At 36.8% G+C, this 57,671-nt stretch carries 49 protein-coding genes and 2 tRNA genes (3 of these 51 running past the window's edge); 48 read left to right on the forward strand and 3 right to left on the reverse strand.

What is annotated here, in order from left to right; genetic code table 11:
• Positions 1–568, forward strand: partial view of a tryptophan synthase subunit beta gene (trpB, locus tag BMY85_RS07515; RefSeq protein WP_092477660.1) — the final stretch only. It extends 620 nt beyond the left edge of the window; only the last 568 of its 1,188 coding nucleotides appear in the window; its start codon lies beyond the left edge, outside the window; its stop codon occupies positions 566–568.
• Positions 569–586: 18 nt separating this feature from the next.
• A complete protein-coding gene (gene trpA, locus BMY85_RS07520; protein ID WP_092477661.1) occupies positions 587–1,375 on the forward strand; it encodes a tryptophan synthase subunit alpha in 789 nt (262 codons plus the stop codon).
• A gap of 125 nt (positions 1,376–1,500) precedes the next feature.
• Here the strand turns inward: trpA and fabV are convergent, their stop codons facing one another.
• Positions 1,501–2,658: an enoyl-ACP reductase FabV gene (gene fabV, locus BMY85_RS07525; RefSeq protein ID WP_092477662.1), complete on the reverse strand. Its 1,158-nt coding sequence runs from the start codon at positions 2,656–2,658 to the stop codon at positions 1,501–1,503.
• Positions 2,659–2,872: 214 nt separating this feature from the next.
• Here fabV and BMY85_RS07530 point away from each other — a divergent pair, with 214 nt between their 5' ends.
• The 11 genes from BMY85_RS07530 (at position 2,873) to BMY85_RS07580 (ending at position 15,946) form a co-directional block, all read left to right on the forward strand.
• On the forward strand, positions 2,873–3,646 hold the full coding sequence (locus BMY85_RS07530; protein ID WP_092477663.1) for a YdcF family protein: 774 nt from the start codon (positions 2,873–2,875) through the stop codon (positions 3,644–3,646).
• An 8-nt stretch (positions 3,647–3,654) separates the two neighbouring features.
• Complete coding sequence (locus BMY85_RS07535) at positions 3,655–4,134, forward strand: C-GCAxxG-C-C family protein (protein ID WP_092477664.1); 480 nt, start codon at positions 3,655–3,657, stop codon at positions 4,132–4,134.
• A gap of 160 nt (positions 4,135–4,294) precedes the next feature.
• The gene (locus tag BMY85_RS07540; RefSeq protein ID WP_092477665.1) at positions 4,295–5,770 is read left to right on the forward strand and encodes an LCP family protein; all 1,476 of its coding nucleotides are present in this window, start codon (positions 4,295–4,297) and stop codon (positions 5,768–5,770) included.
• 451 nt (positions 5,771–6,221) lie between these two features.
• Positions 6,222–8,180 (forward strand): threonine--tRNA ligase, encoded by a 1,959-nt coding sequence (thrS, locus tag BMY85_RS07545; RefSeq protein WP_092477666.1) that lies wholly within the window; start codon positions 6,222–6,224, stop codon positions 8,178–8,180.
• A gap of 135 nt (positions 8,181–8,315) precedes the next feature.
• On the forward strand, positions 8,316–10,025 hold the full coding sequence (locus tag BMY85_RS07550) for a methyl-accepting chemotaxis protein (RefSeq protein WP_177180687.1): 1,710 nt from the start codon (positions 8,316–8,318) through the stop codon (positions 10,023–10,025).
• Positions 10,026–10,419: 394 nt separating this feature from the next.
• Positions 10,420–11,865, forward strand: a complete 1,446-nt coding sequence (locus BMY85_RS07555) for a methyl-accepting chemotaxis protein (protein ID WP_092477668.1) — start codon at positions 10,420–10,422, stop codon at positions 11,863–11,865.
• Positions 11,866–11,929: 64 nt separating this feature from the next.
• Positions 11,930–12,874 carry an alpha/beta hydrolase gene (locus BMY85_RS07560; RefSeq protein ID WP_092477669.1) on the forward strand — a complete coding sequence of 315 codons (945 nt, stop codon included), beginning with the start codon at positions 11,930–11,932 and terminating at the stop codon, positions 12,872–12,874.
• A 487-nt stretch (positions 12,875–13,361) separates the two neighbouring features.
• The gene (gene infC / locus BMY85_RS07565) at positions 13,362–13,856 is read left to right on the forward strand and encodes a translation initiation factor IF-3 (RefSeq protein WP_092477670.1); all 495 of its coding nucleotides are present in this window, start codon (positions 13,362–13,364) and stop codon (positions 13,854–13,856) included.
• A gap of 42 nt (positions 13,857–13,898) precedes the next feature.
• Entirely contained in the window at positions 13,899–14,096 is a 198-nt protein-coding gene (gene rpmI / locus BMY85_RS07570) for a 50S ribosomal protein L35 (RefSeq protein ID WP_092477671.1), read from the forward strand.
• A gap of 28 nt (positions 14,097–14,124) precedes the next feature.
• Positions 14,125–14,481 (forward strand): 50S ribosomal protein L20, encoded by a 357-nt coding sequence (gene rplT, locus BMY85_RS07575; RefSeq protein WP_092477672.1) that lies wholly within the window; start codon positions 14,125–14,127, stop codon positions 14,479–14,481.
• A gap of 82 nt (positions 14,482–14,563) precedes the next feature.
• Positions 14,564–15,946: an aldehyde dehydrogenase family protein gene (locus BMY85_RS07580; protein WP_242939698.1), complete on the forward strand. Its 1,383-nt coding sequence runs from the start codon at positions 14,564–14,566 to the stop codon at positions 15,944–15,946.
• 72 nt (positions 15,947–16,018) lie between these two features.
• Here the strand turns inward: BMY85_RS07580 and BMY85_RS07585 are convergent, their stop codons facing one another.
• A complete protein-coding gene (locus tag BMY85_RS07585) occupies positions 16,019–16,228 on the reverse strand; it encodes a hypothetical protein (protein ID WP_092477673.1) in 210 nt (69 codons plus the stop codon).
• Between the two features lie 114 nt (positions 16,229–16,342).
• Here BMY85_RS07585 and BMY85_RS07590 point away from each other — a divergent pair.
• The 7 genes from BMY85_RS07590 (at position 16,343) to BMY85_RS07620 (ending at position 23,530) form a co-directional block, all read left to right on the forward strand.
• Positions 16,343–16,414: transfer RNA gene (locus tag BMY85_RS07590), tRNA-Asn, on the forward strand.
• A gap of 103 nt (positions 16,415–16,517) precedes the next feature.
• Positions 16,518–16,602 (forward strand) — tRNA-Leu (locus tag BMY85_RS07595).
• Between the two features lie 218 nt (positions 16,603–16,820).
• Positions 16,821–17,000, forward strand: a complete 180-nt coding sequence (locus tag BMY85_RS07600) for a hypothetical protein (protein WP_092477674.1) — start codon at positions 16,821–16,823, stop codon at positions 16,998–17,000.
• 42 nt (positions 17,001–17,042) lie between these two features.
• Positions 17,043–17,336: a polymorphic toxin type 37 domain-containing protein gene (locus BMY85_RS07605; protein ID WP_092477675.1), complete on the forward strand. Its 294-nt coding sequence runs from the start codon at positions 17,043–17,045 to the stop codon at positions 17,334–17,336.
• 696 nt (positions 17,337–18,032) lie between these two features.
• The gene (locus BMY85_RS07610; protein WP_092477676.1) at positions 18,033–21,971 is read left to right on the forward strand and encodes an efflux RND transporter permease subunit; all 3,939 of its coding nucleotides are present in this window, start codon (positions 18,033–18,035) and stop codon (positions 21,969–21,971) included.
• Positions 21,972–22,423: 452 nt separating this feature from the next.
• Positions 22,424–23,014 (forward strand): hypothetical protein, encoded by a 591-nt coding sequence (locus tag BMY85_RS15750; protein WP_207646536.1) that lies wholly within the window; start codon positions 22,424–22,426, stop codon positions 23,012–23,014.
• A 66-nt stretch (positions 23,015–23,080) separates the two neighbouring features.
• Entirely contained in the window at positions 23,081–23,530 is a 450-nt protein-coding gene (locus tag BMY85_RS07620; protein ID WP_092477677.1) for a hypothetical protein, read from the forward strand.
• A gap of 69 nt (positions 23,531–23,599) precedes the next feature.
• Here BMY85_RS07620 and BMY85_RS07625 read toward each other — a convergent pair whose 3' ends face one another.
• Positions 23,600–25,375 carry an alpha/beta hydrolase-fold protein gene (locus BMY85_RS07625; RefSeq protein WP_092477678.1) on the reverse strand — a complete coding sequence of 592 codons (1,776 nt, stop codon included), beginning with the start codon at positions 25,373–25,375 and terminating at the stop codon, positions 23,600–23,602.
• A gap of 296 nt (positions 25,376–25,671) precedes the next feature.
• Between BMY85_RS07625 and BMY85_RS07630 the strand changes: the two genes are divergently transcribed.
• Positions 25,672–26,550, forward strand: a complete 879-nt coding sequence (locus tag BMY85_RS07630) for an NAD(P)/FAD-dependent oxidoreductase (protein ID WP_092477679.1) — start codon at positions 25,672–25,674, stop codon at positions 26,548–26,550.
• Between the two features lie 388 nt (positions 26,551–26,938).
• On the forward strand, positions 26,939–29,191 hold the full coding sequence (pflB, locus tag BMY85_RS07635; RefSeq protein WP_092477680.1) for a formate C-acetyltransferase: 2,253 nt from the start codon (positions 26,939–26,941) through the stop codon (positions 29,189–29,191).
• A 2-nt stretch (positions 29,192–29,193) separates the two neighbouring features.
• Positions 29,194–29,934 carry a pyruvate formate-lyase-activating protein gene (gene pflA / locus BMY85_RS07640; RefSeq protein ID WP_092477681.1) on the forward strand — a complete coding sequence of 247 codons (741 nt, stop codon included), beginning with the start codon at positions 29,194–29,196 and terminating at the stop codon, positions 29,932–29,934.
• A 177-nt stretch (positions 29,935–30,111) separates the two neighbouring features.
• Positions 30,112–32,358, forward strand: a complete 2,247-nt coding sequence (locus BMY85_RS07645) for an ATP-binding protein (RefSeq protein ID WP_092477682.1) — start codon at positions 30,112–30,114, stop codon at positions 32,356–32,358.
• 300 nt (positions 32,359–32,658) lie between these two features.
• Positions 32,659–34,395: a phage tail sheath family protein gene (locus tag BMY85_RS07650; RefSeq protein ID WP_092477683.1), complete on the forward strand. Its 1,737-nt coding sequence runs from the start codon at positions 32,659–32,661 to the stop codon at positions 34,393–34,395.
• 23 nt (positions 34,396–34,418) lie between these two features.
• Complete coding sequence (locus BMY85_RS07655; RefSeq protein ID WP_092477684.1) at positions 34,419–34,853, forward strand: phage tail protein; 435 nt, start codon at positions 34,419–34,421, stop codon at positions 34,851–34,853.
• 57 nt (positions 34,854–34,910) lie between these two features.
• Positions 34,911–35,282, forward strand: a complete 372-nt coding sequence (locus tag BMY85_RS07660; RefSeq protein WP_092477685.1) for a hypothetical protein — start codon at positions 34,911–34,913, stop codon at positions 35,280–35,282.
• Positions 35,279–35,467 carry a DUF6760 family protein gene (locus BMY85_RS16175; protein WP_092477686.1) on the forward strand — a complete coding sequence of 63 codons (189 nt, stop codon included), beginning with the start codon at positions 35,279–35,281 and terminating at the stop codon, positions 35,465–35,467. The genes BMY85_RS07660 and BMY85_RS16175 overlap by 4 nt, the downstream gene beginning before the upstream one ends.
• Positions 35,468–35,483: 16 nt before the next feature.
• Positions 35,484–35,942 (forward strand): phage tail protein, encoded by a 459-nt coding sequence (locus tag BMY85_RS07670; protein ID WP_177180688.1) that lies wholly within the window; start codon positions 35,484–35,486, stop codon positions 35,940–35,942.
• On the forward strand, positions 35,935–37,050 hold the full coding sequence (locus tag BMY85_RS07675) for a hypothetical protein (protein WP_092477688.1): 1,116 nt from the start codon (positions 35,935–35,937) through the stop codon (positions 37,048–37,050). The genes BMY85_RS07670 and BMY85_RS07675 overlap by 8 nt, the downstream gene beginning before the upstream one ends.
• Entirely contained in the window at positions 37,037–37,720 is a 684-nt protein-coding gene (locus tag BMY85_RS07680) for a CIS tube protein (RefSeq protein ID WP_092477689.1), read from the forward strand. The genes BMY85_RS07675 and BMY85_RS07680 overlap by 14 nt, the downstream gene beginning before the upstream one ends.
• Entirely contained in the window at positions 37,721–38,794 is a 1,074-nt protein-coding gene (locus BMY85_RS07685; protein ID WP_092477690.1) for a phage late control D family protein, read from the forward strand.
• Entirely contained in the window at positions 38,791–39,564 is a 774-nt protein-coding gene (locus BMY85_RS07690; RefSeq protein WP_092477691.1) for a phage baseplate assembly protein V, read from the forward strand. Before BMY85_RS07685 ends, BMY85_RS07690 begins: the two co-directional genes overlap by 4 nt.
• A 13-nt stretch (positions 39,565–39,577) precedes the next feature.
• Positions 39,578–39,994 (forward strand): GPW/gp25 family protein, encoded by a 417-nt coding sequence (locus BMY85_RS07695; protein ID WP_092477692.1) that lies wholly within the window; start codon positions 39,578–39,580, stop codon positions 39,992–39,994.
• Between the two features lie 16 nt (positions 39,995–40,010).
• The gene (locus BMY85_RS07700) at positions 40,011–42,941 is read left to right on the forward strand and encodes a baseplate J/gp47 family protein (protein WP_092477693.1); all 2,931 of its coding nucleotides are present in this window, start codon (positions 40,011–40,013) and stop codon (positions 42,939–42,941) included.
• Between the two features lie 14 nt (positions 42,942–42,955).
• A complete protein-coding gene (locus tag BMY85_RS07705) occupies positions 42,956–45,055 on the forward strand; it encodes a baseplate J/gp47 family protein (protein WP_092477694.1) in 2,100 nt (699 codons plus the stop codon).
• Between the two features lie 22 nt (positions 45,056–45,077).
• Entirely contained in the window at positions 45,078–46,274 is a 1,197-nt protein-coding gene (locus BMY85_RS07710) for a phage tail protein (protein WP_092477695.1), read from the forward strand.
• Entirely contained in the window at positions 46,246–47,982 is a 1,737-nt protein-coding gene (locus BMY85_RS07715; RefSeq protein WP_092477696.1) for a hypothetical protein, read from the forward strand. The genes BMY85_RS07710 and BMY85_RS07715 overlap by 29 nt, the downstream gene beginning before the upstream one ends.
• A 19-nt stretch (positions 47,983–48,001) precedes the next feature.
• Entirely contained in the window at positions 48,002–48,862 is an 861-nt protein-coding gene (locus BMY85_RS07720; RefSeq protein WP_092477697.1) for a protein kinase family protein, read from the forward strand.
• Between the two features lie 6 nt (positions 48,863–48,868).
• Entirely contained in the window at positions 48,869–50,662 is a 1,794-nt protein-coding gene (locus BMY85_RS07725) for a hypothetical protein (protein WP_092477698.1), read from the forward strand.
• Between the two features lie 24 nt (positions 50,663–50,686).
• A complete protein-coding gene (locus BMY85_RS07730) occupies positions 50,687–51,271 on the forward strand; it encodes a DUF4255 domain-containing protein (RefSeq protein WP_092477699.1) in 585 nt (194 codons plus the stop codon).
• A gap of 4 nt (positions 51,272–51,275) precedes the next feature.
• Entirely contained in the window at positions 51,276–52,013 is a 738-nt protein-coding gene (locus BMY85_RS07735) for a hypothetical protein (protein WP_092477700.1), read from the forward strand.
• Positions 52,013–52,399: a DUF4280 domain-containing protein gene (locus BMY85_RS07740; RefSeq protein WP_092477701.1), complete on the forward strand. Its 387-nt coding sequence runs from the start codon at positions 52,013–52,015 to the stop codon at positions 52,397–52,399. Before BMY85_RS07735 ends, BMY85_RS07740 begins: the two co-directional genes overlap by 1 nt.
• Positions 52,400–52,507: 108 nt before the next feature.
• Complete coding sequence (locus tag BMY85_RS07745; protein WP_207646537.1) at positions 52,508–53,422, forward strand: hypothetical protein; 915 nt, start codon at positions 52,508–52,510, stop codon at positions 53,420–53,422.
• A 14-nt stretch (positions 53,423–53,436) separates the two neighbouring features.
• Positions 53,437–55,095 (forward strand): SpoIIE family protein phosphatase, encoded by a 1,659-nt coding sequence (locus BMY85_RS07750; protein ID WP_092477703.1) that lies wholly within the window; start codon positions 53,437–53,439, stop codon positions 55,093–55,095.
• 154 nt (positions 55,096–55,249) lie between these two features.
• Complete coding sequence (locus BMY85_RS07755) at positions 55,250–56,722, forward strand: Mbeg1-like protein (RefSeq protein ID WP_177180689.1); 1,473 nt, start codon at positions 55,250–55,252, stop codon at positions 56,720–56,722.
• 90 nt (positions 56,723–56,812) lie between these two features.
• Positions 56,813–57,671, forward strand: partial view of a CehA/McbA family metallohydrolase gene (locus tag BMY85_RS07760; protein WP_092477705.1) — the 5' portion only. 11 nt of this gene lie beyond the right edge of the window; the window shows 859 of its 870 coding nt (coding positions 1–859); the start codon lies at positions 56,813–56,815; the stop codon falls past the right edge of the window.
• Positions 57,645–57,671, forward strand: partial view of an RHS repeat-associated core domain-containing protein gene (locus BMY85_RS07765; RefSeq protein ID WP_177180690.1) — the 5' end (the start) only. 279 nt of this gene lie beyond the right edge of the window; the window shows 27 of its 306 coding nt (coding positions 1–27); the start codon lies at positions 57,645–57,647; its stop codon lies off the right edge, out of view. Before BMY85_RS07760 ends, BMY85_RS07765 begins: the two co-directional genes overlap by 38 nt.

Below are 57,671 nucleotides of genomic sequence, written 5' to 3' on the forward strand. Positions count from 1 at the left end.
AGCGAGAAAGCAGATTCTTGAAAAGGAAGGCAGATTGCCTGATACAGTTATGGCTTGTGTAGGAGGCGGTTCTAATTCTATCGGAATGTTTGCAGAGTTCTTAGAAGATAAAGAGGTAAAATTAATTGGTGTGGAAGCGGCAGGATTAGGAATTGAAACAGGGAAACATGCTAGTGCAATGGCATTAGGAAAACCAGGAGTGTTACATGGAATGCGTTCCTATTTATTACAAGATGAGGATGGAAATGTGCAACTGGCTCATTCCATTTCAGCAGGTCTTGATTATCCAGGTGTAGGGCCAGAACATGCGTATTTAAAAGACAGCGGACGTGCAACTTATGTATCTGTTACAGATGATGAGGCTATGAATGCATTATTGGAACTTTGCAAAATGGAAGGAATTATCCCTGCTATCGAAAGTTCCCATGCCTTAGCTTATTTATTAAAGTATGCGAAAGAGTGTTCTAAGGATGAAATTATTGTAATGTGCCTGTCAGGACGTGGTGATAAGGACTGTCATACCATTCAGGCTTGGTTAGAAGGTAACAAAGAATCATTGAATAAATAGTTAAGGAGGTAAAAGAAAATGAATCGTATTGAAGACAGATTAAACCAGTTAAAAGAAAAAGGCGAGAAAGCATTTATTACATATATGACAGCAGGACTTCCAGACATGGAAGGTACAAAAGCATTATTAAAAGCCCAGGAAGAGGCAGGAACAGATATTGTGGAAATTGGAATTCCATTTTCTGATCCAGTGGCAGACGGCCCAGTGATTCAGGATGCATCCTATCGTTCTATTCTAAAAGGAACCAATCTTAAGAAAACGTTTCAGGCAGTAAAAGAAGTGAGAGAAGAATGTCAGATTCCAATTATTTTCATGATGTATTACAATACTATTTTGCATTATGGGGTAAAAGAATTTGTGGAAAAATGTGAAGAAGCAGGTGTAGACGGACTGATTGTACCGGATTTGCCATTTGAAGAACAGAAAGAAATCAAGGCTTGTATGACTTCAGAAAATGCTCCAATTCTGATTGAATTAGTTTCACCTGTTTCTAAGCAGAGAGTTCCAATGATCTTAGAAAATGCCAGAGGATTTGTATACTGTGTATCTTCTATGGGAGTAACAGGGCAGGAAGGTTCTTTTTATGATACTGTGTCAGATTACCTAAAGGAGGTAAAGGCACAATCTAAGATTCCTGTCATGATGGGATTTGGGATTAAAGAAGCAAAAGATGTAGAGTTTGTGAAGGATACCATTGATGGATGTATTGTAGGAACACATTTTATTGAAGTGCTTGAAGAAAGCGGATATGACTTGGAAGCTGCAAAAAAGTATATTCGTGAGTTCAAGAGTGGATTGAATGGATAATGGGTGAATCTGACATAACCTTAAATAAATGATTATATAGTTAATAGAAAGGTATTGCCCATAGATGTTTATAGTATAATAGCCGCTATGTCTGCTAGACGTGGGCGGCTATTTTTCTGCTTTTTTTACACTAACGGAATATCCTCATCATAATTTACATTATCAAAATGGAATCCGAACATCTTATAAAAATCGTCCCAATATCCATCAATATCTGCAACATCTTTTAAATTCTTTGTAGTAACTTTATCCCAGTTTTCCATAACAGCAGTCTGTACATCTTCTCGCAGTTCCCAGTCGTCTACACGAATCAAACCAGAATCGTCTGTGACAGCTCCTGCAGTTCCGAACATTTTATCATGGAACAGACGGTACATCTGTTCAATACAGCCTTCATGGATTCCTTTGTCTTTCATGACTTTATATAACAGAGAAATATATAAAGGTACAACAGGAATTGCAGAACTTGCCTGAGTAACTAATGCTTTGTTGACAGAAACAAAAGCGTTTACATTTTGAAAATCAGAAGTAATTTCTTTGGAAGTAGCGACCAAATGGTTCTTTGCCATTCCGATCGTTCCATTTTTATAAATAGCATGAGTTACTTCTGGTCCAATATAAGAGTAGGCAACTGTAGTTGTATCTGGTGCAAGCACACCAGCTTTATCAAGTGCCTCAATCCATTCTTTCCAGTCTTCGCCACCCATAACCTTAATGGTATTGGCAACTTCTTCTTCATTTGCATAAGGAATGCTTGCGTCGGTAATGGTATTGTGAACCAAGTCTAAGTTTTTATTTTTGAATTCATCTCCAATTGCTTTGATGCAGGAGGAATAAGTAACACCATCTTTGGTTCTTCTTGGTGCAGCAATACTATATACAATCATATCTACGGTTCCCAGATCTTTCTTTATGATGTCGATTGTCTGAGCTTTGATTTCATCAGAAAATGCATCTCCATTAATTGTTTTGGCATAAAGGCCATCTTCTTTTGCCATTTCCTCGAAAGCCAATGTGTTATAGTAACCTGCAGTTGCACATCTTCTTTCAGTAGGTGCTTTTTCAAACATAATACCTAATGTTTTAGCTTTTGCAGCGAATGCCAGGCTGATTCTGGAAGCAAGTCCGTATCCAGTAGAACATCCTATGACAAGGACATTTTTAGCACCTTTTATAGCAGGCTGTTTTTTTACATATGTAATCTGCCTTTTTACATTTTCTCTACATCCCTTTGGATGAGCTGTAGTACAGATGAAGCCTTTTACTTTTGGCTGAATAATCATAATGCATCTCCCTCGCTTTAGTTTGATAGTCAAAATTTATTTTAGCATAGTTAAACGAGATGTACAATAAAATAGAAATAAAAACATTACGAATTTATTATATTTCAGAATGGGTATTTACTTTTGAGTCTCTGTCTTCTATATTAGAAATAGCTCATAGAAATAGCTTAGGACATATATGTCAGGATAGTCAGGAGACAGAGGAGGAGCATGGGTGGAACGAGAGGATAGGAAATTGTTTTGGATAAAGTGGATATTAGTGGCAGCAGGAATTCTAGCTATTATATATTATGGAATGATAGTTTCTGTATTGGGAGTGCGAAAAGATTTTTCCTTAATCTGGCCAGCAGCTGGTGTCTGCTGTTTTGGACTTAGTTTGCTGATAAGGGAAATGGGTCGGCATCCCCATAAAGGAAGCTCACTGGTTCTAAATGGTATTTTAATTGTGGCAGTACTGCTTACGGCAGTGTTTGGAATATTAGAAGGCATTATCATAAAGAATGGTTTTATGCCAGCATCTAAAGATGCAGATTATATGATTGTGCTTGGGGCTCAGGTAAATGGAACAAAAGTATCCAAAGCATTGCGATACAGGTTAGATGCAGCATATGATTATGCGGTAAAAAATAAAAATACAAAGATAATTGTGTCTGGGGCACAGGGATATAGAGAAGATGTGACAGAGGCACAGGCAATGCGAGATTATTTAGTAGAGAAGGGAATATCAGAAAAACGTATACTGATGGAAGAGAAGTCTACCAACACCAATGAAAATATAAAGTATAGCAAGGAGCTTCTTGAAAATGCAGATTATGTTGTTATCGTAACAAACCGTTTTCATTTATTCAGAGGAGTCAGGATCGCCAGAAAGCAGCTTAGCCAGAAGGTGGAAGGGGTCGGTGCAGATACAGGAACTGTATTATTTCTGAACTATTATGTTAGAGAAGCATTTGCAGTTATAAAAGATGGAATATTAAATCATATTTAGGAGGGACTATGAAATCAAGAAAAGATAAGGCAGTGGAATTGTTTAAGGAAGGATTTAACTGTTCGCAGGCAGTGTTTGCAGCTTATAGTGATCTGTATGGAATGGATAAGGAAACGGCACTAAAGATTGCCAGTTCATTTGGGGCAGGAATGGGAAGAATGAGAGAGGTCTGTGGAACCTGTTCGGGAATGTTTTTAGTTGCAGGGCTGGAAAGTGGAGCTACAGAAGGAAAAGACACAGCTGGGAAAAAGCAGAACTACGACATGGTCCAGATGTTAGCGGAAGAGTTTCGAAAAAGAAATGGGACCATTATATGCCGGGAACTTTTAGGACTTGACCAGCCACAAGTAACGGCAGCAGAGTTTAAGGATACTGCCCCACAGGAAAGAACGGCCCAGTATTATGAAAAGCGTCCGTGCGTAAAGCTTGTAGAGGAGGCGGCACAGATACTGGAGAGTACGATTTTAAAAGAAAGATTTACAGACTGATTAATATTGCAGAAGTATTTCACTTATTTTGCATACCATTCAAAAAATGTAATACATTTTTATTAATTTTGTAACAAAGTAGTTGAAAATTTATGTCATTTTGGTAAAATGAAATGGCTAAGATAAATATGTGTTAGTTGGGACAGGTTGGTGTAACAGAATGGATGAGGAAAAACTGAAAGATGCCATTGATGACCGAAACCAAATAGATGTAAAAAATAATATAGAAAAAAAGGGTAGAGATTTGGACGAACAAAAAGAAAAAAAGGGTTCCTCAAAGCCGGAAGTGCCTGTAGTGGATAAGGATACAGTTGTTGAGAAGGCTGTAGCAGAACAGGAAACAGACATGGGGTTGGATACACAGTGCAATGAGGAACAGGAAATAAAAGAAGAAAAAGAGATTTTGGAAGAAGCAGGTTCAAAAAAGGAAGAGTCAGATAACAGCCAAGATAAGGAAACGTCTTCGACAGACGAACTTCTGAACATGTCGTTTGATGAAGAACATAAAGAGGAACCAGATGCTTTAGAGAGTTATTTAGAAAATTCACAGGATACGGATAAGAAGAAAAAATGGTCCTGGAAGAAAAAACTGCTGGTGGTGTTGTGTGTACTTGGTCTGCTCATTGGAGGAGGCTGTGCAGTCTTTTATACAATGCTTAACCGAATAGACAGGGAGAGGCCAGAAGATATTAAACGTGCCCACACGGATTTATCTCCTGAAGAGTTAGCAGCACAGCAGGCAACATTACGGCCTCAGGAATTTAATAATAAAATCGAACAGAAAGTTGTTAATATCCTGTTAGTTGGAGAAGAAGCCATTAATGATGGAGTGTTAGGCCGTTCCGATTCCATGATGGTTGCAACTTTAAATACAGTGGAAAAGACCATTAAATTAACTTCTCTTATGAGAGATATGTATGTTACGATACCAGGTTATAGGGATAATAAATTAAATGCAGCATATCATAATGGGGGAGGCGTGCTTCTTGCGGAAACCATAGAGCAGAATTTTGGAATTGAAATAGATGGTTATGTGCGCGTAAATTTTGATGCTTTTGAAAAAATTGTTGATGAACTTGGCGGCGTGGAAATTACTCTTACTGGAGATGAAGCACATTATCTGCAGACAACAAACTACATTTCCAAAAAGTCAAACCGCAATGTAGTGGAAGGAAAGCAGATTTTAAATGGAAATCAGGCATTGGGATATTGCCGTGTACGTTATAAAACGGCATCCAATGGAGAAGCCAATGACTTTGGCCGTACGTATCGGCAAAGAACCGTACTAAAAGCAATTTTTGATAAATATAAACATCAGAATGTTGTGAACATGGTATCAATTGCCTCTGATATGCTGTCTTATGTAACAACGAACTTATCAAAGTCAGAAATGCTTAGTTACCTTACAACAGCAGCAAGTTTTGGCACATTAGAGTTAGAAACTTTCCGTATTCCGCTTGATAATACTTATGATGGAACGAAAATTGATGGGAAGTCTGTACTGGTCATTGATTTTGATGCTAATAAACAGGCACTGAGAGAATTTATATATGCTGGTATAGCAGATTCAGAAATAAAAGTAGAAAGCGGAGATATGGAAGATGACCGGTATTTTTCTTATCTGTGGACTGATTAGCAAGGAGGTAGCAGATTCGTTTAAATAATGCAGAAACCAATGCCAGATATTTCGAAGACCAATGAAACTTTTTGGAAGTACGTTGACAAAAATGGTTTTGGTGATATAATAAAGTTATATTTTTTGCGAATTGCAAATGTAATACGATTAAAAAAACGTTGACGAGACGAGTAGGATGCGGAGCTATTCAGAGAGAGGCATGGCTGCTGGAATTGCCTTATAGCAGAAACATTTGAAAACTACCTCCGAGTGGCCCCAATCCGGTCCGGTGATTCCGTTATCATCAGGCTGTACGGCAGTACAGCAATTGAGAGCCTGCATAAGCAGGAATTAGGGTGGAACCGCGAGTGTGATTCGGACAGCTCGTCCCTTTCGGTAGGAAAAAGGCCGAAAGAGACGGGCTTTTTTTTCTGCTTTTTCATAGATTATAAAGTATGAAGGAGATGCAAAAATGAAGATAACATTAAAAGATGGCTCATGGAAAGAATATGATAAAGCAATGAGCGTGTACGAAATAGCACAGGATATCAGCGAGGGGTTAGCTAGAATGGCTACGGCTGGTGAAGTGAATGGTAAAGTAGCAGATTTAAGAACAGTAGTAGACAGTGACTGTGAATTAAGTATCTTAACATTTAATGATGAAGCTGGCAAGGCACCTTACCGTCATACAGCTTCTCACGTATTAGCAGAAGCTGTTAAAAGATTATATCCAGAAGCGAAGTTAGCGATTGGACCTTCTATTGATACTGGATTTTATTATGATTTTGACTGTGAATCTTTTGACAGGGCAGCGTTAGATAAAATAGAAGCAGAAATGAAAAAAATCATCAAAGAGGGAAAAGAGTTAGAAAGATTTACTCTTCCTAGAGATGAAGCGATTGCATTTATGAAAGAAAGACAGGAACCCTATAAGGTTGAGCTAATCGAAGACCTTCCAGAAGGAGAAACAATCTCTTTCTATCGTCAAGGTGATTTCGTTGATTTATGTGCAGGTCCTCACTTAATGAGCACAAAAGGAATCAAAGCAATCAAATTAATTTCTTCTTCAGGTGCATACTGGAGAGGAAGCGAAAAGAACAAAATGCTTACTCGTGTATATGGTACAGCATTTACAAAGAAAGCTGATTTAGATGCTTATTTAGAGCATTTGGAAGATATTAAAAAACGTGACCATAATAAACTAGGCCGTGAAATGGAATTATTCACAACAGTAGATGTTATTGGACAGGGACTTCCATTATTAATGCCTAAGGGTACAAAAATGATCCAGACATTACAAAGATGGATTGAAGATGAAGAAGAAAAACGTGGTTATATGAGAACAAAAACACCTCTTATGGCTAAAAGTGATTTATATAAGATTTCTGGGCATTGGGATCACTATTTAGATGGCATGTTTGTACTTGGAGATCCTGAAAATGACAAAGAAGTTATGGCACTTCGTCCAATGACATGTCCATTCCAGTATTATGTATACAAAGCAAGCCAGAAATCCTACCGGGATCTTCCTTGTCGTTATGGGGAAACATCTACATTATTCCGGAATGAAGATTCAGGAGAAATGCATGGCTTAACACGTGTCCGCCAGTTTACAATTTCGGAAGGACACTTGATCATCCGTCCAGATCAGGTAGAAGATGAATTTAAAGGCTGCGTTGACTTAGCGTTATACTGCTTAAAAACTTTAGGTCTTGAAAAGGATGTAACGTACCGTTTATCCAAATGGGATCCAAACAATCGTGAAAAATATATTGGATCGGATGAATACTGGGAAGAAACACAAGGCATGATGCGCCAGTTCTTACAGGAATTAAATATTCCATTTGTAGAGGCAGAAGGGGAAGCGGCATTCTACGGACCAAAACTTGATATCCAGGCTAAGAATGTATATGGAAAAGAAGATACTATGGTAACAATCCAGCTTGACTGTGAAATTGCTGAAAAATTCGATATGTATTACATTGATGAAAAAGGGGATAAAGTTCGTCCTTACATCATTCACCGTACAAGTATGGGATGTTATGAAAGAACACTTGCATGGTTAATCGAAAAATATGCCGGTTTATTCCCAACCTGGTTATGTCCGGAACAGGTTCGTGTATTGCCTATCTCGGATAAATATGCGGATTATGCTAAGAAAGTAGAAGCAGAGTTAAAGAATAATGGTGTATTAGCTACAATGGATACTCGTGCAGAAAAGATTGGTTATAAAATCCGTGAAGCAAGACTTAGCCGTGTGCCTTATATCGTAGTTGTAGGACAGAAGGAACAGGAAGAAGGTCTTGTATCTGTTAGAAGCCGTTATTTAGGTGATGAAGGACAAAAACCATTACAGACATTTATAGATGAAATCTGTAAGGAAATCAGAACCAAAGAAATCAGAACGATTGAAGTAAAGGAAGAAAAATAATAGCAGCAGAAAATAATAGTAGCAGGGAAAAGGAAGAACAAAAGGTTTGAATGTTCTTCCTTTTCTGGTTATAATAGTATTATGGCAGAAATAGATGTTGACAGAATAATAAATATAAGAAAAAGGAGAATAAAAATGAAAATTAGAATTAGTATAAGAAAGAAACTAATGATTCCTGTTTTGCTTATGTTTTTATTGTTTTCAGTTTCGCTGTCTGTAATGATTTATCATATTTCCCGTGATAAATTTATTAAGCAGGGTCAAAATGAGGCAATTTCTGTGGCATCCCTGATCGGACATATGATAGCTCCCGAAGAAGTTGAAGCTATTATGCAATCAGAAAAAGAGGAAGCCTGTTATGAGAAGATTTTTAAGTTTGCAGAGCAGATGATAGAAAAAACAGGTGCTACATATATATATATGGTTGGTGATTATAATGGGACCTATAAATACTTCTTTGCAAATAATGAGGAAACTTCTTTTTATCAGGATCTTGAGCCAGAGTATTATAGGGAAGTGGAATTGGCTTTACAGGGAAAAGCATATGCTACATCAACTATAGATGTTTCTCAATATGGAAAGCTTATAACCGCTTGGATACCAGTTGTAAATAAAGAAGGAACGGTTGTTGCTGCATTAGGAATTGATTATGATGTGGAATATATATGCAAGGAAATCAGCTCTATGCTGCAGAAAATAGCAGTTCTAACAGCAGTCATGCTTTTCATTTCATTTATTATTATTTATCTCATTATCAGACAGATGTGCAGACAATTGAAACGGGTGGATAATAAGCTGGAGGAGCTTGTGAGCAGCAATGGAGACCTGACAAAGAAAATTGAGATAGCAGGAAATGATGAAATTAGTGATATCAGCCAGAAAATCAATCATTTATTAGAATATATACAAGAGGTAATTAAGAACATTGCTGGAGTTACTTCCCAAATGTCCAATTCCGTACAAAATAACAGAAAGCTTGTAAGTGGTTCGGTTTGTGATTTGAAACAAGTCTCTGCTTCAACGCAGGAAGTAAATGCTATGATGGAAGAAACCTATGCCAATACAAAGACAATTACTTCTGTAGTAGATGTGGAAAAAGAATTGTTAAGCAATATTTATAACGATATTTATGATGGAAAAGGACTGATGGAAGAGATCAAATGCCGTGCAGCTGCAATTAGTAAAAAGGCAGAAGGCAAAGGAGCCGAATTAGAAGAAATGGCACAAAAAATGAGTGCTTCGGTAAATGAAAAAATTTCCAAGGCAAATGAAGTTGAAAAGATAAACGAGTTGTCAAAGAAGATTCTGGAGGTTGCCAATAAAACAGGCATGCTGTCTTTAAATGCTTCTATTGAAGCCGCACGTGCTGGGGAAGCAGGAAAAGGTTTTTCTGTTGTTGCAAAGGAAATTTCAAAGTTATCAGAAGATACTATGAATACGGCTAAGGAAATACAGCAAATCAGCGATATGATTATTTTAGTAGTGGAAGAATTGGCCAAGGAAGCTGGAAATATGATGGATTATATATCCCAAAAGACACTTGCAAGCTATAATACGCTGCGGGAAGTGGGAACAGATTATGTGGACAGTTCAGAAAAGGCATACAGTTTCTTTGAAGGCATGCATGATAAGTCAGTGAAAATGGAGCAGGGAATGACTGGTATTGTGGATTCGGTAAAGGTTATATATGAAAATGCAAAACAATGTGCAGAAGGAATGGAAGAAGTTTCAAGGCTGACAGTAAATCTGCAGGAGAATGTAAATGAAACGGAGCATCAGGCAGAAGAAAATGAAAAAATGATGAGTGATCTTGAAACGGAGGTTTCTAAGTTTATAATAGATTAAAAACAGGATTTTCTATGTACCAAGAGAGAAATATGGACGTATTGCACAGATAAACAATCTAGGGGCTGGCTGTCTTGCAGAATTAAGTATGTAAAACCTGAAAAGGCTGCTGTTAAAAGCAAACCAAAAACGAGTCGTGCGAATTTACGAGATGTCAACGTGAGTGCTCTTTTAGGATTACGCCTATTTTCATGATTATAATTGAAATTAATGTAAATAGAGTATATACTATAAAGGATTAAAGGAAAAACTAGGTGGCTAGTGCAGAAAAATTACAGGATTGGAGGGAAGAGAGTTTTAGGAATATCAAAAGATAAAGAGCTGATTGCTTAATGGGCAGAATATAAATTTATATGATTAGACTAATAGTATAACAGATCAGGAGGACTTAAAAATGGATGCTAGTAGAATAAAACTAGTGAACAGAAAACTGTTTGCGTGCTTGTTCCTTGCAGGAGTTTTTTACATTATTGGAGTAGTAAGTGTTGTAAAGACAGGAATATACAGTAGAAAACAATTTGTTTTATTTCTTATCACATTTGGAATGCTTTGTTTGAGTTTTATTATCGGAAACTATTTAAAAGGGCTGATGCCAGCAGTAGTCATGGGGACGAGCTTTGTAATGGCAACACTTACAGCATCGTTTCTTTATGATAGTGGAATTGTTTTACTGTACTTGCTTGTGGTATTAAGTATTATTACAAGTTATCAGAATAAGTTTTTGATGTATTACATGTCAATAATCACCTTTTTGGCAGCATTTGCTGGGCAGATGTATGGAACAAGCAGGCTGGGCTGGCTGGTTAAGGATGTAGGGCTAATCCCATTTATAGTAATAGTAGTTGTTCTGGCTGTATTTTTATCATATAGACAGATTAGCCTGGATAACAACCGTCAGAAAGAACTTATAATGGAAAAGCAGAAAAATGCGGAAGAATCCTATGACAATCTGGTACAATTAAGCCAGGTTGTTTCGAACAGTACATCTCAATTAGTAACCAAAGCGAGAGATAACCGAAACGAAACTCAAATCGTGCTACAGAGTGTATCAGCCATTGTTGATGGACTGGCAAACCAGAATTCCAATATTAATATGCAGGTGGAAAACTCTAAAATTATTGAAGGTAAGCTGGAAGGTGTTGTATGCTGTGTAGATGATATGAATAAACAAGTGGATAAAGTTCTTGCTCTTGCACAGAAGAGTGAGAAAAGCATGCTGACTCTTAATGATAATACAGAACGTGTAAGTAATATGGCCATGCAGTCTAAAAATGGAATTGATCAGCTGCTTGCACATGTGATTTCAGTGCAGGAAGTTGTAGGAATCATTACAGAAGTAGCAGAGCAGACAAGATTACTGTCATTAAATGCGAGTATAGAGGCGGCAAAAGCAGGTACATATGGGAATGGTTTTGTTGTTGTAGCAGAGGAAATTCGTAAATTGTCAGATAGTACAAGCGATTCTGTTCAGAAAATAAATGATTTGCTTGTGACTTTACAGGATAAATCAGTTGTTGTGGAGAAAGAAATACAGGAAATGAATCAGGCATTTAATGAACAGAAACGGGAAATACAGCTTACAAATGGTAATATGAAAGATCTGGCACTAGCTATGAATTCTATGCGTAATGGATTAGATAACGTAGTATTTTCAACCAAGGAAGTGGTTACCAGCAATGAAGCGGTTTCAAAGGGAGTTTCTAATATTGCAGACATTTCCGAGGAAATAGGTGCTACATTAGATAATGTTTCGGAAGCTTGCAAGAGAGTTTACGATTCTTCTAATGAGACTCTTAATATAGCAGAAGACGTTGAAAATAAAGCAGGGAAGTTAATGTAAGGTTTGACAGGATACGAAAGATTAAGTTGATGTTTGATTATGGATAAACTAAGGAGGAAAGAATATGCGTGTATCAATTAATAAATACACTAGTGTCATACCTTGTAAAACAAAGGATATAAGTGGACCTTTCAGATTTTTGCTGGATTTATGGGATGGTGCAACAAAAGTGAAACGTGTATATGAAGAGGGGGAATTGAGGGAAACCTTTTTTCAGCCACCAGAAGGGTATACATACCGCCAGTTTATTGCGAACGGGGTAAACATGGAGGAATTAAAATATAATAAGCCAAGTAAAAAAGTCATATTTATGGTTCATGGAGGATCGTTTCTGTATAGAATGTCGGAATCTTTTACTAGAATGATTCCCTTCTATGCAGAAGCAGGAGGAAATGTAACGGTAGTTGCCGTTGATTACAGAGTAGCCCCAGAGGTTTCTTACCGAGAAATGATTGAAGATGTTGTAAAAGGATATGAATGGCTGCTTTTAGAAGGTTATAAACCAGAGGATATTGTAGTTGCCGGAGATTCGTCTGGTGGTGGAACTTCATTAGCATCCATGATTTATTTAAGAGAACATAATTATCCTTTGCCTGCTGGAATTATAACGCTTTCTGCGTGCACCAACATGGGGTGTTCCACCATATCCGTATCAACAAAGTTTGATGTGGATGTTGTATTTGGCCAGTCAGATTTATTAAATCATAATGTAAATAAATTTTTAGGTGATGCAGATTATCGTAATCCGTATGTTTCACCGTTCTATGGAAGCTACCATGACTTCCCGCCGATGCTCATTCAGGTTGGAGGGGATGAAATGCTGCTGGATGATTCAAAGGTAATTGCAAAAAAAGCATATAGTCAAGGGGTAGATGTTACATTTGAAATCTATGAGAAAATGTTTCATGATTTTCAGAACTGTAAAGGAATCCTTTTAGAAGCGGATTATGCATGGAAGCGTATCAGGAAATTTCTGCATCGTATATTCTACAACGAAGTATATAAGTAGTATCTGTATAAAACATGAATAAAAGAATTAGGACGAACTTGATTTTCAGCCTAGCAAGAAGAAAGGCTCTATGTCAAGTGATGGAGTGTGGTTCTCTGAATCATGCTTTATTACTAGGCATAGGACTATTTTATGACTGCTTAGATTCCTGTTTATAATAAAGAAAAAGATAGATATTCAAGGAAATGACGAAATAAGTGATATCAGCAGTAAATTAATATTGACAAATTAATTTGCATTTGCTATAATACATATTGTTGTGTTAATGAAAAGAAAAAGCAGAGTATCCACTCTCACCTTAGCGCATAAGCGACTTGGGTTCCGTTTCGAAATTTAGATGTTTTGTGCATTATAATAGATAGCGAAAAGACGTGGATAGCTTTTGCAGTCCACGTTCTTTTTATGTCCATGGCTTGTTGGATTAACCAGCAATATAGAAACTAAAAATTGAAAAACCTTATGGAGGTGCAGGACCATTAGTGAATTAATGATTAATGAGCAGATTAGGGATAAAGAAGTTCGTTTAGTTGGTGAAGACGGCGAGCAGTTAGGAATCATGTCTGCTAAAGATGCGATGAAAATTGCCAGAGAAGCAAATCTGGACTTAGTAAAAATTGCTCCACAGGCAAAACCACCTGTGTGTAAAGTAATTGATTATGGGAAATACCGTTATGAATTAGCCCGTAAAGAGAAAGAAGCTAAGAAAAAACAGAAAACAATGGATGTGAAAGAAATCCGTCTATCCCCAAACATTGATGAAAATGATCTTAATACTAAAGCAGGTCAGGCAAGAAAGTTCTTATCAAAGGGCGATAAGGTTAAGGTTACACTTCGATTCCGTGGCAGAGAAGTTGCACATATGGGTATGAGCAAACAGATTCTCGACAGGTTCTTCGAAAAAGTAGAAGATGTTGCAGTGGTAGATAAGCCAGCTAAGATGGAAGGCAGAAGTATGATAATGTTTTTAACAGAAAAACGTTAACATAAATTGATAAGTAGTTGGATTCAGATAGGAGGAAACAAAATGCCAAAATTAAAAACAAAAAGAGCAGCTGCAAAGCGCTTTAAAGTAACAGGAACTGGAAAATTGAAAAGAAGCAAAGCTTATAGGAGACATATTTTAACAAAGAAAACTACAAAAAATAAGAGAAACCTTAGAAAAGCAACAACAGTAGATGCTTCAAATGTTAAGACAATGAAGAAAGTATTACCATATCTATAATTTTTGGTGATAAGGAGGGAAATAGAAGATGGCAAGAATTAAAGGCGGTATGAACGCTAAGAAAAAACACAATAGAGTATTAAAACTGGCGAAAGGTTACAGAGGTGCCAGATCAAAACAATATAGAATTGCAAAACAGTCCGTAATGAGAGCTATGGCTGAATCTTTTGCAGGCAGAAAGCAGAGAAAAAGACAGTTCAGACAATTATGGATTGCTCGTATCAATGCTGCTGCTAGAATGAATGGCCTTTCTTACAGCAAATTTATGTATGGTTTAAAATTAGCTGATGTTCAGATCAACAGAAAAATGTTATCAGAAATGGCTATCAGTGATCCAGAAGGATTCGCTTCTTTAGTAGAAGTTGCTAAATCTAAATTAGCTTAATATACGTTAAAGAGAAAGACAATCATATAATGTGGTTGTCTTTTTTTGATAATAATAATGGACAGAGTAAGAGGGAGTTAAAGTGGAAAAAAGGAATCAAGGACTTTTTGAAATGCAGAAAGCGTATTTTCAAAGTGGAAAAACAAAAACAGCAGAGTGGCGAATTGCACAGCTCAAAAAATTGAAACAGATGGTAAAAGAACATGAAGCTGAATTTATGGAATCCATATACAAGGATTTTGGGAAAAGCAATTTTGAGCAGTTTGCAACAGAGATAGGACAATTTTATGAAGAGGTTACTTTGTTTCTTAAAAAAATGAAGAAATGGCTAAAACCAGAAAAACAGCCAATGACAATGGCGTTTTTTCCAAGCAGAGGGAAAATAATTCGGGATCCATACGGAGTGGTATTGTTAATTGCTCCTTTTAACTATCCACTTGGATTAACATTTATGCCTCTTGTAGGTGCAATTGCAGGAGGAAACTGTGCCATGATAAAACCGTCAGAACATACCATGCATTTTTCTAAGCTGCTAAACCAGTTAATCGGTGAATACTTTGAGGCGGGATTTTTGAGTGTCTGTGACCCTTCAGGAGGAAAAGATACAGTAGACGAACTTTTAACTTACCAGTTTGATTATATATTTTTCACTGGCAGTACCACAGTTGGGAAGATTATTATGGAGAGGGCAGCGAAAAATCTGATTCCAGTTACTTTAGAGTTAGGAGGAAAATCGCCATGTATCGTTACGGAACATGCCAATATAAAACAGATAGTAAAACGGATTTCATGGGGAAAAATTCTAAATGCAGGACAGACCTGTGTAGCACCAGATTATGTCTGGGTACACGAAAGCATCCAGGAACACTTTTTAGAAGAACTGAAAAGAGAGATGGAGCAGCAGTATAATACTATTGCAAAAGAAAATGAACATTATTGCAAGATAATTAATGAAGCTTCCTTGAAACGCCTGAATTCTTATATAGAAGAAGGAAATGTTTACTGGGGAGGAAAATGTGATTTTCAGACACGCTGTTTACAGCCTGCGATCTTAACGGATGTTAATTTTCAAATGGATGTAATGAAGGAAGAGATTTTTGGACCTGTTTTGCCTGTTCTGGCTTACCAGAAGCTTGACAGTGTCATAGAACATATGCACAGGAACCCAAATCCGCTAGCCTTGTATGTGTTTACAGAGAACAAAGAGGAAGCACAATATTTGATTCAAAACATCCCTTCAGGTGGTGCAGTGATCAATGATGTAATAATTCATGCAGGTGTGCCAAAGTATCCTTTTGGTGGTGTTGGAGAGAGTGGAGTGGGAATGTATCATGGAATTTACAGTCTGGATACGTTTACTCATAGAAGAACAGTAATTGAACGTATGACATTTACAGAGCTGCCTTTTCGGTTTGCTCCTTATACAGATAGAAAAATGAAGTTTTTCAGAAAGTATTTTCGTTAATTAGAAGATAAAGAAAGGCACCTTATTCGTAATTTGGAGATATGAGCTGCAACGAATAAGGTGCTTTCTTGATTAGGAATGTTTATCTGGTTTTGGGTTATATAAATCGGTTTCTTCTCCAAGAACGGAATTTCCCTTGCTGCTTAAAGGGTTACTTTCCCAATCGAAAAAGGCATTATTATCTGGGTTCTGGCCATTTGGAATAAAATCTTTTGGTACACTGTCAATAGGCCCGTTTTGAACGTTTTTATAGCCTTTTTTGTGTCTTCTCTGCTGATCCATAACATAACCTGCTTTCGTTTTTTTATAGTATCTGTTGTACAAGATAAAATTATTAAAAAAAAATAAAAAAATTACTTGATTTTTTATATAGAGATGGTTATAATATACACATATTCCTCGATAGCTCAATGGTAGAGCACACGGCTGTTAACCGTGGGGTTGTTGGTTCGAGCCCAACTCGGGGAGTTATTTTTTTGCCTGCTGTTATAGGAAGCAGGCAAAATTCCTAGTTGACTTTTTCTTAGGAAAATGATAATATAGTTTTTGCGTGAGAACGCAGAATAGTTGAGCAGTTGTGGCGGAATTGGCAGACGCGCAAGACTAAGGATCTTGTGGCCGGTAAGGCTGTACGGGTTCAAGTCCCGTCAACTGCATGAAAAAGTTTTGGATTGTCTTGACTCGCTTTTAAGTGGGGCAAGGCTTTTTTAATAGTTTGAAAGATGAGAATATAAAGAGATTGATTTGTGCATTCGTTTATGCAAGTGTTCAGGGAAAATCCTAGATGAATTGTTTTGGGAATAAAATAGAGAGTCTATTTATGAGAAAACGTAATATCTTATAAGTAGGCTCTTTTGCTGGGTTCTGATTAAAAGTGAAAGAGTACAATATCGAGTTTCCTTATAGTACAAAAGAAGAATATATAATAAAAGAATATTTTGATGGTGATAAGATTTACAATATGCTTAAGGAAAGATATGAGAAAGAAATTGTAATTTATAAGGCAAAAGATAAAACGTTTGAAGAAGTATATGGAAACCTCAATTTTTTATAAAGTAGTGAGTTCCAAAGAGTTATTTAATTAGGAAGTTAAAAAGTGAATAAAGTAATTAAAAGAATAAGTGTATTTATGATGATAATGATGTTAGCTCTAACAGCTACTACAACAAGTGTATGTGCTAAAAATGGTTTTAATCAAAAGCCTGGTTCTGATGTAGGTTTTAAAGAAGATAAGAAGTCTAATGGACAAAAAGTAAAGGCGCCAGGCGGAAGTGATTATGGATGGAGAGATACAAAAGGAAGAGTTTGGGTGCCAGATGGTAAGATGCATGGCGGACAAGAGTTTACCCAGATGGTTCCCATGATCATGTATATGAAGATGGTAATATAAGAGTACATAAGAGCGAAACAAATAGTGCTTCAAATAACTGGTTATTAGCAATAGCGGCAATATTGCTTCTAGGGGTGACAATTTTAAGTCCTGTACCAGGTGACGAAGTGATTGTTGGTGGAGCTTTACTAGGAATCTAATAAACAGTTGTTGATTAGGGAGTATACTTTAGACTAGGTTTGGGAAATTTTATGTATATAATGGATATATAATAGGGGATTGGTGTACTATTCACTCCGCAATTGCTTATTTAAAATTGCATGAAGATTATAATATTTGTTAAATGAGTCAAGCATGCTAGAGGGAAAGTGAAAAATGATGTGAAAATAGCTGCATTCTCTCTAGTGTATAAAAATATGGAAAGGGTTAGGCTGGCATACAGTGGGAGAAACCTAGGAAATATGCAGGTTACGCTGTTGTCTGGCGATCATTTTCCAATGGGTGAGTGTTGTAATAGAATCAGTAAAAGGTGATTTTAGAAGATGATCGCATATACTGAAGAACAATTTAATAAGTATGATTAAGTAGGCTCTTTTGTTAAATTTTTATTAAATATCAGGGGAAACCTCTTTAACGTCTTGACATCTCTAATTAGTATGATAATATGTAAAAATGTTGAACATTAGGTAATGATAGACAATTTTTTAGTACTACAGAGTTGTTAGGATGGAGGAAAATAAAGGAGGAGAGATTAAGATGACAAAACTGTTTGTCAAAAAGCCGTACTTTATTTTAGTAGCGGTAGTTATTATTTTGACAATTGGCGGCGTCAGTCTTAGCAGGATGCAGACAGATATGCTTCCAGAGCTGGAAATGCCATATCTGGCTGTCATTACTACTGAGATTGGTGCATCACCAGAAAAAGTTGAAAATGACATCACAAGCACTATGGAAAGTTCGTTAGGAACGATTAATGGTGTAGAAAATGTATCAAGTACATCAGCAGACAATTATGGAATGGTAATGCTGGAATTTGCTAAAGATACCAATATGGAGGCCGCTTTGGTCCGTGTATCAAAAGCAGTCAGTACTATGGAACTTCCAGACGGATGTGGAACTCCAAATATTATGGAAATCAGCACCGATATGATTGCGACTATGTATGCCAGCGTAAATTACGAGGGAAAAGACATAAAAGAATTATCGGCTTTCACAGATAAAGTGGTGAAGCCATTTTTAGAAAGGCAGGATGGTGTAGCAAGTGTAGCAGCTAATGGCATGATTCAGGATGCCATTGAAATCCGGCTCAATCAGAAGAAGATCGATAAAGTCAACGATAAAATTCTTTCCAATGCAAACAGTAAGTTAGCAGATGCCGCCAAGAAAATCGAGGATGCAGAGAAGGACTTAAATAAAGGTAAAGATGAGCTAGCCAGACAGGAAAAGGCACTTACTGATAAGCAGAATGAAACCAATAAGCAGTTATCAGAGGCAGCTACCCAGCTGCAGAAAGCGCAGGCTACAAAGATAGCCTATGAATCAAGCTTAAGCAGTTTAAAAGCAAGTGAAACTGCACTGAAGGCAGAAAAGAATGCCTATAAAAAGGCGAAAGCAGAAGAAAATTACAAAGCAATGAATCAGGCATTTGCCCAGTTAAATAAAAATCTTGGTGGCATTGCAGAGCAAAGTGGTGTTGCAATACCTATAGACATAAAAGATGCGGTTAACAATCCTAAGAAATTGTCTGAATTTATAGAGTGGATGAAGCAGATAGGGCAGAAAGAGCAAGCAGCTTCGCTAGATGCAGCTGCCTTGAAAAAGCTGTATCAGATTGTGGAAGTCAGAATTCCTCAGATTGATGCAGAACTTGAAAACTTAAAAATTAAGATTCAGGCAGCACAGGCAGTATTAGATACTGTGAATAAGCAGATGGAAGGACTGGATGAAAAACAGTCCCAGACAACAGAAGCTGGTTATCAGGCAACTGCTGGATTTGGTTCAGGCCAGGCACAGATTGCATCTGGAAAACAGCAGATGGAAAATGCAGAAAAGGAATTAAAGACTGCTAAGGAACAGTTAGAAGATTCTAAGAAAGTTACTTTGGAAAATGCTAATATTGATGCATTATTAAGCATGGAAACTTTATCAGGTTTATTGTCAGCACAAGATTTTGCTATGCCTGCTGGATATATTGAAGATAAAAATGATAACCAGTGGCTGGTAGAAGTTGGGGAACATTTTGAGAATAAAAAACAGATAACCAGTCTTGTACTGACAAAAATTGATGGAGTGGGAAATATTAAGCTGTCCGATGTTGCGGATATCGTTTCTGTAGATAATGCAGGAAAAAGCTATACAAAGGTAAATGGAGAAGATGCCGTTTTATTATCTATTTACAAATCCAGTACTTCCAGTACAAGTACTGTTTCCAAGAAAATTCTTTCCGCTTTTGATATGATGGAAGATAAATACAAAGGACTGGAATTCACTACTATGATGAATCAGGGAGAATACATTTCCAGAATCCTTGATAGTGTATTGCACAGTATTTTATTAGGTGCAATTCTTGCAATTCTTGTCCTTGCATTGTTCTTAAAGGATGTAAAACCTACAGTGGTTGTAGCATTCAGTATTCCGTTCAGTGTACTGTTTGCCCTAATCATTATGTACTTTACAGGTATTAATATTAACGTAATGTCCTTGGCTGGACTTTGTATTGGGATCGGTATGCTTGTAGATAACTCCATTGTAGTAATGGAAAATATCTATCGTTTACGTCACCGCGGAATCCCGGCAGCGAAGGCAGCGGTACAAGGTGCAAAACAGGTAGCGGCACCAATTATTGCGTCTACAATTACAACTATTTGTGTATTCCTGCCTATGGTATATACTTCAGGCATGGTAAGCCAGTTATTAATACCGTTTGCATTTACTATTTCATATGCCTTAATTGCTTCCTTGTTGATAGCTCTTTTGGTAGTGCCTACTATGGGCTCCATACTGCTAAAGAATACAAAAGAGCAGAAGCATAGAATTTTCGACGTGTTACAGGAAGTGTACGGAAAAGCATTGGCATTCTGCTTAAGATTTAAAGTGGTTCCATTGGCAATCGCTATCGGGCTATTTGTGTTAAGTATCCTTCAGACTTCTAAGACTGGTTTAGTTATGATGGATGAAATGGATAGTAATCAGATCTCTGTATCTTTAACATTAGATGAAGATACGAAACGTGAAGATGCTTATAAGACTGCAGATAAAGTAATGTCTGCAATTCTAGAGGTAAAGGGAATTGCAAAAGTCGGTGCTATGGATGGCAATGGTGGTGCTATGAGCAGTATTATGGGTTCAGCTGCATCTGATAACTATACAATGTTCTCATTTAATGTGCTAACCGATGATAATATTAAAACGGTAAAACAGTTCCGTAAAATTAAGAAAGACATGGAAAACAAGACAAAAGATATTGCTTGTAAAAAGCTTACGGTATCTACTTCTGCTATGGGAGATATGTCTGCCTTAACAGGAAATGGATTGACGGTTAATGTTTATGGCCAAAAGCAGGAAGAGTTAATTAAAATCAGCCAGGATATTATGGATATGATGAAGGAAATCAAAGGAATAGAAAATACTTCTAATGGTCTGGATGAGAACAGCAGACTGATTCATATTCAGATTGATAAAAATAAAGCGGCAGCTAAAAACTTAACAGTTGCACAGATTTATCAGGAAATTGCTAAAAGAGCTACAACCGATAAAACAGCATTAACTTTAAGTATTAATAGTACAGATGTAGATGTAAACATTGTGAATAAATTAGAGCCTGTCACTTATGAAAATATTTTAGATATGCCGATTGAGGTAAAAACGAAAGATAATGAAGGTAAAGATGTAACAAAGACTTATAAATTATCCCAGTTTGCGAAAAAAACGGATGGCTATAGTTTAGACAGCATTACAAGAGAGAACCAGACCAGATATTTAGCGGTTACTGGTGAGACAAAAGAAGGGGAAAACACAACCCTGCTATCTAGAAAACTTCAGAAGAAATTAGATTCTTATAAAGCACCTGAAGGTTATACAGTAGAAATTGAAGGTGAAGTAACTCAGGTTATGGAAATGGTAAAACAGATGACAGAGGCGTTAGCACTTGGATTCCTATTGATTTACCTGGTAATGGTAGCTCAGTTCCAGAGTCTGTTATCACCATTTATCATTATTTTCACCGTGCCATTGGCATTTACAGGTGGTGTAATTGGACTAAAGATGTTTGGCCAGTCTATTTCTGCAATGGCATTAATGGGATTTATGATTCTGATGGGAACGGTAGTGAATAATGGTATCGTATTCGTTGATTATGCCAACCAGTTACGTCTTAAAGGGGTGGATAAGCATACCGCTTTGATTGCTACAGGTAAGACTCGTATGAGGCCGATTCTTATGACAGCACTTACAACGATTCTGTCTATGAGTGTTATGGTATTCTCACAGGATGCTGGAAATGCAATGCAGAAAGGTATGGCGATTGTGGTTAGTGTCGGTTTGCTGTATTCCACATTTATGACATTGTTTATCATTCCAGTTATGTATGATATTTTGTTCCGTAGAGAACCGAAAGTAATTGATGTAGGTGACTTGGAAGAAGCTCCAGATGAGGCAGAAGAACTGCTGGAAATGATGCAGGCAAAGAATCAGTAACATTTGTTTTATATATAGTTAGGAATAAGAAATGCTCCCATCTAAAGAAGAGTGAAAATAAGCAGGTTTGGATGGGGGCGTTTTTGCAAATTATGAGGACAAGAGGAGGAAACATAAGTAATTGATAGAAGAATGTACAATTAGAGGTTTTGTGGAGCATATATATAAATTACTAGGAAAATTGTTAATAATTAGTTTGTAAAATAACAAATTAATAAAATAATATTGATATACATAATGTATAATGTTACAATAAAAAATGGAAATTTAAGTTAATGAATACTATGAAAAATATGAGAAAAATTATTTGTGTACTAATGAGTTTAGTAATTGTTATTAATCCAATAATGTGCATTAATGCAAGTGATGTGCTACCATATTATAGCATAAGAAAGTAAGCAAATATTATTGAGAAAGAATTAAATTCAAAAGGAACAGATGTATTAACAGAGTTGGAGCAACTAAAACTTGAATACACTGATTTGAAAGTTAATGCTTCATCAGTTGAGAAGAAAGAAGAAATACAAAAGTTAATAGATTCTGTTGATGGAATAATTTATGAATACTCTAAAGAGAATAGTCGTGTTTCTTTATTGAGTATATCAGCAGCAGATGTAATTTATACAGAGCCAATAGCAATAGTTTTAGCTTATTTTAAAAAATGTGGATATAAACTGGCAGCAGAATTGTTAGCACATTCATATGGTAATCAAAAGAAATATTCTTTCTATTGTCCACAATACGGTGCTCGTGTTAAAATGTCAGCTGTATTTAAGTCAATTGCTAAAGGAAATTCTACAGTTGGAAGCGATTCATTTCCAAACAGCGGTACAACAGTAGACAAAGATTTGTATTATGCTATTCATAGATTTAAGTATGCAAAAAGTTCATCTACTTCTACAGCAGTACATATTACAGATTTATATGACTATGACGATGATAATTATACTAGTATAGCAGGAATAGCAGTTAGTATAATGAGTGATGCTGAAGATGCAGGAGTTCTTGTACCATATTATACTCAGATAGTAGAAAGCTTATAATACCAGATTAATAAAGTAAAGAAGTCGATTAGCGTGTTTATTTTAAGACATAGAGGAGATATGTAAATGAGGAATCATAAGAAAATTAGTAAAGTGGCTTTTATTATATTGCTTTTGATGATATTAGCAGCTGGAGGAGTTTTTTTTACGCTGTCCTATTATAATTCCAATGTAAGGCTGATAGAAAAACGTTGGAATATAGCATTTCCTAAAAATATAACGGAAACATATGCAAAAAAGACAAAAGATAACTGGTTTGGGGAGTCAGAACGTTACGTTGTATACCATGTACCTAAGATAGGTGATATTCTTAATGAGGAGTATTCAGTAGAAAAAGATCTGGAAATAGAAAAAAGCATGAATGAAATATTAAGCGTGCTTGAAGTGGAAAGTAATAAGAAACCAGATTTTAATGAGCATTATGCATGGAGAAAATACGAAAAAGGTGATGACAAATTATATATGCTCTATTTTGAAAGCACCCAGACGCTTTATATCGTGGAAAGTATATTCTGAATTTTATAATAAAGGCCTCCTTAACGAAATCGAAATTGTTTCGTTAAGGAGGCCTTTAAAGATTTTATATTAACTGAATGTATAATTAGAAGGAGCACTCTTATCAGAACCGTCTGCTACGAATCCGATAGATACAGAAGCACCAGGAGCAAGTGACGCACTCCAGGATGGGCTCTTGATAGTTACTTTAGAACCACTTTGTCCAACTAATTCTGCACCCCAAAGGCTAGCGATTTTGCTGTTGATGCTGCATGTTAAAGTCCAGCCATTGTAAGTTTTGTCAGATTTATTTGTAACGATAAGTTCGCCTTGGAAACCACTTCCCCAGTCGCCTGTTACTTTGTAGTCATAAGTAATTCCTGTAGAAGCAGCAGGAGCTTGGGAAACAACAGGAGCCTGAGATACAACTGGTGCCTGAGATACAACAGGAGCTTGGGAGACAACAGGAGCCTGAGAAGCAGGAGCTGCATTTACCGCTTCAAATACCCATTGCTGATTTTTCTCACCAGTATAACTCCACTGGCAGATATTTGTACCGTCAGTTGTACCATGATTATAAGCATCAAGTGCTTTGCTTCCGGAACTGCAGTTGGTTACGATTGTGTAAACATTGGCAGCTGAAGTTTTTTTCACAATGAATTTCTGGGCATTGCCACCGTAAGCATCATAAATCTGAGCATTTGCACCATCTTTATCTTCGCCATTGGCGATGTCAAGCATGAAGTTGCCAAGACCATTTGTTAAAGTGATTGTTCCATCGCTGTTGTTTGTTACGAGCCATTTCTGGCCAGCAGCACCAGAACCAGAACCTAATTCAACATTTTGAACAGCACTGCCTTTGTTATCTTTTACTTGTAAGTATTTCTGAGCATTTACATTTTTGATGTAATACCAGCCGTCTGAAATACTTGCAGTAGCAGGAGTTGCAGCAGGAGCTTGGGAAACGGATGGAGCCTGAGACTGTGTTGGGTTAGAAGTAGATCCTGAAGTATATCCAACGTCTTCTAACATCTGAAGGAAGTTCCATAAACTTGGATTCCATACAGTCCAGTCATGTCCTCTTCCTGGATATGTCTGATAAACATGGTTAATTCCTCTTTGGGTGCAGAAGTTATGTACATTTGCACCGAAACTGATTAAACTGTCAGTTGTTCCACAGGAAATGTAGAATAATTTTAATTTCTGTTTTGCAGCAGCACCACCATCTGGGAATAAAACATTAGTAGATTTGGTATTAGGAGCAGCTGAGAAGGAACCAACATATGCAAAAGTATCAAGGTTTGTTAAACCGATGTTGAAGGTTTGTCCACCACCCATGGATAAACCTGCGATTGCACGATGTGTACGATCCGCATAGGTTGAATAGTGGCTGTCAACATAAGGAATTAAGGAACCAATAAGGTCTTTTGTATAGTTTTCCCAGCCATCGCCAACACCGTTGCCAGATGCATTACCATTAGGCATGACAATGATACTTGGCTTGATTTTGCCAGAAGCGATTAAGTTGTCTGCGATTTTTTCAGTAGTACCACCTGATTTGGTCCATTCATCTTCATTTCCACCAATACCATGATGTAAGTAAAGAACACTGTATTTCTGGCTTGGTGAATAGTTTGGAGGCAAATAGATTTTTGCTCGTCTGTTGCTGTTGGTTGCTTTTGAGAAGTATGTAAAATAAGACATAGTTCCGTGTGCAATGTTGTTTTTCTGATAATCAAAACCATTTGCAGGAATGCTTACCTGATAAGCAGCATTTACTTCAAGTGGTTTTACAATAGCACCTGCAAATATTAATGATGATGCTGTCATAAGTGCAAGAATCTGTTTTGTAATTCTTTTTCTCATAAAAATATCCTCTCCTTTTTAGATATGATATAGATATTATACCTAAAAGAAACCAATTAGGTAATAGATCATTGTGCTGAATTACTAACGGATCATATGTGCTTATTGCCTTTACAAATAGATAATGTTATGTTAGTTTTTAATAAATTGTCTGTGAAAATATGTAAGGGAAAAATAGAAGAATAATATAAAATGATTTTGGAAAACTATTCAAAGAGAGAATTGACAAATATTTATACCTTATGTGAAAATAAAAAGAAAATAAAAAGATTAGGCAGGGACAGGAGGAAAAGAGATTGGAACGAGTAGATATTGCAATCATAGGAAGTGGTGTTGCAGGCATATCCGCTGCAATTAATGCAAAAATCCGAAAGAAAAGCATTGTAGTATTCGGTCAGCCTGATATGAGTGCGAAATTGACAAAAGCTCATGAAATTAATAATTATCTTGGTTTTTACCAGAAAACAGGAGAAGAATTAAAGAATACATTCTTAGAACATGCAAAAGCAATGGACATTGAGATTACCAATAAAAGGGTAACCAATATTTATGATATGGGTGGTTATTATTCTATATTGGCAAACAATGAAATTTACGAGGCAGTTACGGTTATTTTAGCAACCGGTGTCAGCTTTGGAAAACCTTTTCAAGGGGAAGAAGAGTTCCTTGGAAAAGGGGTGAGTTTCTGTGCAACTTGTGATGCACCTCTTTACAAAGGAAAAGATGTTGTAATTATTGCGTATAACAAGCATGAGGAAGCAGAAGCTGACTTTGTTGCAGATATCGCTTCGAAGGTAACCTATATTCCGATGTATAAAGAAGAGGTTGAAGTGAAAGAAGGTATCAATGTTGTGCGAGATACGCCAGTAGAAATTGCGGGAACAAAAACGGTAGAAAAACTCATATTAAAGAATCAGGAAATAGAAACATCTGCAGTATTTATTTTAAGAGACAGCGTATCTCCAGGACAGCTTGTTCCAGGACTTAAACTGGATAAAAACCATGTAGCAGTGGACATTCATATGAAAACCAGTCTGCCAGGATGCTTCGCAGCAGGGGACATTGCTGGAACTCCATATCAATATATAAAAGCAGCAGGACAAGGAAATATTGCGGCATTATCAGCAGTTGGATACATTGATGAAATGAACAGGAAGAAAAAAACGAAAGCCTAGAACCCAAAGCCCTCATTGGAAGAAATTCCAAACGAGGGCTTTTTGAATAAATATACATAAAAATGTAATTTTATTTTAAAATCATAAAAAGTAAAAATATGGATGTTGAGGTGTTTTATTTTTCTGCTTCAAAGTGTGTTTTTCTTACATTTTAAATTCCAATTTTGTCTAAAACTTAACTTAATTATGGAATAAATTGGAATAGACAAAATTTTAAATGTAGAAAATAAATCAGAAATTGTATTTTATAAAGTACATAGCCCAAAATGAGAAAAAAAATCAAAAAACAGATTGATTTATTTTTAACAAAGCCTTATAATACATTACGAAACACAGATTGTAAATATTAACTTAGATATGAAAGACAGTATTAACAAGGAGGATTATAATGTTTAACAAGGAACAATGGAACGGCTTCCAAGGAAGAAAATGGAAAGAAGAAATTGACGTAAGAGACTTTATTCAAAAGAACTATGAACCATATGGAGGTGATTCCACATTTCTTGCTGACCCAACAGATGCAACAGATAAATTGTGGGGAGCACTACAGAAACTTCAGAAAGAAGAAAGAGCAAAAGGTGGAGTGTTAGATATGGATACTGATGTCGTATCTTCACTTACTTCACATAAAGCAGGTTATATTAATGAAGAATTAAAAGATTTAGAACAAATCGTAGGTCTTCAGACTGACAAGCCATTGAAAAGAGCTTTTATGCCATTTGGTGGTATTGCAATGGCAGAACAATCCTGTAAAATGTATGGTTATGAGCCAAGTCCTGAGCTGCATAAAGTATTTACACAATATCACAAAACACACAATCAAGGCGTATTTGATGCTTACACACCAGAAATGAAATTAGCTCGTCATAACAAAATTATTACAGGCCTTCCAGATACTTATGGACGTGGACGTATTGTAGGTGACTATCGTCGTGTAGCTTTATACGGTATTGATTTATTAATAGAAGAAAAAGAAAAAGATTTTGCTAACTGCGGATGTGGTGTTATGACAGACGATATTATTCGTCAGCGTGAAGAATTAAGAGACCAGATCAATGCATTAAAGGGCATGAAAGAAATGGCTAAAATCTATGGTTATGACATTTCCGAACCAGCTAAAACAGCAAAAGAAGCTGTTCAGTGGCTATACTTCGGATATTTAGCAGCGATTAAAACTCAGAATGGTGCTGCTATGAGTGTTGGCCGTGTATCTACCTTCCTTGATATTTATTTCCAGAGAGATTTAAAAGCTGGCATTATTACAGAGACAGAAGCTCAGGAAATCATTGACCACTTTACAATGAAATTAAGAATGGTTAAATTCGCAAGAATTGAATCTTACAACCAGTTATTTACAGGAGATCCAGTATGGGCTACTCTTGAAGTTGGTGGTATTGGCATGGACGGACGTTCTATGGTTACTAAGACGGATTACCGTTTCTTACACACATTAGAAAACATGGGACCTTCACCAGAACCAAACTTAACCGTATTATTCTCTTCTTCATTGCCAGCACAGTTCAAACAATATGCTGCTAAGATTTCTATCACAACATCTTCTATCCAGTACGAAAATGATGATGTTATGAAACCAGTATGGGGTGACGATTACTCAATCTGCTGTTGTGTATCTGCTACTCAGACAGGGAAAGAAATGCAGTTCTTCGGAGCTAGAGCAAACTTAGCGAAATGTTTATTATACGCTATCAACGGTGGTATGGATGAAAAGAACAAAGTTCAAGTAGGTCCTAACTATGCACCAATCACAAGCGAATATTTAGACTATGATGAAGTAATGGCTAAATATGATGTTATGATGGAATGGCTAGCAGGTTTATATGTAAACGTATTAAACTTAATCCAGTACATGCATGATAAATATTACTATGAAGCAGCAGAATTAGCTTTAATAGATACAGATGTACGTCGTACATTTGCTACAGGTATTGCAGGATTCTCTCATGTAGTTGACTCCTTAAGTGCTATCAAATATGCTAAAGTTAAAACAGTTCGTGATGAAACTGGTTTAGTTATCGACTACGAAATCGAAGGAGACTTCCCAAGATACGGTAACGATGATGACAGAGCGGATGAAATTGCAGTATGGTTGTTAAAGACTTTCTTAGACAAATTAAAGAAACGTCACACATACAGAAATTCTGAACCAACAACATCTATCTTAACAATTACATCTAACTTAGTATATGGGAAAGCTACTGGAGCATTACCAGATGGCAGAAAAGCTGGTGAACCTTTGTCACCAGGTGCTAACCCAAGTTACGGTGCAGAACAGAACGGTTTATTAGCATCACTTAACTCTGTTGCTAAATTGCCATATGCGTGGGCATTAGATGGTATTTCTAATACTCAGACAATTAACCCGGATGCGATTGGACATGATGAAGCGGAAAGAGTTGCAAATCTTGTTCAGGTACTGGATGGTTATTTTGATCAGGGTGCTCATCACTTGAATGTAAATGTATTTGGTAAAGAAAAACTTATTGATGCTATGGAACATCCAGAAAAAGAAGAATATGCGAACTTCACAATCCGTGTATCTGGTTATGCTGTTAAATTCATTGATTTAACAAGAGAACAGCAGTTAGATGTTATTGCCAGAACTTGCCACGAAGTATTATAATTATGGTTACGGGCAAAGTTCATTCATTTGAAACATTTGGTGCTGTAGATGGCCCTGGAATACGCTTTGTCGTATTCCTTAAGGGCTGTGCTATGCGATGTAAATATTGCCATAATCCTGATACGTGGAAAGCAGAAGGTGCACAGGAATTTAGCGCGCAGGAATTACTGGACAAGGCACTCCGCTACAAAACATATTGGAAAAATAATGGTGGTATTACAGTAAGTGGGGGAGAAGCATTACTGCAGATTGATTTTTTAATTGAATTCTTCCAGCTTGCAAAAGCAGCAGGTGTTCATACAGCTTTAGATACATCAGGACAGCCGTTTTCTATGGATGCGTCCTATTTGGAAAAGTTTAACCAGCTTATGGAGGTTACGGATTTATTTATTCTGGATATTAAACACATGGACCAGAAAGTCCATGAAGAATTAACAGGGCATACAAACCAAAACATCTTAGAACTGGCGAAATACCTATCCGAGCACAAGAAAGATATGTGGATCCGGCACGTTTTTGTGCCAGGTCTTACAGATAAAGAAGAAGATCTTATTAAGCTTAAGGAATTTGTAAGTACCCTTGAATCAGTAAAACGTTTTGAGGTTCTGCCTTATCATACATTTGGCATATTTAAATGGGAAAAGCTCGGAATGGATTATTCTTTAAAGGATGTCAAGACACCAGCAAAAGAAGAAATAGATTGGGCAAACAAAATTCTTGAGACACAAAATTTCTCCAAATAATAACAATAACAACAATATAATAATAACTGACAGGATGACACGAGGCATAATAGTGACTTGCGAATAAAGGAGACCAGAATGAGAAATCATTTTGGTCTTTTTTATATATTTGTAGGTAGTTTAGGAGTATAATATAGGAAAGAATAATAAATTGCGAAAGACAGGATAGGTGATAAGATGCAATTAGAGGAATTATACGATGTCTTCTTTCAAAAGGAAAAAGAACAGGAACCATATGGAGATGAAGAAGAATTTAATTTAGATATGTTACGATTTCTTGATTTAATTCTAACCATAGGCTGTTCATTAAAATATTTGGATGGGGAAGGAGAACCACCACTAGAGATAGAAAATGCACATTTAAGGGGAGTTGCCATTACAGGAAAGGAAGTAGTGGCTTCGTTATATGATAATAGCATAGAAAGGGAAGAAGAATTGCCTTTTGATGAAATAAAGGAAATACTATTATCTGCTATCGCTACCATAAGAAACAGAATAGAAAAAACGGAGGAGAAACAAAAAATTGTTTTAAGGATGAAGCTGTTAGGAGATAAAATGGCACTGTCGGATTTTGAACGATTTATGGTTCTTTTAGGATGGGCTAATTATATGGATATAAAATATGAACTTATTTATTCCTATCTTCAAGGGGATGTCCGGATGAAACAGCCATCATTGAGACTAGCGGTATCCTTATATGAACTTTTTCAAAAAATACAGCAGCAGGAGGTTGCAAAACTTACATTTGCACAGAGTCCTGTTTTTTCTGTGATTTTACAACGAAAAGAGCTGTATGACAATATACAGCTTGGAGAAACTTTTACACTTTCACCAAGAGTTTTTGACTGGCTTGCTGGGAATAGTCATTTAAGTGACATGTTAAGAAAAAGTGTTATAGAAGTCTCGGATTATTTTTCTGTTAAACAAAGCGATGGCAATTATCTAATGCCAATCTATGAGAAGGAATATAATCAGATAAAAAATATACTATGCTACATAAGAAAGGAAAAAGAAGAGCGGTGCCAGATACTGAATATCTATGGTCCAGAAGGAAATGGAAAAAAGTTTTTTGTAGATAGAGCCCTAAGAGAATTGGAAATTTCAGGACTTTTTGTTGATGTACAAGTGATAGTGGCTCAGTTTGATATCTATCAATATATGGAAGGTTTCTATCAGGAGTGTATGTTAGCGGATCGGCTGCCTTGCTTTGTATATCGCAATATAGCTCATGAAGAAGAGGAAAAAAGAGAAAATATTTTAGATAAGATATACCAGATAATTGATTTATGTAAAAGAAAATTTCCACTTGTTATATGGATATCAGAAGAGAAGGCAGAATATTTTCTGGGGCAGGAATTCAGGTATATGAGTGTGAAAATGGACAATCTTTCATTAAAAGAAAGATATTTGGTATGGTGTGAGTTTGCAAAACAATATAAAATTAGCCAAGAGGTAGACTTGAATTTACTAGCAAACCAATTTTCCCTAAGCGTAAGAGGAATTAAGGACACTCTTTGGAATGCAGAATTGCTTCGGGTAAGTGAGGATCGGCAAGAAATTACAATTGAGGCAATTAGAAGTGCAGTAAAACAGCAGTCGGTAAGTAAGCTGGGCCAGTGTGCTACGTTAATTCCTGCCACTTATACTTGGGATGATCTGGTCATATCACAGGAGCAGAAAACACAGCTTGAGTTAATTTGCAATCAGGTTAAATACAAGAGCATAGTAGGGGAGGAATGGGGATTTTTTAACAAAACTGCATATGGACGAGGAGTCTGTGCCCTGTTTTATGGGGCACCAGGAACTGGTAAAACAATGGCAGTTCAGGTAATAGCCAATGAGTTAGGTCTTAGTCTGTATCGCATAGACTTATCACAGCTTATAAGCAAATATGTAGGAGAGACAGAAAAAAATATTTCCAAAGTTTTTGAACGAGCCAAAGGAATTAATGCATTGCTATTTTTTGATGAAGCAGATTCTCTCTTTGCAAAACGTCTGGATGTGAAAGACTCTATGGATCGAAGTGCCAATGCCCAGACTGCACATTTGCTTCAGCAGATGGAAGATTATGATGGAATTACTATATTGGCAACCAATTTAGCCATGAATTTAGATGATGCATTTAAGAGAAGAATTAAGTTTATGATTAAATTCACCTATCCTGCCAAAGAAGTACGAATGCAGCTTTGGCAGACAATTTTGCCAAAACAAGTACCATGTGAAGAAGAGCTGGATTTGGCTTTTTTTGCTGAAACATTTGAACTATCAGGAAGCAGTATCAAGGAAATTCTTACGATTGCAGCTTTTATGGCAGCTTCTAAGCAGCGTAAGCTGTCTAATAAGGATATTGTAGAGGCAGTAAAACTAAATTATGCAAAGTATGGAAAAACATTATCCGACGAAGATTTTAGTTATTTAGTCTAACAAAAAATTTTCTGACATATTTTAAACAAATTTCAACAAAAATGTATGAAAATAACTTGTTAATTTTTTTCTTTTCATTTAAAATTGTACATGTAATGTTGTGGGAAAAAGAGGAGATCTTATAAATAATGAAATTAAAGAAGTAGCAAAAGAGGTGCTGATTGTTGCAATACGGCAGAATATAGGCAGACAGTATTATTTTACATAATATATAATATATAATTTCAAAGAAAGAAGGGAGGAAACTAGAATTCGTATTTAGACAGAGAAAAAGTCAAAATAAGAGGATTCTAGGCGAGTATGGCTGAATATTTATCACCAGGCGTCTACGTAGAAGAATTTGCTTCTGGCGGACAGCCCATGGAAGGAGTAGGTACAAGTACAGCGGGATTTATTGGAATGGCAGAAAGAGGACCAGTAGCAGGTGTTCCGGAGTTAGTAACCAACTTTTCAGAATTTAAAAGAACTTATGGAGGGTACTTGTCCGAGAATGAATTTGGAGAATATCGTTTCTTAGCATATGCAGTTGAAAACTTCTTTGTAAATGGAGGTTCCCGCTGTTTTGTTATGCGTGTTGCACCTGAAGATGCAAAATGCTCCACAGGATTTGTGCCAAGTGAGGATGCTCCAGTGTTAAGCTTTACAGCAAAGAACCCTGGTATGTGGGGAGATGCAATTACCATAACCATGACACAGCAGAACAAAGCGAAAACACAGGTGAAAGAAATTCTTACAGATGGAACAGATTATAAGTATAAAGTAAAAAGCAGTTCAGGATTTTTAGCAGGTGATATTGTTGCTTATGTAAATGAAGATAAAATTGTTTATAACAAAATCGTCAAGAGCCAAGACAACATTATTACATTTGCAGAAGAATTTGATGAGGGGATTGTCGATACGGATCTAGTTCCAGCAAGAGTCATTATGACTTGTGAAATGAGAATAGATGTCAAATTTGAAGATGTAGTGGAAACTTATGAAAATGTATCATTTAACATAGAATCTCCTAATTTTATTACTAAGAAATTAGCAAAATCCAATCTTGTTTCTGTTGCTTATACAGCATCAGAAGAAACCAAAATCCAATCTCCATTTGCGGAAGTTTCTGCATCTGGTGAAGAGGCTCAGGTAGTGGTAAACTTCAAAGGCGGAAGCAACGGCGACGTGTCAAGCGTTAGTGCAGCTGACTTTATAGGCGTGGATAATGGAGCAGGAAAACGTACAGGCATTCAGGCATTTGTAGATAACGATGTGGTATCTCTGATGGCAGTTCCTGGTGTAACCGATCCAAATGTACAGCTTTCTTTAGTAGCACATTGCGAAAATCTGGCAAGCAGATTTGCCGTATTAGATATTCCAAGAACTTCTCAGAAGGTACAGGATGTAATAAACCATCGTGATTTATTTGATAGTAATTATGCAGCATTATATCATCCTTGGCTTACGGTATTTGATCCGTTAGATAAGAAAAATATTGCGATTCCGCCATCAGGTTCTGTACTGGGAATTTATGCAAGAAGTGATAATTCCAGAGGGGTACATAAAGCTCCTGCCAATGAAGTAGTACGTGCCTGCGTTGGTCTTGACTGTCAGTTTAATAAAGGCGAACAGGATATTTTGAATCCTAAGGGAGTAAATCTGATTCGCTCTTTCCCAGGACAGGGAATACGTGTATGGGGTGCAAGAACAGCCTCTAGTGATGGAAGCTGGAAGTACATAAATGTCCGCCGTCTTTTCATTTTTATTGAAGAGTCTATTAAAGCGAATACTAACTGGGCTGTATTTGAACCAAATGATGAAAATCTATGGGATCGTGTTAAACGTACAATTAGCGTATTTTTAAATGGCATGTGGAGAGATGGTGCTTTGGCAGGTGGTTCTCCAGATGAAGCATTCTTTGTAAATGTAGGGCATGATACCATGAGCCAGGATGATATCAATAATGGAAGACTGATTTGTGTCATTGGTGTTGCACCAGTAAAACCAGCTGAATTCGTTATCTTCAGATTAACACAAAAGACAAGCGATTCAGAATAAAAATGCGAAAGGAGTAGTAAAGCATGGCAGATAAAGTTTACCCATATGGGAAATACAGATATAGTGTTGAAATAGATGGAATTCAGGCTGGCGGTTTTTCAGAAGCCAGTGGCTTTGATGTATCTATTGAAGTTGGAGAATATAGAGAAGGAGATATGCCAGACCAGACAATCCGAAAGTTTGCTGGACTTAAAAAATATAGCAATATTACGCTTAAAAAAGGAGTAATTGCAGAAAAAGCATTGTATGACTGGATGATTGCAGGTGTAACAGGACCTGTACAGCGTAAGACAATATCTATTTCCATTCATGATGAATCAGATGCTGTGGTAGCAACATGGCAGGTAATTGACGCATGGCCTTGCAAATACAATGCACCAGATTTTAATGCAACTTCTAATGAAGCAGCCGTTGAAACCATTGAAATTGCCCATGAAGGATTAACTAGAACAAAATAATAAGATAGTGCCAGAGGATATTTATAATCCTCTGGCAATTAGATAGGAGGATACAAGATGTCATTTCAGACAGAATTTCCATTTACTTTGCCAAAGGGTTATATTGATTTTTCAGGCAATATACATAAAGAAGGAGTTATGCGTCTTGCCAATGCGGGAGATGAAATCCTGCCACTGCGTGATCCAAGAGTGCAGCAGAATCCAGGATATTTAACGATTATTTTGTTATCTAGAGTAATTACCAAATTAGGTTCTCTCCCAATGGTGGATACATCTATTGTGGAAGGGCTGTTTACGGCAGATTTGGCATATTTACAGGATTTGTATGAAAAAATCAATACAATGGATACACCAGTTTATAAAGGAGTTTGTCCACATTGTGGTGAAATTGTAGATGTTCCTGTAAATTTTCTGGATGCCGGTCAATAAGTACATATCCGGCAGAAAAAATATATGAAGAAGTTGCATTTATCGGGTACTACATGCATTGGAGCAACGAGGAAATTATGAGTTTCAGCCACCGGGACCGATTACAGTGGTGTAAAGAAATTTCAAAGATTAACAGCCAGATGAATCAGGAACCAGAAAATATTTTCGATCTAGCGAATTTATAAGGAAGAAGGGAAAATAGTGGATCCAATATCCAATAATCCAGCAGATAAAAAGGAATATGGTGTAGATTATAATTATTGTGTGTCCTTTGAAAATGGTTCTGTTACAATAGGCTTTGCAAAAATCAGCAATATGCAGTCAAAAATTGAATATGATGTGATACACGAAGGGGGAAATCCAGTACCTGTTCTGTTACCCAAACCAGCACAAAATCCAGAAACCATAACATTTGAAAAGGGAATGCTTCTTAGCAATTCTGCACAGTTCTGGGACAGGCTAAGGCCAGGCATGATGGTTACGGGAGTTGAAATAACCGTAAAGCACAATGGCAAAGTTGTCCGAAGCCTGGCTTTTGAACAGGGAATTGTATTGGAAAAAGCATATCCTGTGCTAGATGCAACGTCTAGCAAAATTTTTATTGAACAATTACAGATAGCCCATAGTGGGTTAAAAGAAGAGTTTAAGCCTTATGACTAAGTATCAGAGAAAAATTACGATTACAAATCAGAGAATGGGTATACTTATTCCATTTAAAACAAATCAGCAGGGGAAGATGGATCATAGAGTATTGTCAATACTTTTTTTTGCGAAACGTATTTTAGATAAATATTCTATGACGGGCATGTATGGGTTTGACCCAGCGGCAATGGTATTGCTAGAGAAAATAGCAGAACAAGAGAAACCAGAACATAAAAATATCCAGAAACAAATTGAATTTACTGTAAACATGATGCTGCTTAGACAGAATCGCAACCGTTTAGCACAAGACATTATAAAGGAAAACACAGCATTTCAAAAGAATATTACCAATCATGTTATGGTGAATTTGAACCGTCTGCTTTCTGTTGATAAGAGAGTGTATTCCGAACTGAATCAGATATCGAGAAATGATGTGAAAATAAGAGAGGCATATGACAGAATTGTAAAGCTGGAAAACTATGAGAAGAAGCTGGTATTTCAGGTGCAGAATCAGCAAACTGTAAAACCGGAGATTTTAAAGCAGACTTTTTATCATATGTTTCAAAGAATGATGAAGCAGAGCCAGTTTCAATTAAGTACCCAGATTTTCAAAGAATCCATTGAAAGAAAGCAGTTTAAGCAGAATTTGAATAAGCTGCTGGAGTTGAAAACATTACGGAAAGATATGGAACGGCGAGAATTTCTTCATGTGATGAAATCGGGTTCTTTAGAAGAACGGCGTGAGGCATTGAACATTTTAAAGGATGCTGTTTTAGAAGTAAATCAGACCGTTATGAAAAAGCAGATTAGCAGCATAGTTAGAAATGAGCTTGTTAATCCTCTTGTATATAAGGAATTTCACATAAATCAGAATAAACCAGAGAAAAAAGAAATCCAAGAGATAAAACAGTATATTGTAAACCAGCAGGCCGTACAGAATAAAAACAGCCAGATGTTTGCAGAGATCAAGAAAACATTAGTGAAACAGGACCAGCTGGTACAAAAAGTGATAAAAGAGCAGGAGAGTCACAAAAAGCAGGATTCATCATCCGCCATAACAAGGACGATTACAAATCAGATAAAATCGGAGCTTCATCTGGACAGGATGCGCTATGGAATGGAGTGAGAATAAAATGAAAGATTTGAATTATGTTGGGGAAGGATATGCAAAACAAAAGGCGAAGTTCGTGCTAGTGGATGAGCATACAGAAATTCCAGTTCAGTTTAATCCTAACGAATACTCTACTTCTAGCAAGGCAGAATATGTAAATATATCTGATGAAAAAGAAAATGATGAATTAGGAAAAATACAGTATAAGTACACTTCATTAGGAAAACTGGATTTGAAATTATATTTTGCTTCCACAAATGAGAATAAAAATGTAACAGATCTTACGAAGCCTATTGAAGATTTGGCTGGCAGAGCTATAAATGGTGGTCATAAGCCGCCTAAAGTAAAATTTATATGGGGAAAGTTTGAAGTTTTGGGATATGTAGAATCGGTAAAAACCAAGTTTGCTTTGTTTGATGCAGATGGGATTCCTATTCGTGCAGAAGTGGATGTGACAATGATTAGGGATGCAAGTACCCTAAAGAAAAATCCCAAACATTCTCCAGACAGAACAAAAACCCGAGTATTTTCTGAGGATATTTCCTTATGGTCTTTGGCACAGAAAGAATATGACGATGCCAATGAGTGGAGACGGATAGCAAAAGCCAATGGGATTATGAATCCTTTTGAAATTGAAACAGGACAGGTATTAGTGGTTCCTGCAATCGTAAAGGAGGACTGCTAAATGGGAGATTTGATGAAAAGTACTACTTCCTATGAAAAACTTCAGAACAAGTATGCTAATTTTTTTGTACCAGAGATGAAAATTAATGTAAATGGACAGGATGTTATTACGGGCATGCAGTTAAGTGTGGAGGAATTGACAGTGACAACTTCCATTAAGGCAGCAGGATACGCAGTAATTAAAATCGGTTTCTGTTATGATTTGGAGAAAACCAGATTTTCAAGCAAAGTAAAAGAAAAATTTAAGCTTGGGACAGTAGTTTCTATTGAGTTAGGTTATTTATCCCATATGGAACTGGTATTCAAAGGTTATGTTGCGATGTTAGGAGCAGAATTAAATGCTGGCAGATATATAGTGGTTACACTTATGGATGCAAGAAGGCTTATGATGACCAGTGGGAAAAAACACCTGCTTCATGATGTGAAAAATTATTCAGATGCATTTCAGGCTGTAATGGGCAATTACAGCAGACTATGTTCTGTGGTGGCAGATGCTACCAGTGATCAGCTGGAAAATCCAGTTTCCCAGACTAGCAGCGATTATGATTTTGTTACCAAGGAACTTACCAAAAGAGGAAACCGGGAATTCTTTATATTTGCAGACAAAGCATATTACCGGAAGATAGACAGCAGTACATCTCCAGTTATGGCATTGCAGTACAATAGAGAGTTATTAGAATTTAAAGTGGAATATGAGTATTTAGATACCAAGATAAAGGTATTAGGATACGATCATAAGAAGGAAGAAGCAGTATCCTATGAGGAGTCTGTAAAGAGCAGCATGGATCAGACAAGTATTATGGCAACACCTGAATATGTCATAGTGGATGGAGACGTGGATACAAAGGAAAAGGCACAGAATCTGGCAGAATATATTGGAAAAAAGGAAAAAATGCGGACTTGCACTGGAAAAGGGAAAACTATCGGTTTGCCAGAAATTGTACCAGGACGGTATATTTCTATTGAAGAAGTGGATGAAATGGTAAATAAAAGTTTTTATATTACGGAAGTAAAACATTCTTTTTCAAAAAGTGGATTTATAACAGAGTTTGAGATAGGAGGAGTATCCAGTTGAGTATATTTGGAGAACTGTTTGAGGAAGATGGGAATATTGCGAATAAAATGTGGGGCGTGACTACAGGAATTGTATTACAGAACTGGGATGAAAAGCAGCCAGGAAAAGTGAAAGTGGAAATGAATCTAGGAACAGAAGGGAAGAATGTGTCTGGATGGATTCCTGTAATGACTCCCTACGGAGGAAAAGAGTACGGTCTTTATACATTGCCAGAGGTAGGGGCTTTGGTCATTGTCGCATTTTTAATGGGAGACCGTAACCGTCCTGTGGTCATAGGTTCTCTTTGGAACCAGAAAAACAGTTTGCCAGCGGATACTGCAAAAGAAAAGAACGCAGTGAAACGGTTTAAGACAAAAGGTGGCTGTGAAGTTATTTTTCAAGAAGAAGAAAGCAAAGAAAAAATTACCGTTCATACTCCAGGGGAACTTACCCTTTTGCTAGATGACGAAAAGAAAACAATATCTATTCAGGATAAGAGTGGTGAAAATGGAATTTTAATTAATTCAGATAAAGGAGAACTGTCTGTTCAGGCAAAAAGCAAGATTGAACTTAAAGTAAATGGAACAGCCATGATAACGTTAGACGGGAATTCTAAGAAAACAGCAATAAAAAGTGATATGGTGGATGTGAATGCATCTCAGTCATTAAAGTTTAAAAGCCAGTCTGTAAATCTTCAAGGTTCTATGGTGAAAGTAAAAGCGGATAGTTCACTAGGTTTAGAGTCAGGCGCAATGGCGCAGTTAAAGGGGAGTATGGTTAAGATAAACTAGATGGAGGTTTAAAATGAGTGCCAATCAATTTCTAGGAACGGGTTTTCAATTTCCTATTCAGATAGATAAAGCGACAGGACGGATGAAAACATCCTCTTATGAAGAAGATATCAAAGAAGCAATCTGGATTATTGTAATGACCAAAAAAGGGGAAAGAGTAAGAAATCCGGAATTTGGATGTGAAATCCATAATTATGTTTTTGCATCTATGAATATTCAGACATTGGCAGAGATGGAACGGAGTGTGGAAGAAGCACTGTTAATGTGGGAACCTCGTATCATAAATACACAGGTTCATATTGAATTAGACAAAAAGAAGGAAGGGGCTGTACAGATAGAAATATCTTATCAGGTACGTGCCACAAACAATCCATTTAATTTAGTCTTTCCTTTTTATATTATAGAAGGATATGGAAAAGGTGCAGAATAGAAGGAGGTGAGGCTGTATGGAAGCAGATAAGAAAATGATAGAACGTCTAAAAGAATTAGCCAGTTCCTACGTACCAGAGTGGAAACTGGACGAAGAAAATCCAGATATTGGTACAGCCTTGGCTCTTGTCTGTGGCGAGATGATGGAATCGGTAGAACAAAGATACCAGCATATGATGGAGAAGAAGCAGATTGATTTTCTTAATGCAATAGGTGGAGATCTGACTCCAGCTGCCTCGGCAAAAGGATATGTATCATTTGGATTGTCAAGTGAGTCGGTGGAACCAGCTAAAGTAACAGCAGGAACTTTTGTAGCTGCGGAGGCAGCAGATGCCGAAAATGGACAAATTACCTATGAAACAAAAGATGATATATTAGTAAGTCCATTAAAGTTATCTTGTGTATATGAGGTAAAGGAAGAAGCAGATTATATTGGATTGTGTTATGATGCTGAAGAACAGAAAGAAAATGCAGCACCAGAAGAATATGCGGTTATAAATGCTATGTTATTTCAGAAAAAAGCTCAGAACCAGCAGGAGCATATGCTGTTTATTGGGCATCCTGAGGTTTTTAATATGACAGGCAATGCCTGGTTTGCCTTGGAATTTTATCAGCAAGGAAATCTTAAAGTACAGGAAGAACTGCTCCGTTATTTTTTAGATCCAGATATTACAGAGATTGCTTATTACACCAGAGAAGGATTTGTTCCTTTTTCTAAGATGGAATTAGAAGAAGGATTTCTTAAGCTATATCGAGAAAAGAAAGATCTGGAATTTGAAAAAATGTGTCTTTCAAGCCAGTTAGAAGAAAATTATTTTATCAGAATAAAAATTAAAGATATAGAGAAACTGAAACATCTGTATTTTCAGAAAATTCAGGTATCTGCTTACACATCAGACATTGTTCCGCAGTTTATAATAGCGGATGGACAAGAAAGTGATATGCATCAGTATTTGCCATTTGGTGAACGTCTGTCCGTTTTTAATGAAGTGTATTTTGCATCGGATGAGATATTAAAAAAGCGTGGATCCAAAATAGAGCTGGCGTATTACCTGAGTTTCGTTTCAATACCACTAGAAACGAGCCAAGAAGAAAGCAAGATGAAATGGGAATGGGTTATGAAACCAGAAGATCTTGAGAAGAAAGAGTATGAGATATCTATTGGGAGTGTAACATGGGAATATTATAATGGCACAGGCTGGGCAAGACTGCCTATTGACCATAAATATGATACAGCATTTACACCAGCTGAAGAGGCAAATGGCCAGTTTAAGAAACTTTCTTTTACCTGTCCAATGGATATTGAGAAAGCATTTATTGGACCTTATGAAGCTTATGCCATTCGGGCTAGGATTACAAAGCTTAAAAATCCATATAAATTAAATGGAAATTATATAAGTCCTGTGTTAGAGCATACTAGATTTTCCTGTGATTATTCCCAGCATCCAGTAGAAAAGCTGCATGTAACCGCTTATAACAACAGGAGTTTTGCAAGATGGAAGGAAGGAAACTGTATTCCATTTAGGAAAGCACAAGGATGCAGAGACAGTTTATACTTAGGTTTGGATATTCCACCAAAAGGGGGACCGACTAAGGTATATTTTCAGCTGCGAGAGGCAATAGGACGTCTGGAGGCTAATTTAGCATGGGAATACTGGAATGGAACTGGTTTTGTGCCACTTCATGTAGTGGATGAAACGAATAATTTCTCCAAAAGCGGATTGGTTACATTTTTAGGGCCTGAAAACTTTCAGAAGAAAGCTTGTTTTGGCCAGGAGAAATACTGGATTCGTATTGTAGACGTAAATGGTTTTTATGAGCGTATAGGCTGTCCGCTTCCAGGACCATTTTTAGAAGCAGTAGTTCCCAATACAGTAAAAATTGAAAACAGAGGATTTTTGCAGACGGAATATTTTCAGATGGAATATTTTTTAAAAAATAAGCGATTTAAGCTTCAGAAAAATAGTATTCAGGCTGTACGGGTTTACGTGAAAGATGCAGTGATTGGACAAGCAGATCCAGATTGGAAAGAGTGGACTATGGTTTCGGATTTTCTGCAGTCTGATAAAAATTCGGAACACTTTATATTAAATCAGAATGATGGATATATTGAATTTGGAAATGGAAGCAATGGCAAGGTTCCGCCTGTGTCAAGAGAAGATAATATTAAGGTATTGTACCAGTGTGGTGGTGGAGCCTATACCAATGTGGAAAAAGGGAAGGTTAATAAACTGACAAAATCTATTGGTTTTATTAGCAAAGTTTATAATGTGGAGCCAATGTCAGGAGGAATTGACAAAGAGACAAAAGAGCATGCCATTATCAGATGTTCCAATAAGAATCGTCTGCACAACAGGGCTGTCACAAGAAGTGACTATGAGAGCATAGCCTATGAAGCATCAAGAAGAATTGAGAAGGCAAGGTGTTTTATAGGAATTAATGGAGAAGGAAAAACTTTACATGGAGCAGTTACACTGGTTCTGCTGCTTAAGGATTATCGGCTAGGAAGTTCTGTATTTCAGGGAGTGGGGAATGCTGTAAAAGCTTATTTAAAGGGGAAAATGCCTGATACAGTATATTATGCAGGCAAATTGTTTATTGTAGAGCCAGTATTTATTACGTTTGAAGTGAATACGGTTTTACGTGTAGATGATTTTCAGTCCGTATTTGCTGTACAGAATCAAGCAGAAGAAAAACTAAACAGCTTTCTTGATCCAGTTATGGGAAATGTAGATCATAAAGGCTGGGAAATGGGAACATTGCCTAACATGATGCAGATTCGTAACCTGCTGCATATGACAAAACATGTAGAGGAAGTTCAAAGTTTATTTATAACGGTTTATCGATTAGGAAGTAATGGTATTGAAGAAGTAGATTTAGAGGAAATGAGAAAAAATCCATTTGTTGTACCTACGAGTGGAACGCACCAGATTTCAATTCAATTCTGATAGGAGGGAACATTGTGATACCAGAGATATTATTTGATACAGAAGATTTTGAAAGCATTTTTGAAGATGCAAGAGGCAAAATTGCAGGCCTGTATCCAGAGTGGACGGATTATAATTATCATGATCCTGGAATCACGATGCTAGAGATGTTTGCCTGGTTAAAAGAAGGGCAGCAGTTTTATATGGATCAGACAGGAGAAGAACAAAAGGAAAAGTTTTTAAAGCTCTTAGGAACAAAACGCCTTAGAAAAGAGCCAGCGAGTTCTCTTCTGGCTGTTGATGTAGATAAAGATAGGGTAATACCTAAGGGGACAAAGTTTTATGCGGATCAGATCTGTTATGAAACGGTAGAACAGAATTATGTTGTAAAGGAAGATATTATTAAGTGTTTTTATGCAGATACCCAGATAAGGGATTTTGTGGATGGGCATCAGCTTAGTTTTGGTTCTCCTTTGCGTTTTCGGATGTTTGGATCAGAACCAGAGGCTTTAGATGCATTTTACATAGGATTAGAAGATGCACTTCCACAGCAGATAGAACTAAGTATTTATTTTGATTTGTTTACAGGATATGAAATCAAAAGAAACAGGCTGACAAAGGAATTAACGGTTCCTTTCGTTCATTTTGTAATGGAATACCTGACAGAAGATGGCTGGGAGGAAGTCTTAGAACAAAGAGACTGTACTTATGGATTTTTACAGGATGGACAGATTTTCTTTCAGCTGGATAAAACAATGAAAAAATCTGCAGTATTTGGGGAAGAGGCATATTATCTTAGAATCCGTATTTTAGATGGGGGATATGATGTACCACCTGTACTAGAGAGTTTTTCTGTTAATGTATTTGAGGTCAGACAGATAGACAGCCAGGTGGAACATTGTGTGGCAAAGAAAGTCCAGTACCTAAAAGATGGGACCATAGAAGTAGAGGGGCGGACTTTTTTATCAGTATATGGCGATAATGACATTTATATAGAACAGGATGGCATTTTATATGAAATAGCTGTGGTAAAAAAATATCTAAGACAGGATAAAGGAATGTGTACATTTCAGTTTCATACACCACAAGGTATCTTGCAGGAAGGAAGAATCCATATTATCAGTTTTGCAAAGGATGCCACAATGCTTCGGACTTTGGATATAGCCAATGAATATCCAAGCCAAAAGTATGCTTTATCCGATAAATATGCCTTATATGAGAATTTTTCTTTAATGGTGAAAGAAGGAGATGGGTATGTCATCTGGGAGAAAGTTGAAGATTTTTCAGGTTCTGGTCCAGAAGACCGCCATTTTATCTTTGATTCCAGAGAAGGAATGATTCAGTTTGGTGATGGAAGACATGGTTTGCCACCAGCAGGGGAACTCAGGATTATAAATTATGCTAAGTGTTTAGGGGCAAGTGGGAAAGTAAAAGACAATCAGATTCGTGAAATAGCAAAAGAATTAGGGATAGCGGTAGAAGCAGCCAATCAAAAAAGTTCTTGGGGTGGAAGAGATGAAGAAACTTTTGAGGAAAGCTTTGTCAGAGTACAAAAGGAAATGAGACAGCCACTAACTGCAGTTTCTTATGAAGATTATGAGCAATACATTAAACACACACCTGGTCTTATGATTGCAAGCTGCAAAGCATTATTGCCACAAGAAGTCAAGGAAATTTTCCCTTATTATAACGATTCTGCTGTTACCATAGTAGTAAAGCCTTTTGTAAAACAATTAAAAAAGGAAGTAATGAAGATTTATGGAAAAAACATATTAGCATATATTGAGCAGTTCCGCATGGCGGGGACAAGTGTGTATTTAGTAAAACCAGAATATATACATTTTGATGTTTATGTGGATGTGGAATTAGAATCTCATTACGTGGGAGGAGAAGAACGGGTAAAGGAAGCAGTTCAAAGTTTTTTTCAGGAATTTAATTATAAGTTTGGAAGTTGTGTACGATATAGTGGCTTATATGGAAAACTGGATATGTTAGAATGTGTCAGGCGGCTTTATGGGCTTTCTTTTGAAGTGAAAGGAACAGGAGTAAAATATCTGCCAGATGGAAGTGTGTTGGCACCACCTAATGGAGTTGTAGAACTTGGGCAGATGGAATGTCAGTTTTCAATGATTTAGAGATTAAGAATGGAGGAACGTGGTGAAAAGGCAGAAAAATTATTTTGTAATCAATAAATGCATGGATTATGAGAAAAGTGCATTTGAAAATATGGAATATGACAGAAATGGTTTTCATTTTGCCAGATCTTCTGTTCGGAGACGAGGTGTATTTTTGTCAAGGGTATTTGACAGCAGAGAAAAAGAGATGGAGTGGCACCGTCTTGTATTAGATGTGAAAGAAGGAGATGGTTCTCCCTATAAAATACAGATTTACGCTAGTGAAGAACCACGGATAAAGTGGGAAAATGAGCTAGAGGAGACAGAGCTGTCAATTCAGGAATTTATTGTATGGAAAGAGGTCTCTATGGAAGATAAGCTAGAGAGGCTGAAACCATTCTGCCAGTTAGAAGTTACAGGAAAAGCAGATTTGCTTCTTCATGAAGTAAAGGGAAGATATTTATGGTTTTCTATTGAAGCATATCAGTTACAAGGACGGAATATTGAATTTCGAGAAATTACAGCATATTTTCCAAAACAGTCCTGGATTTCTTACTTGCCAGAAATATATGAGTCCAGTGATAAAGAACATTTTCTGGAACGGTATCTTTCTATATTTCAGAGTATTTATGATGATATGAATGCCCGTATAAAACAAGTACCATATCTTCTTGATGTTAAGACAACGGATCCAGAATATTTAGATTATCTTTCTCAGTGGGTTGGAGTTGTAAATAGCCAGATGTGGACAGAGCAGAAGAAAAGGATTCTTCTTTCCAAGGCAGCACACCTATTCAAGATACGAGGTACTAGGCAGGGAATCTTAGAAGTAATACAACTGTATCTAGAAACAGAAGAGGTCTTTCTGGTAGAAAAGTATAAGTGGGAAAGAAGAAACCTTTCTGTTGAAAAAAGACAGTTATATGAATCCCTATATGGACAGAGTTCTTATACAATAACCATTCTGGTAAAGGAAGATAATGTACCATCCAAAAAGGAATACCAGTCGCTTCTGCAGGTGCTTTATCATGTGATTCCAGCTCAGGCAGATGTAAAACTAGTAGTATTAAAGCCCTATATATTTTTAGACAGGCATTCCTATCTTGGAGTAAATAGTACATTAGGAAGCTATCAGCCAGCTAGTCTGGATGGTAAATCCGTTTTATCATTTTCCTTAATAGGAGGAGAAAATCAGAAAGAGAGGTCGAAACATGAAAAATACGAAAATGTTTCCGTTTGAGCGGAATCATTATTATTATGGAAAACTATTATCCGTTGAGGATTTCAATTTAGAGCAGAACTATAACAGCAGCAAGCAGAGAATGAACCACATGTTTTTAAGTGGGGCAGGTATTGTATCAGGAATGAATGTAGTAGAAATTGGTGACCAGACTATTTCTGTTGAGACTGGATGTGCCCTAGATGCTTTTGGACGTGAAATGGTAATTCACGAACCCATTACGAAAAAGCTCCAGCTAATTGATGGATTTGAACGGGCGACGGCAAAAGGAGAAAACTATATTTACCTGTGTGTAGAATATGACGAAAAGGCAGCAGATTCTATTTACAATATAGCAGGCAGTACAGGCATGGCAAAAGATGCAAAAGAAAATACTTATAATAAAGTTGTGGAAACCTGCCGGCTTTTTTGTACCAATCAGGAACCAGAATTAAATGGAATTGAAAATGAAGGTTTGTTTCAAGATACTAGACAGCTTTTTTCTTATCAGGGAATTACAATCAGACAAAGCCTTCCTCGTTACGTGGAAGCAGGCAAGAAAGCCATTATGAAAATTAATATCGAAACCGATGAGAAGCATTTTCTTGCATTTTCTTTTAAAATGAACCTGAACGGTCTTGTGTATGAAAACGAAAACAGCATAACAGTAAATTTTGATGAACTTTTAGTAGAAAAGTCAGGAAGTTATTCCCTGACATTTGAACTGGATCCGGTAGGCGTGCCAGGATATCGGGCAAGTGCAGCAATGGAACAAGAATCATTTCGTGTAATTGTAAACCAGAAGCAGAGAAATTGTAATTCCAGCTTTAAGTATCAAATTGAAATAACAAATGGCGATATTAAAGAAAAGATCATAGAATCTTATTACACCTGTTCTATGAACTCTATGATGGAAAAGGCAAGACAAAAATACATATATTTAGCAAAAATATATGTAATCAATGCCAATGAAGTGTATCAGATCCAGAAGATTATCAATGCACCTATGAAGCAGTATGTCATGAGCCAGACGCTTCTTGGATCTTTGAATAAAGTCATGATGCAGGATATCCGTTCTTTGGAAAGCCAAATTAAGGAATATGAAAATCATTTATTAGGACAAGATGATAAACTCAAGAAAACTGGTGATATCCAGATTGCCCAAGGAGTCTGTGACATTGATCTGGGACTTCGGGGAGAAAATCATAAGAAATTTTTTTCAGCACCAATTTCCCACGGACTGGGACTAGGATATGTAACCATTATGTTATCTCAAGAGACAAGGCAGGATGAAATTGTTTTCGGAAATGCAGAGGTATTTGACATCAATTATACAAATGCAACATTAGCCGCAAAACTGGATGAAACGACAGGCTCTTTTGTAATTGGAGTGCGGTTAAATGAGACGGTGGCAAAAAACAGCATTCGGGTTCACTGGACAGCAATCCGCAAACCAGAAGAGCAGGTACAGCAGAGCTTAGAACGGCGTATGAGCATTAAGCCAAGCATGCTTGAACTTTATACAAGAGAGAGTGCTTGTCTAGAAGTTGCTTTCTACAATATGGAGGATAAGCAGATTACCTGGCAGGTAAAAGAAGGTGGAGGTTCAGTGGATGAAACCAATGTTTATACAGCACCAAATGAAAAAGGTGTATATGAAATCGTTGCAAAAAGTGTGGCATATAAAGATGTCAGAGCCTCTATTTTTGCAGTGGTACGAGAACATTAGCTAAAGGTGGTGAATACCCGTGGAATTACGTACATTTCATACCGTATATCAGGTCCTGAACAGTGGAAAAACCAGACAGGGAGGGCAGGTTTACCTGTGCAGAAAAGAATCAAGTGAACAAGTATATCAGATCTTTTGTATGGAGAAACGGTTTCTTCGGGATACCACCGTTATCTTTTTGAACCAGGAACTGAAAAATACCTGTTTTGATGATTTTGAGGATCTGTTTCTGTATGAAGAGAAACTTTATATCGTTATGCGGTATCATGAAGGAAAGGTTCTTCAGGAAAAATTAAAAGAAGGAAAAATGGAATTTGAAGAACGATTAGCCATAGGGCAGCATATTCTAGAGTATTTTATGGTAAATCTGGTATCACCTTATTTTTGCTGCCAAAGCCTTCTTCCTGAAAATCTTATTATTACGGATACCTTAGAGGTGCAAGTAAAATATGAACTTGATGATGTAGAAACAGCACCTGGAATCAAGGAAAAACATGTATGGGAGCAATTTGCCAAATTACTATGTGTTATGTGGAAGCAGGAATGTAAAGATAAGATAGCTGGTCCATTAGAAACATATCTTTTGTTTCTTAAAAACAGTGAAGAAAAGAAATTAGCAGATGTATACCGAAAGTATCTTATCATGCAGGAACAGATGAAACAGATAACAAAAGAGGAACGGATAAAACCAAGACGCATTGTATTTGTGGCATGGGATTGGATAAAAAAGGGGTTTCCAATAGTTAAAAAGTTTCTGGCCGTTTTGATATTGGCCGCTGTGATTTTTTATTTAGGTTATACCATTTATCAAATCCGTATGCCAAGAGGAGAAAAACAGAATTTGCTTCATTATATCGGAACGCTACAGTTAAAGGAGTAGAGGAAAATGAGCGTACTTAGAAACTTGAAAAATGGTTCTATTCTTGTATCTAAGAGAATTGGCTATGTCATTTCTAGCCCAGTGAGGTATTTAAGTTCGTGGATAAGAAAACTGCAAAGCCAAAGTGCTATTACAGGTTATATAGCCAGTGATGTGAAAGCAGAATTAGAAGGAATAACACAAAAGCCTGCATCCCCAGAAGGCTATATAAAAGTTGGGAAAAAATACATAGCAAAAAAAATGATATTTTTTAGTTCTCTTGTGGTGCTAGTAGCCATTACGATAGGAATAAAAGTAATAGTACCAATGATTATATCTAGACATTACACAAAAACTATGGTAATTAATACATCTGAAATGAAAGGCTATACAGGAAAAGTAAAACTGCTTGATAAAAGTAAAAATGGACATGTGCTGTATGTTGGAGATTTAAAGGATGGACGTATTGAAGGAAAAGGGACGTTATACAATTATTCAGGAACTAAGCTTTATGTGGGGCATTTTAAAGAAGAAATGTATTCTGGCACAGGGGAAACTTTTTATGCCAATGGAAGGACAAAATATAAAGGGAAGTTTCTGTTAAATAAATACGAAGGGAATGGACTTTTGTATTACCGGAATGGACAGCTTGAATATGAGGGGGAGTTTGCCCAGGGAATGTTTTCTGGAAATGGCACAAAATATCACAGTGATGGACGGATCTGGTATCAGGGGACATTTGCTGAAGGAGAATTTGATGGAACTGGTACTTTGTACGACCAAAAGGGAGAAGTGCAGTATCAGGGAGCATTTGAAAAAGGTTTCCGCCAAGGAGAAGGAATTTTATATAAAGATCAGAAAGTGGAAGCAGAAGGAGTATTTCTGCAGGATTCCATTTATACAGGAACTGGTGTTATATATAGTGACGATGGAATTATTTTATATATTGGGGAATTAAAAGATGGAAAATACGAAGGGATGGGAACCCTTTTTTATAAAGACGGCAAGAAAAAATATGAGGGAGAATTAAGCGAGTCTGTCTATAACGGCAAGGGAACCTTATACTCCAAGAAAGGAAAGAAGGTGTATGAAGGGGACTGGGCCAAAGGAGTAAAAGAAGGAGAAGGAAAATTCTATAAAAAAGGAAAGCTGGTTTATAAAGGAAATTTTAAAGAAGGAAAATATCAAGGCATAGGAAAATACTATGTAGATGAAAAACTTCGGTATGATGGGGAATTTGATGAAGGGTATTTTTCTGGAAAGGGAAAATTATTTAGTAAGGCTTACGGAGAACTTCGGTATGATGGGGAATTTTATCATGGAAGATACAATGGGGAAGGAAAATTGTATTATGGAAGAGAGCAGACCATCCGTTATGAAGGGGAATTTAGAAAAGGACAATTTGAGGGATATGGAAAGCTGTATACTATAACAGAAAGGCTTCGCTACGAAGGAAAGTTTTCGTCTGGTCTTTATGAGGGAGAAGGAATTGAATACGATCCTTTAACAGAGGAAATCATAGCAGAAGGTATCTATCATAAGGGACAGCTTTTGATTACAAAGGCAGAACAAGAACGCAAGAAAAAAGAATCAGAAGAAGGTGTGAAACAGAATTGGCAAGGAGGAAATGGAAATAGCCAGAATGCAAATTCTGGAACGAATCAAAAAAGAAACGCTTGGAGCAATCAGCAGGGAGTCACTGGAAGCAATCAGGAAGAAGTTCCACAAGAAGATCAAAGCAGTTTAAAAGGAGAAGAGGATTCTGTACCAGATCCCCAAGATCTGACAGACCAAAATGACATCGCAACCTTACAGTCATAAAGGAAAAACAGGGAGGCAAGTAATATGGGAAGTTATAATGTAATTGAAGAAATAGGAAGTGCAATAATTGAACTGCTTAGAACAGGACTTGTACCAGTTTTTTTAAAAGACCGAGAAGAAATTGATCTTTGCAGTCCAGATGAACATGGAGATCTGGTAGTAGGCGTTTCGCTTTATGATATTCAGGAAAATGAAGATGTCAATGAAATGGGGATGCAGAACAAGGGGTTATCCAAACAGGTTCATCCGTCTATGTTTCTGGATCTTCATTATATGATAACAGTGTATTCTAAAAGTGATATTAAGTACCGTGCCAGAGAAGAACAAAGACTGTTAGGAAGGATTATGCAGATTTTAAACGATAACAGAATTATTCCAGATAAATTTTTGGCAAACACTGGAGCACCACTCAAATATGCAGTCAGAACCAGAATGGAAAAAATGACGTTTGAAGAAAAATCTAAGCTTTTTAATGGTTCTGGAAAGTCTTGCAAGAGTTCCTTGTTTTACTGTGTATTTCCAGTAGAATTGGAATCCACAGGAGTAAGAAAGATAAGCCGTGTAACAGATATGGGTTCTTCTATGGAAGAAGCACAAGAGAAGGGATGATTCTATGAAAAGCCGAGTGTCGTTAGTCATGATTCCCATTGATAGTGTAACAAACCAAGTAATAACAGGAAATTACATTAGACCTTGGATACAGTGGGAACGAGATGCTATGTGGAAGCAGGGGGCGTATGTATTTGCGGATATGAAACAGAGTGAGGCAGTGCTGCATTTAGAAAGCAAACTCTACCAGAATCAGGATATTCCCATAAAAATAGATTTGGATAGAGTGAATTATATGAAAATTCTTTTTGGGCCATCAAGGCTCTACCAGAAACCAGAATCCTACATAACCGTTAGAGGGACAGGAACCAAAGGAGAGACCGTTAGTATATACAGTGAAATGTGCAGCCAAAGTTTCCGCCTTTTGCAGGATTATAAAAAAGGAGGACTATTTGGCATACATAATGCAGGACGACTGGATTTTTCAGGAAGAAAGTTTTATCTGAAAGGACGGGAGAAGAACGGATTTATCACCTTAGGAGAGCAGTCAGAAGAAGATGAAAAACAGTATCAGGTTAAACATATTTCAGATGAGGCATTAGAGTCTATAAGAAAATTTGATGGAGCAATTTACCTCGTATATGAAACGAAAATATTAGAAGACGGAAGCTTTTTTATGTACCTGCCCAAAGGAAATGAGGAGCCATATCATGCAAAGCTGATTTATATGGGGGAAGAAAAAAACATTGTGCTTCAACAGGATACATTTCTTAAACTGGACGAAAATCAGGAGGAAACGTGATGGGATTTTGTGTTTGTGGAGGTGCTATGCTAAACTGCAGTTTTGGAATGGCACCATCAACGTTAAATGTATTACCGAAAAATAAAGTAGCCAGCAATATGCCTATAGCCAATATTATGGATAATGTACCAATGGTAAATGTGCCTCCTTTTGGAATGTGTACGTCAATGGCAAATCCTCAGGTAGCAGCAGCAACAGCGGCAGCATTAGGAGTTTTGACGCCAATGCCATGTGTTCCTGTTTTGACAGCCCCTTGGGCACCGGGAAGTCCTACGGTATTAATAGGCAATATGCCAGCCCTTAACCAGTCCAGCAAACTGATGTGTGCTTGGGCAGGTGTAATTCAGATAGCAAATCCAGGAACGACCAATATTCAGGTTCCATAGGAAATTCCACAGGAAAGGAGAATTCTAGTGGGTATTTTTCAAATATTAGTAAATATACTATGTGTCATTTTTTTTATTGCATCCATTATTATATGTATAAGGAGCAGAGTGGAAATAAAAGTATTAGAAGAAACAAAGCTAGATTTAGCTGAGAAAGTAAAAAAACAGGAGCAGCATATTAAACGGTTAGAACGTACAATACCTATAGAACTGTATGAAAAAGGAAAAATTGTTGAAAATGGTGAGATTAAGAACATTTCTATACACGAACCATTTGCCATTATGGAAATGAATGCATCTCATTTTTCAAAGCAGGTGCAGGGAAGATCTTTAGAAGCAGTACTTAATCTGTCTAACAGCCTGCTAACAAAAGTAATTCCCTATGTATATGAAAATAATGGTTTAATCAATTCTTTTAAAAAAGCAGGATTTGTCGCATTTTATGAGAAAAGTTGTGAGAGTGCATTAAAAGCGGCTATATCTATAAGTGAAATAATTGAAGAAACGAAGAATTCAGAGTTAATTGAGAATTTTGCTGTGGGGTTGTCTTATGGCATGGTTTTAGCAGGTATGGCAGGAACAGAGCACAGAAATTCTTTAATTACCGTATCCGTTTCTGCAGATTTAGCAAAATTCCTTCGTTCTATTGCAAGAAAATACAGTGCACGTGTTTTGATTACAGGTACATTGAAACAGAGAATAGAAGAATTTGAGAGAAAATTTCATTCCAGAAAACTGGGGTATATCTACATAACAGAAACAGACAGCTTAGAAGAAGTATTTGATGTGTATGATGGGGAATCTGTACAGACACGAAAGGAAAAACAAAAGACCAAGATTGTGTTTGAAAAAGGGGTAGATTTTTATACAAAAGGGGAATATGAGAAAGCAAGGCAGTATTTTATAGAAGTGTGCAAAACAAACCGTTATGATGATGCAGCAAAAGAGTATCTTAAGCGGTGTGATGAGAATTTAGTACAGCCAGAACTGGCAAAAAGCGGTCCGCAGATAGAAGAATTTTAGAAAGGAGCATATTTATGAGCAAGCCAAAAAAGAAATATCCATATAAAATTAACCGAAGGATTCTTCTATTATGCTTTGAGCTGATTGCAGTTCTTTGCATTAGTTTTTTTTGCATTAGTTATTATATATATAGGAAAGATCTGTACGAACGCTATCAGGCATATGCAAAAGCAATGTCAGATATTACCATTGCACAGACGGATGTTGATGGCATTCAGGAAGCAATCGAGACACAAAAGAAAAATACAGCTTATAGAAGATTTTCCAATACAATGAATACGATTCTTAGAAATACGGAAACAAAGTATCTCTTTGCAGTTTATTTCGATAAAGACAGTGGAGAGATGCGTTATGTTCTCAATGGTTATACAGAGGACATGGAAAAGCATTGGGAGGAAGAAGTCCATGAATTAGGAGGAGAACCGAAGTTAAATGATTTTGATGATGAATCAGTAAATCAGATTAAAAGAGTATATGAAAAGAAAAAACCTAAGAAACCTTACTGGGTGTCACAAGATGCACACAGAGAAAGTCTGATGCTTTGCTATTATCCTATGTATAATAGCAAGAAAGAAGTGGTATGTGTATTAGGAGTAAATATTTCTGTAAGCAATATTTCTCAAAAGCAAAAAAATTTTGAAGCATTTATTATTTTAGATGTGTCCATTGTAGGAATTCTTTTTCTTGTTGTAATCAATTTGCTGATGCGAAAGAGGGTAACGGATCCAATTATAAAACTTGCTAACAATTCACAATGCTTTTTATCACAGCAGAATGAAAAGGCATTGGATGAATTTGTGTTTAAAAGTGTAGGAATTCATTCAGGAGATGAATTACAGCTTTTGTCAGATAGTCTGGATTCTATGGTAAGCCAGTTAAAAAGCTATACGGAAAATATTAAAAAATTTACTTCGGAACAAGAACGGATAGAAACACAGTTTGCAGTCGTACAGCAGTTAAAAGAAAATTTATTTCCAGTTCAGTTTCCAGCATTTCAGGAAAGAACGGATTTTGATATACTGGCTAAAATAAAATATAGCAAAATACGAAGTGGAGATTTTTTTAACTTTTTCTTAATTGATGAAAAACATTTCTGCTTTTTTGCAGGAACAGTAACTGGCAGTGGTGTTACAACAACAATGGTAGCTATCATTGCAACTATTTACATAGAAAACTATGCAAGACTTGGGTATCAGCCAAACAGAATTCTTGCAGAAACCAATAACCAGCTAAGCGAAAATAACAGTGGAGAGATTACAGTAAGTCTGTTTATGGGAATTGCAGATTTAGATTCTGGCGAGCTTACTTATGCGAAGGTTGGAGATATGCCATCGCTTATTAAGAAATCAGGAGATGATGTACAGGTACTGGAATGCAGCACAGGTTTTCCACTGGGTTCCTTAGAAAATGTTGTTTATGCACAGCACAAAATCCATTTGGCTCAAGGGGAGTCTCTGCTTCTCTATACAAAAGGGATGTCAGAACGAACAGATGTGCAAGGCTATGAGTATACAGACGAAAGTGTCAGAAAGGAATGGGAACAGCAGTTACAGACAAAATACCAGCTTGCGGATATGTTAGATGGAATGTTTCAGGCACTTGAATCTTTTGCAGGGGAAGCAAAGCAGGAAGCAGATGAAACATTGTTAGCGTTCAGGTATTTGGGAAAATAATTAAATAATCTGAATATAGGAAACATTTCCTAAATCCAATGGAAAATGTATTGGAAAAAAGTAAAAAAAAATGTAAACGGTAATGTTTGTATGTTATAATATATTTAAAAGTAACCCTATACAAGAAGTGATAAAATCAGAAAGGAATGATAGTTTGAGAGATGAAGAATTGTTATTTCTTTGCAATTTACTGCACTGGAAAGATGAAAAAATAGTTGATAAGAATGGAAAAGTGCATCCTTGTCCTTTCTATAATGCATGGACAGAGGAAAATGCCAAAAAGGGCATATCAATAGGGGAACTTCTAGATGGAGTGGATACCGCACAATTAAGAAAAAATCCAGTGTATAGTGAGTTTGTATTCGATGGAAGAATTCACGGCAGAGAGTGGGCGGATATGATCGATGCCATGAAACCCCTGAAAATCCGTAATCTTCGGCTTAATAAAGTAAGCGTAGATTCTCTTCAGGCATTAAGTACGCTGTTTTTAGATGAAGATGGTGAAGCTTATGTGGCATTTCATGGAACTGGAGGCGGTGAATGGGAAGATAATTTTGAGGGCGGTTTTGTAACAGAAACAGTACAGCAGAAAAAAGCCCTGGAATTTATCGAGAGTATTCCACGAGACAATCTTACTGTACTGGGACATTCTAAAGGAGGCAATAAGGCAAAATATGTCACTTTTCTTTCAGCTAAGGTTAAGCGGTGTATTTCTTATGATGGACAAGGATTTTCCCAGATGTTTCTTGAAAAGTATCGAGAACAGATAGAAAAAAACCGTCACAAAATTACTTGCTATGCTTTAGATAATGATTTCGTAAATGTGATGCTCAATGACATTTACCAGACCAAGAAATATATAAAAGGAAATGGTGTGGATTCTTTTGAACAGAATCACGCTGCCAATTCCTTTTATTCTTTTCAGTATAATCCAGATGGAACTATTGCTGGGTTTGAATTTGTGGAAACCGAGCAGTCAGCCATTATGCAGTCCTTACATAAATTTGTCAGCTACGTTTCAGCAAAAACCAATCCAAAGGAGAGAGAAAAGCTATTTCGGTTTCTAGGCAAGTCTGCCAGTATGTCATTAGGGAAAAAACCGCCAGAGTACATAGAAAAGTATACAAAAGAAGACATGAGGAAAATGCTTTTTACAGGTGATAATATTATACAGCTGCTGATTTTCCTGTGCTATATGATAGAATATGAAAAGAATGATGAGACTTTGCGTTTAACATTAAAAGAAATTCTGACCCGCCAGTACGGAAAAACCGTGGTTGGAGAATTATTTGAAAAGGTAGAAATGATTCGGGATTTCTGGAAGATAGGAACTATGAAAGACTGCATTGAAAAAATCGGAAAAATTTTAGTCCAGCCTATGGAAAAAGAGGACTATCGCAAGTATGTAGAAGACAAGAACCTTCCGTATCTAGGAGAAACCAAGTCTTTCTTATACCGTCTGGCAAAAGAAGTGTCTAAAGAGAAACCATTAGATATAAAGAAATGGGATATCTGGTGCAGACTTGATAAGTGCTTTCATCCAAAAAAAAAGGAAAAAGAGAATAAGCTGGATGGAGTGGATTTTCCGTTAGAGAATGACATGACAGAAGTTTTAAAGAGCATGTAAAAGGAATAGTATGGTACTTTGTCTATTGGCTATTGCTGTATTTTATAGTAAAATAAAAAATTTACGATAAAATTGAAAGTGGTGAAGGAAGTGTTTGAAGAGGGAGTAAACTGGTATAAAGGAAATCTGCATACTCATACAAAAGAATCAGATGGACAGAAAACGAAGGAAGAGGCTATTGCACTGTACAGAGATGCAGGCTATGACTTTTTAGCATTAACAGACCACTGGGTTGAGAGCGAAACCAAAATGGAGAAGGGAATGCTTCTGCTTAGTGGATGTGAGTGGGACACAGGTGATATGGTGAACCGTCCGATTTATCATATATTAGGGATTGGCATGGAGAAGAAACTGAATCTTCCAAGAACCAATGAGTATCCTCCTCAGTTTTTAATTGATTCTATTAGAGAAGCGGGAGGAATGGCAATACTGGCTCATCCAATGTGGTCATTGACCGATCCTTGGAAGGTACTGGAATTAGAAGGGCTTACAGGTGCAGAAATTTATAATTCGGTATCAGAGGCAGAATTTTCCAATGGAAGACGTGCCGATTCCAGCTTATATTTTGATCTTTGGGCATCTCAGGGAAAGCTGATGTCCTGCTTTGCTCAGGATGACAGCCACTGGTACCAAGGAGAGGAAATGATGTCCTATCTTATGGTGCAAGCGAAAGAGCTGACGAAAGAATCGATAAAGGAAGCCATTCAAAAAGGAGAGTTTTATGCCAGCCAGGGGCCATGTTTTCAATCGGTACTTGTAGAAGATGGAAAGGTATCAGTGAAATGTACTGGTGCAAAACGGGTTATATTTTACAGCAATGCTGTCTGGGCAGAAGGAAGAAGCCAGCTTTGGAATGGGGAAGAAGCTGTCTATAAGATAAAAGATACAGATAAATATATCCGGGTTGAGCTGATTGATGAAAATGGCAAAATGGCTTGGACATCACCGT

It is taken from the genome of [Clostridium] polysaccharolyticum (assembly GCF_900111595.1).
Classification (GTDB): domain Bacteria; phylum Bacillota; class Clostridia; order Lachnospirales; family Lachnospiraceae; genus Clostridium_AI; species Clostridium_AI polysaccharolyticum.

Bases quoted from the DNA above. Each gene is read 5' to 3' on its own strand.
- BMY85_RS07550 (WP_177180687.1), top strand. From the start codon at position 8,316: ATGAAAATTAGAATTAGTATAAGAAAGAAACTAATGATTCCTGTTTTG.
- BMY85_RS07675 (WP_092477688.1), top strand. From the start codon at position 35,935: ATGACTAAGTATCAGAGAAAAATTACGATTACAAATCAGAGAATGGGT.
- BMY85_RS07610 (WP_092477676.1), top strand. From the start codon at position 18,033: ATGACAAAACTGTTTGTCAAAAAGCCGTACTTTATTTTAGTAGCGGTA.
- rpmI (WP_092477671.1), top strand. From the start codon at position 13,899: ATGCCAAAATTAAAAACAAAAAGAGCAGCTGCAAAGCGCTTTAAAGTA.
- BMY85_RS07660 (WP_092477685.1), top strand. From the start codon at position 34,911: ATGTCATTTCAGACAGAATTTCCATTTACTTTGCCAAAGGGTTATATT.
- BMY85_RS07730 (WP_092477699.1), top strand. From the start codon at position 50,687: ATGGGAAGTTATAATGTAATTGAAGAAATAGGAAGTGCAATAATTGAA.
- BMY85_RS07560 (WP_092477669.1), top strand. From the start codon at position 11,930: ATGCGTGTATCAATTAATAAATACACTAGTGTCATACCTTGTAAAACA.
- infC (WP_092477670.1), top strand. From the start codon at position 13,362: ATGATTAATGAGCAGATTAGGGATAAAGAAGTTCGTTTAGTTGGTGAA.
- BMY85_RS07685 (WP_092477690.1), top strand. From the start codon at position 37,721: ATGGGAGATTTGATGAAAAGTACTACTTCCTATGAAAAACTTCAGAAC.
- BMY85_RS07540 (WP_092477665.1), top strand. From the start codon at position 4,295: ATGGATGAGGAAAAACTGAAAGATGCCATTGATGACCGAAACCAAATA.
- pflA (WP_092477681.1), top strand. From the start codon at position 29,194: ATGGTTACGGGCAAAGTTCATTCATTTGAAACATTTGGTGCTGTAGAT.
- BMY85_RS07625 (WP_092477678.1), bottom strand. From the start codon at position 25,375: ATGAGAAAAAGAATTACAAAACAGATTCTTGCACTTATGACAGCATCA.
- BMY85_RS07620 (WP_092477677.1), top strand. From the start codon at position 23,081: ATGAGGAATCATAAGAAAATTAGTAAAGTGGCTTTTATTATATTGCTT.
- BMY85_RS07725 (WP_092477698.1), top strand. From the start codon at position 48,869: ATGAGCGTACTTAGAAACTTGAAAAATGGTTCTATTCTTGTATCTAAG.
- BMY85_RS07650 (WP_092477683.1), top strand. From the start codon at position 32,659: ATGGCTGAATATTTATCACCAGGCGTCTACGTAGAAGAATTTGCTTCT.
- rplT (WP_092477672.1), top strand. From the start codon at position 14,125: ATGGCAAGAATTAAAGGCGGTATGAACGCTAAGAAAAAACACAATAGA.
- BMY85_RS07740 (WP_092477701.1), top strand. From the start codon at position 52,013: ATGGGATTTTGTGTTTGTGGAGGTGCTATGCTAAACTGCAGTTTTGGA.
- BMY85_RS07585 (WP_092477673.1), bottom strand. From the start codon at position 16,228: ATGGATCAGCAGAGAAGACACAAAAAAGGCTATAAAAACGTTCAAAAC.
- BMY85_RS07750 (WP_092477703.1), top strand. From the start codon at position 53,437: ATGAGCAAGCCAAAAAAGAAATATCCATATAAAATTAACCGAAGGATT.
- BMY85_RS07655 (WP_092477684.1), top strand. From the start codon at position 34,419: ATGGCAGATAAAGTTTACCCATATGGGAAATACAGATATAGTGTTGAA.
- BMY85_RS07535 (WP_092477664.1), top strand. From the start codon at position 3,655: ATGAAATCAAGAAAAGATAAGGCAGTGGAATTGTTTAAGGAAGGATTT.
- BMY85_RS07680 (WP_092477689.1), top strand. From the start codon at position 37,037: ATGGAATGGAGTGAGAATAAAATGAAAGATTTGAATTATGTTGGGGAA.
- fabV (WP_092477662.1), bottom strand. From the start codon at position 2,658: ATGATTATTCAGCCAAAAGTAAAAGGCTTCATCTGTACTACAGCTCAT.
- trpA (WP_092477661.1), top strand. From the start codon at position 587: ATGAATCGTATTGAAGACAGATTAAACCAGTTAAAAGAAAAAGGCGAG.
- BMY85_RS07700 (WP_092477693.1), top strand. From the start codon at position 40,011: ATGGAAGCAGATAAGAAAATGATAGAACGTCTAAAAGAATTAGCCAGT.
- BMY85_RS07735 (WP_092477700.1), top strand. From the start codon at position 51,276: ATGAAAAGCCGAGTGTCGTTAGTCATGATTCCCATTGATAGTGTAACA.
- BMY85_RS07555 (WP_092477668.1), top strand. From the start codon at position 10,420: ATGGATGCTAGTAGAATAAAACTAGTGAACAGAAAACTGTTTGCGTGC.
- thrS (WP_092477666.1), top strand. From the start codon at position 6,222: ATGAAGATAACATTAAAAGATGGCTCATGGAAAGAATATGATAAAGCA.
- pflB (WP_092477680.1), top strand. From the start codon at position 26,939: ATGTTTAACAAGGAACAATGGAACGGCTTCCAAGGAAGAAAATGGAAA.
- BMY85_RS07645 (WP_092477682.1), top strand. From the start codon at position 30,112: ATGCAATTAGAGGAATTATACGATGTCTTCTTTCAAAAGGAAAAAGAA.
- BMY85_RS07695 (WP_092477692.1), top strand. From the start codon at position 39,578: ATGAGTGCCAATCAATTTCTAGGAACGGGTTTTCAATTTCCTATTCAG.
- BMY85_RS07715 (WP_092477696.1), top strand. From the start codon at position 46,246: ATGAAAAATACGAAAATGTTTCCGTTTGAGCGGAATCATTATTATTAT.